Annotated in this window: 57 protein-coding genes (1 of these 57 only partly in view); 49 read left to right on the top strand and 8 right to left on the bottom strand. The window is 29.0% G+C overall.

Features of this window, described 5'->3' with window-relative positions; genetic code table 11:
* Positions 1-242 carry the 5' end (the start) of a DnaD domain protein gene (locus OW729_RS05970; RefSeq protein WP_268060566.1) on the bottom strand. Its footprint begins 748 nt before the window's first position, so only the first 242 of its 990 coding nucleotides appear in the window; it begins with the start codon at positions 240-242; its stop codon lies beyond the left edge, outside the window.
* A 337-nt stretch (positions 243-579) separates the two neighbouring features.
* Between OW729_RS05970 and OW729_RS05965 the strand changes: the two genes are divergently transcribed.
* The 12 genes from OW729_RS05965 to OW729_RS05910 all read left to right on the top strand — a co-directional run bounded on the left by OW729_RS05965 (position 580) and on the right by OW729_RS05910 (position 10,775).
* Positions 580-1,044: a MarR family winged helix-turn-helix transcriptional regulator gene (locus OW729_RS05965; RefSeq protein ID WP_268060565.1), complete on the top strand. Its 465-nt coding sequence runs from the start codon at positions 580-582 to the stop codon at positions 1,042-1,044.
* A 21-nt stretch (positions 1,045-1,065) separates the two neighbouring features.
* A complete protein-coding gene (locus tag OW729_RS05960; RefSeq protein ID WP_268060564.1) occupies positions 1,066-2,043 on the top strand; it encodes a beta-ketoacyl-ACP synthase III in 978 nt (325 codons plus the stop codon).
* 44 nt (positions 2,044-2,087) lie between these two features.
* Positions 2,088-2,318, top strand: a complete 231-nt coding sequence (acpP, locus tag OW729_RS05955) for an acyl carrier protein (RefSeq protein ID WP_268060563.1) — start codon at positions 2,088-2,090, stop codon at positions 2,316-2,318.
* 76 nt (positions 2,319-2,394) lie between these two features.
* On the top strand, positions 2,395-3,327 hold the full coding sequence (fabK, locus tag OW729_RS05950; protein ID WP_268060562.1) for an enoyl-[acyl-carrier-protein] reductase FabK: 933 nt from the start codon (positions 2,395-2,397) through the stop codon (positions 3,325-3,327).
* On the top strand, positions 3,320-4,252 hold the full coding sequence (fabD, locus tag OW729_RS05945) for an ACP S-malonyltransferase (protein ID WP_268060561.1): 933 nt from the start codon (positions 3,320-3,322) through the stop codon (positions 4,250-4,252). The genes fabK and fabD overlap by 8 nt, the downstream gene beginning before the upstream one ends.
* Before the next feature lie 205 nt (positions 4,253-4,457).
* Positions 4,458-5,210, top strand: coding sequence for a 3-oxoacyl-[acyl-carrier-protein] reductase (gene fabG, locus OW729_RS05940; RefSeq protein WP_268060560.1), 753 nt, complete (start codon positions 4,458-4,460; stop codon positions 5,208-5,210).
* 144 nt (positions 5,211-5,354) lie between these two features.
* Positions 5,355-6,596: a beta-ketoacyl-ACP synthase II gene (fabF, locus tag OW729_RS05935; RefSeq protein WP_268060559.1), complete on the top strand. Its 1,242-nt coding sequence runs from the start codon at positions 5,355-5,357 to the stop codon at positions 6,594-6,596.
* Positions 6,597-6,600: 4 nt separating this feature from the next.
* A complete protein-coding gene (gene accB / locus OW729_RS05930) occupies positions 6,601-7,092 on the top strand; it encodes an acetyl-CoA carboxylase biotin carboxyl carrier protein (protein WP_268060558.1) in 492 nt (163 codons plus the stop codon).
* A gap of 14 nt (positions 7,093-7,106) precedes the next feature.
* Positions 7,107-7,535, top strand: a complete 429-nt coding sequence (fabZ, locus tag OW729_RS05925) for a 3-hydroxyacyl-ACP dehydratase FabZ (RefSeq protein ID WP_268060557.1) — start codon at positions 7,107-7,109, stop codon at positions 7,533-7,535.
* Positions 7,536-7,580: 45 nt separating this feature from the next.
* Positions 7,581-8,930 (top strand): acetyl-CoA carboxylase biotin carboxylase subunit, encoded by a 1,350-nt coding sequence (locus tag OW729_RS05920; RefSeq protein ID WP_268060556.1) that lies wholly within the window; start codon positions 7,581-7,583, stop codon positions 8,928-8,930.
* Between the two features lie 14 nt (positions 8,931-8,944).
* Positions 8,945-9,811: an acetyl-CoA carboxylase, carboxyltransferase subunit beta gene (gene accD / locus OW729_RS05915; protein WP_268060555.1), complete on the top strand. Its 867-nt coding sequence runs from the start codon at positions 8,945-8,947 to the stop codon at positions 9,809-9,811.
* 19 nt (positions 9,812-9,830) lie between these two features.
* Positions 9,831-10,775 carry an acetyl-CoA carboxylase carboxyltransferase subunit alpha gene (locus tag OW729_RS05910; protein ID WP_268060554.1) on the top strand — a complete coding sequence of 315 codons (945 nt, stop codon included), beginning with the start codon at positions 9,831-9,833 and terminating at the stop codon, positions 10,773-10,775.
* 144 nt (positions 10,776-10,919) lie between these two features.
* Here the strand turns inward: OW729_RS05910 and OW729_RS05905 are convergent, their stop codons facing one another.
* Positions 10,920-12,119, bottom strand: coding sequence for a cation:proton antiporter (locus OW729_RS05905; RefSeq protein ID WP_268060553.1), 1,200 nt, complete (start codon positions 12,117-12,119; stop codon positions 10,920-10,922).
* A 229-nt stretch (positions 12,120-12,348) separates the two neighbouring features.
* On the opposite strand from OW729_RS05905, the gene OW729_RS05900 reads away from it, so the two are divergent.
* The 8 genes from OW729_RS05900 to OW729_RS05865 all read left to right on the top strand — a co-directional run bounded on the left by OW729_RS05900 (position 12,349) and on the right by OW729_RS05865 (position 21,101).
* Positions 12,349-13,200, top strand: coding sequence for an ABC transporter substrate-binding protein (locus OW729_RS05900; protein WP_268060552.1), 852 nt, complete (start codon positions 12,349-12,351; stop codon positions 13,198-13,200).
* A gap of 136 nt (positions 13,201-13,336) precedes the next feature.
* Complete coding sequence (locus tag OW729_RS05895) at positions 13,337-14,017, top strand: amino acid ABC transporter permease (protein ID WP_268060551.1); 681 nt, start codon at positions 13,337-13,339, stop codon at positions 14,015-14,017.
* Positions 14,010-14,732 (top strand): amino acid ABC transporter ATP-binding protein, encoded by a 723-nt coding sequence (locus tag OW729_RS05890; protein WP_268060550.1) that lies wholly within the window; start codon positions 14,010-14,012, stop codon positions 14,730-14,732. Before OW729_RS05895 ends, OW729_RS05890 begins: the two co-directional genes overlap by 8 nt.
* Before the next feature lie 324 nt (positions 14,733-15,056).
* Positions 15,057-15,680, top strand: coding sequence for an amidase domain-containing protein (locus OW729_RS05885; protein ID WP_268060549.1), 624 nt, complete (start codon positions 15,057-15,059; stop codon positions 15,678-15,680).
* Positions 15,681-15,821: 141 nt separating this feature from the next.
* Positions 15,822-18,179, top strand: a complete 2,358-nt coding sequence (locus OW729_RS05880; RefSeq protein ID WP_268060548.1) for an ATP-dependent DNA helicase — start codon at positions 15,822-15,824, stop codon at positions 18,177-18,179.
* 146 nt (positions 18,180-18,325) lie between these two features.
* Positions 18,326-18,607 carry a YciI family protein gene (locus OW729_RS05875; RefSeq protein WP_268060547.1) on the top strand — a complete coding sequence of 94 codons (282 nt, stop codon included), beginning with the start codon at positions 18,326-18,328 and terminating at the stop codon, positions 18,605-18,607.
* A 269-nt stretch (positions 18,608-18,876) separates the two neighbouring features.
* Positions 18,877-20,115 carry a competence/damage-inducible protein A gene (locus OW729_RS05870; protein ID WP_268060546.1) on the top strand — a complete coding sequence of 413 codons (1,239 nt, stop codon included), beginning with the start codon at positions 18,877-18,879 and terminating at the stop codon, positions 20,113-20,115.
* 113 nt (positions 20,116-20,228) lie between these two features.
* Entirely contained in the window at positions 20,229-21,101 is an 873-nt protein-coding gene (locus OW729_RS05865) for a DegV family protein (protein WP_268060545.1), read from the top strand.
* Between the two features lie 778 nt (positions 21,102-21,879).
* Here the strand turns inward: OW729_RS05865 and OW729_RS05860 are convergent.
* Positions 21,880-23,079 carry a S8 family serine peptidase gene (locus OW729_RS05860; protein ID WP_268060544.1) on the bottom strand — a complete coding sequence of 400 codons (1,200 nt, stop codon included), beginning with the start codon at positions 23,077-23,079 and terminating at the stop codon, positions 21,880-21,882.
* 563 nt (positions 23,080-23,642) lie between these two features.
* Between OW729_RS05860 and OW729_RS05855 the strand changes: the two genes are divergently transcribed.
* Together OW729_RS05855 and OW729_RS05850 are read left to right on the top strand one after the other, a co-directional pair.
* Complete coding sequence (locus tag OW729_RS05855; RefSeq protein WP_268060543.1) at positions 23,643-23,813, top strand: hypothetical protein; 171 nt, start codon at positions 23,643-23,645, stop codon at positions 23,811-23,813.
* Between the two features lie 19 nt (positions 23,814-23,832).
* A complete protein-coding gene (locus OW729_RS05850; protein WP_268060542.1) occupies positions 23,833-24,837 on the top strand; it encodes a hypothetical protein in 1,005 nt (334 codons plus the stop codon).
* Between the two features lie 39 nt (positions 24,838-24,876).
* Here the strand turns inward: OW729_RS05850 and OW729_RS05845 are convergent, their stop codons facing one another.
* From OW729_RS05845 to OW729_RS05835, 3 genes are all read right to left on the bottom strand, one after another.
* Entirely contained in the window at positions 24,877-25,308 is a 432-nt protein-coding gene (locus OW729_RS05845; protein ID WP_268060541.1) for a DMT family transporter, read from the bottom strand.
* 84 nt (positions 25,309-25,392) lie between these two features.
* Positions 25,393-25,878, bottom strand: a complete 486-nt coding sequence (locus tag OW729_RS05840; RefSeq protein WP_268060540.1) for a dUTP diphosphatase — start codon at positions 25,876-25,878, stop codon at positions 25,393-25,395.
* Between the two features lie 158 nt (positions 25,879-26,036).
* The gene (locus OW729_RS05835; RefSeq protein WP_268060539.1) at positions 26,037-26,582 is read right to left on the bottom strand and encodes a 2'-5' RNA ligase; all 546 of its coding nucleotides are present in this window, start codon (positions 26,580-26,582) and stop codon (positions 26,037-26,039) included.
* A 174-nt stretch (positions 26,583-26,756) separates the two neighbouring features.
* Here OW729_RS05835 and OW729_RS05830 point away from each other — a divergent pair, with 174 nt between their 5' ends.
* The 16 genes from OW729_RS05830 (at position 26,757) to OW729_RS05755 (ending at position 41,388) form a co-directional block, all read left to right on the top strand.
* Entirely contained in the window at positions 26,757-26,915 is a 159-nt protein-coding gene (locus OW729_RS05830; RefSeq protein WP_268060538.1) for a DUF1540 domain-containing protein, read from the top strand.
* Positions 26,916-27,181: 266 nt separating this feature from the next.
* Positions 27,182-28,438, top strand: a complete 1,257-nt coding sequence (locus OW729_RS05825; RefSeq protein ID WP_268060537.1) for a UDP-N-acetylglucosamine 1-carboxyvinyltransferase — start codon at positions 27,182-27,184, stop codon at positions 28,436-28,438.
* 57 nt (positions 28,439-28,495) lie between these two features.
* The gene (locus OW729_RS05820; RefSeq protein ID WP_268060536.1) at positions 28,496-29,281 is read left to right on the top strand and encodes an MBL fold metallo-hydrolase; all 786 of its coding nucleotides are present in this window, start codon (positions 28,496-28,498) and stop codon (positions 29,279-29,281) included.
* 102 nt (positions 29,282-29,383) lie between these two features.
* Positions 29,384-29,887 carry an SEC-C metal-binding domain-containing protein gene (locus OW729_RS05815; RefSeq protein WP_268060535.1) on the top strand — a complete coding sequence of 168 codons (504 nt, stop codon included), beginning with the start codon at positions 29,384-29,386 and terminating at the stop codon, positions 29,885-29,887.
* A gap of 243 nt (positions 29,888-30,130) precedes the next feature.
* Positions 30,131-30,583, top strand: coding sequence for a 23S rRNA (pseudouridine(1915)-N(3))-methyltransferase RlmH (gene rlmH, locus OW729_RS05810; protein ID WP_268060534.1), 453 nt, complete (start codon positions 30,131-30,133; stop codon positions 30,581-30,583).
* A 243-nt stretch (positions 30,584-30,826) separates the two neighbouring features.
* Entirely contained in the window at positions 30,827-31,690 is an 864-nt protein-coding gene (locus tag OW729_RS05805; protein WP_268060533.1) for a GDSL-type esterase/lipase family protein, read from the top strand.
* Positions 31,691-31,711: 21 nt separating this feature from the next.
* Positions 31,712-32,209, top strand: coding sequence for a DUF4358 domain-containing protein (locus OW729_RS05800; RefSeq protein ID WP_268060532.1), 498 nt, complete (start codon positions 31,712-31,714; stop codon positions 32,207-32,209).
* 36 nt (positions 32,210-32,245) lie between these two features.
* Entirely contained in the window at positions 32,246-33,652 is a 1,407-nt protein-coding gene (locus OW729_RS05795) for an MBOAT family O-acyltransferase (protein WP_268060531.1), read from the top strand.
* A 27-nt stretch (positions 33,653-33,679) separates the two neighbouring features.
* The gene (locus tag OW729_RS05790; protein WP_407647645.1) at positions 33,680-34,864 is read left to right on the top strand and encodes a DHHW family protein; all 1,185 of its coding nucleotides are present in this window, start codon (positions 33,680-33,682) and stop codon (positions 34,862-34,864) included.
* A 31-nt stretch (positions 34,865-34,895) separates the two neighbouring features.
* On the top strand, positions 34,896-35,315 hold the full coding sequence (locus tag OW729_RS05785; protein WP_268060529.1) for a 23S rRNA (pseudouridine(1915)-N(3))-methyltransferase RlmH: 420 nt from the start codon (positions 34,896-34,898) through the stop codon (positions 35,313-35,315).
* Positions 35,316-35,630: 315 nt separating this feature from the next.
* Positions 35,631-35,756, top strand: a complete 126-nt coding sequence (locus tag OW729_RS05780; protein WP_268060528.1) for a hypothetical protein — start codon at positions 35,631-35,633, stop codon at positions 35,754-35,756.
* A gap of 274 nt (positions 35,757-36,030) precedes the next feature.
* Positions 36,031-37,947, top strand: coding sequence for a BglG family transcription antiterminator (locus tag OW729_RS05775; RefSeq protein ID WP_268060527.1), 1,917 nt, complete (start codon positions 36,031-36,033; stop codon positions 37,945-37,947).
* A 122-nt stretch (positions 37,948-38,069) separates the two neighbouring features.
* Complete coding sequence (locus tag OW729_RS05770; protein ID WP_268060526.1) at positions 38,070-38,390, top strand: PTS lactose/cellobiose transporter subunit IIA; 321 nt, start codon at positions 38,070-38,072, stop codon at positions 38,388-38,390.
* Position 38,391: 1 nt separating this feature from the next.
* Positions 38,392-39,789 (top strand): glycoside hydrolase family 1 protein, encoded by a 1,398-nt coding sequence (locus tag OW729_RS05765; protein ID WP_268060525.1) that lies wholly within the window; start codon positions 38,392-38,394, stop codon positions 39,787-39,789.
* Complete coding sequence (locus OW729_RS05760; RefSeq protein ID WP_268060524.1) at positions 39,789-40,091, top strand: PTS sugar transporter subunit IIB; 303 nt, start codon at positions 39,789-39,791, stop codon at positions 40,089-40,091. The genes OW729_RS05765 and OW729_RS05760 overlap by 1 nt, the downstream gene beginning before the upstream one ends.
* Positions 40,084-41,388: a PTS sugar transporter subunit IIC gene (locus OW729_RS05755; protein WP_268060523.1), complete on the top strand. Its 1,305-nt coding sequence runs from the start codon at positions 40,084-40,086 to the stop codon at positions 41,386-41,388. The genes OW729_RS05760 and OW729_RS05755 overlap by 8 nt, the downstream gene beginning before the upstream one ends.
* A 168-nt stretch (positions 41,389-41,556) precedes the next feature.
* Here OW729_RS05755 and OW729_RS05750 read toward each other — a convergent pair whose 3' ends face one another.
* Positions 41,557-41,919 (bottom strand): DDE-type integrase/transposase/recombinase, encoded by a 363-nt coding sequence (locus OW729_RS05750; protein WP_326498360.1) that lies wholly within the window; start codon positions 41,917-41,919, stop codon positions 41,557-41,559.
* A gap of 584 nt (positions 41,920-42,503) precedes the next feature.
* Between OW729_RS05750 and OW729_RS05745 the strand changes: the two genes are divergently transcribed.
* The 11 genes from OW729_RS05745 (at position 42,504) to OW729_RS05695 (ending at position 56,025) form a co-directional block, all read left to right on the top strand.
* Positions 42,504-43,322 (top strand): MerR family transcriptional regulator, encoded by an 819-nt coding sequence (locus OW729_RS05745; RefSeq protein ID WP_268060521.1) that lies wholly within the window; start codon positions 42,504-42,506, stop codon positions 43,320-43,322.
* Positions 43,323-43,390: 68 nt separating this feature from the next.
* Positions 43,391-43,858 (top strand): SAM-dependent methyltransferase, encoded by a 468-nt coding sequence (locus OW729_RS05740; RefSeq protein ID WP_268060520.1) that lies wholly within the window; start codon positions 43,391-43,393, stop codon positions 43,856-43,858.
* 687 nt (positions 43,859-44,545) lie between these two features.
* Positions 44,546-45,742, top strand: a complete 1,197-nt coding sequence (locus OW729_RS05735) for a quaternary amine ABC transporter ATP-binding protein (protein ID WP_268060519.1) — start codon at positions 44,546-44,548, stop codon at positions 45,740-45,742.
* Positions 45,742-46,584 carry an ABC transporter permease gene (locus OW729_RS05730; RefSeq protein ID WP_268060518.1) on the top strand — a complete coding sequence of 281 codons (843 nt, stop codon included), beginning with the start codon at positions 45,742-45,744 and terminating at the stop codon, positions 46,582-46,584. Before OW729_RS05735 ends, OW729_RS05730 begins: the two co-directional genes overlap by 1 nt.
* 99 nt (positions 46,585-46,683) lie before the next feature.
* Positions 46,684-47,580 (top strand): glycine betaine ABC transporter substrate-binding protein, encoded by an 897-nt coding sequence (locus tag OW729_RS05725; protein WP_268060517.1) that lies wholly within the window; start codon positions 46,684-46,686, stop codon positions 47,578-47,580.
* Positions 47,581-47,996: 416 nt separating this feature from the next.
* A complete protein-coding gene (locus tag OW729_RS05720) occupies positions 47,997-49,883 on the top strand; it encodes an endonuclease MutS2 (protein WP_268060516.1) in 1,887 nt (628 codons plus the stop codon).
* A 263-nt stretch (positions 49,884-50,146) separates the two neighbouring features.
* Positions 50,147-51,181 (top strand): Ig-like domain-containing protein, encoded by a 1,035-nt coding sequence (locus OW729_RS05715; RefSeq protein ID WP_268060515.1) that lies wholly within the window; start codon positions 50,147-50,149, stop codon positions 51,179-51,181.
* A 56-nt stretch (positions 51,182-51,237) separates the two neighbouring features.
* The gene (locus tag OW729_RS05710; RefSeq protein WP_268060514.1) at positions 51,238-51,921 is read left to right on the top strand and encodes a response regulator transcription factor; all 684 of its coding nucleotides are present in this window, start codon (positions 51,238-51,240) and stop codon (positions 51,919-51,921) included.
* Positions 51,922-51,926: 5 nt separating this feature from the next.
* Entirely contained in the window at positions 51,927-53,357 is a 1,431-nt protein-coding gene (locus OW729_RS05705; RefSeq protein ID WP_268060513.1) for a HAMP domain-containing sensor histidine kinase, read from the top strand.
* Between the two features lie 57 nt (positions 53,358-53,414).
* Complete coding sequence (locus OW729_RS05700; protein ID WP_268060630.1) at positions 53,415-54,320, top strand: ribonuclease Z; 906 nt, start codon at positions 53,415-53,417, stop codon at positions 54,318-54,320.
* A gap of 352 nt (positions 54,321-54,672) precedes the next feature.
* Positions 54,673-56,025, top strand: a complete 1,353-nt coding sequence (locus OW729_RS05695; protein ID WP_268060512.1) for an MATE family efflux transporter — start codon at positions 54,673-54,675, stop codon at positions 56,023-56,025.
* A 174-nt stretch (positions 56,026-56,199) separates the two neighbouring features.
* Here the strand turns inward: OW729_RS05695 and OW729_RS05690 are convergent, their stop codons facing one another.
* Positions 56,200-57,528, bottom strand: a complete 1,329-nt coding sequence (locus OW729_RS05690) for a glycosyl hydrolase family 18 protein (protein ID WP_268060511.1) — start codon at positions 57,526-57,528, stop codon at positions 56,200-56,202.
* Between the last annotated feature and the right edge of the window lie 143 nt (positions 57,529-57,671).

Below are 57,671 nucleotides of genomic sequence, written 5' to 3'. Positions count from 1 at the left end.
ATATTTACTATACCTTCTTTATTCCAATATTCCCATGCTATTAGAATTTCTTCTTCACTTAAATTTAGCATAGATGAAATACTTCCAGAATTTATTCCTAGCTCTCCAGCAATACAGTACCTAAGGCCTAAAAGATATACTTTTATATATGTACCTTCAGCTTTAGGCATATATTTATCTATAAATATATTGCTAACTGGCGTATAATCTAAATCCTTATGTTTAAACATGAATGTAGTCATGCAATCTTCACCTTTCCTTACCACTATATATTGTATCTCTAATATTTAATTATAACAAAATATAGTAATATCCTCAAATCATAATTTTTAAAACTAATTACTAACTAGATTATAATGAAGGATTATTTTAACTTCTATATAAAAAATATTAAATTAAAGTTAAAAATAAGAATCTAACGTATTATTTAATAATTATTATATACAATAATTATCAATAATTAAACTTAAAAAGTTGACAGTATAATATTTTTAATATATACTTTGACTATCAAAATATTTGACTATCGAAAAACATAAAAATTGGTTTTTAATATTAAGAAAATGGTGATATATAGATATGGAGAATAAATCTATAAAAGCAGTAGTAAATGAGCTATTAGTGGATATTTTTAATGATATATTAACGATTGAGCAAACTGCTCTTAAATCAGGAAAATTAAATGATTTATCAGTTACAGAAATGCATACTATAGCAGAAATAGGTATGTATGAACCTAGGACTATGTCAGAAGTAGCCGCTGGCCTAGGAATTACTGTAGGAACTCTTACAGCATCTATAAATAATTTAGTTAAAAAGGGTTATGTAGAAAGAAAAAGAGATGATAAAGATAGAAGAGTTGTAAAGATTACATTAACACGTAGGGGAAAGCTTGCTTATAGAGTACATGAAAAATTTCACATGGATATGGTTAATGAGAGTATTAAGGGATTAACAGAAGATGATGAAAAATTATTAGTTTGTGCACTAGGAAAGCTTAATGAATTTTTTAAGGATAAATATCACATAACTAATAAAAAATAAACAAGGAAAAGGTAAATAAATATGTATGAGGTTAAAATTATTGGAACGGGGAGTTATGCACCATCTAATATAGTTACAAATGATGATATATCAAAGTTTGTAGATACAAATAATAGTTGGATAGTAGAAAGAACAGGAATAAAAGAAAGAAGAATTTCTAAAGAAGAAAATACTTCTGTTCTTGCAACTAAAGCGGCAAAACTAGCTTTGAAGAACTCAAAAATGACCCCAGAAGAAATAGATTTAATTATAGTGGCCACAGGAAGTCCAGATTATTTTATTCCTTCTACAGCTTGTATTGTACAAAAAGAGATTGGGGCATTTAATGCCACTTGTTTAGATATATCCGCAGCTTGTACAGGGTTTATATACGCAATTAATATTGCTTCTCAATTTATTAAAACAGGCCAATCAAAAACAGCGTTGGTTATAGGAGCGGAAGTGTTGTCCAAAATAATTAATTGGGAAGATAGAGGAACCTGTATATTGTTTGGAGATGGAGCAGGAGCTGCTGTTCTTCAAAGAAGTAGTGAAAAAGGTATTATATCAATTTATACAGGTGCAGATGGTAGAGGTGGAGAGTTTTTAGAGTGTCCTGCAGTGCCATTAAATAATTTGTTTACTGAAACAAAGATAGAAAATAAAAACATAGTAACTATGAATGGAAGAGAAATTTTTAAGTTTGCTGTAAAGATAATAAAAGAATGTATAGATAAGGTATTAGAGGACTCTGGATATAGTTTACAGGATATAAAGTATATAGTTCCTCACCAAGCTAATACACGAATTATAGAAGCTGCAGCTAAAAGATTAAAAATAGATGAAGATAGATTTTACTTGAATTTAGATCGTTATGGTAATACTTCTGGAGCTACTATAGCTATAGCTTTAGATGAAATGGTTCAAAAAGGACTTCTTAATAAAGGAGATAAGATTATTCTTGTAGGCTTTGGAGGAGGACTTACCTTTGGTGCAGAGCTTATTGAGTGGAGTATCTAATTATAAATTAAAATAAATGATTACAAGTTTAGGAGGATTTTATTATGACATTTGAAAGAGTTAGAAAAGTTGTTGCTGAGCATTTATCTATGAATGAAAGTGAGATTTTATTGGGTTCAAATTTCTCTGATGACTTAGGAATAGATTCATTAGATATTTTTGAAATAGTAATGGAACTTGAAGAAGAGTTTGGTATGGAAATTCCAACTGAAGACCTTGAAGACATGAAAAAAATTGAAGATTTGGTAGCTTATATTAACTCAAAATCTAAATAATTTTGTAAAAAAGATTAATGATGGACTGCTTACATGTCAGCAGTCTTATTTTATAGGAATTATAGGAGAGAATAACATGGCTAATTATGATTTATTTAAAAAATTAGGAATAAAATATCCAATAATTCAAGGGGCAATGGCTTGGATAGCTGACAGCTCATTAGCAGCTGCTGTATCAAATGCAGGAGGACTTGGAATTATTGCAGGAGGAAATGCTCCTGTAGAGTATGTGAGAGAAGAAATTAGAAAGGCTAAAAAACTCACAGATAAGCCTTTTGGAGTAAATATAATGTTATTAAGTGAAAATGCTGAAGAAATTGCTAAACTTGTATGTGAAGAAGGAGTAAAGGTAGTAACTACTGGAGCAGGTAGCCCAGGAAAGTATATGGATATGTGGAAATCTCATGGAATAAGTGTAATTCCTGTAGTAGCATCTGTGGCTCTAGCAAGAAGAATGGAGAAAAACGGAGCTGATGCTGTTATTGCAGAAGGATGTGAAGCCGGGGGTCATATTGGAGAATTAACAACTATGACACTAGTCCCACAAGTTGTTGATGCAGTAAATATACCTGTTATAGCAGCTGGAGGAATTGGAGATGGACGTGGGATAGCGGCAGCATTCATGTTAGGAGCAAGTGGAGTTCAAGTAGGAACAAGGTTTTTAGTTGCTCATGAATGTACTGTTCATCAAAATTATAAAAGTAAAATTATAAAAGCTAAAGATATAGATACAGTGGTTACAGGAAGACCAACAGGTCATCCTGTTAGAGTTTTAAGGAATAAGCTAGCTAGAAAGTTTAAAGAATTGGAAAAAGATGAATCATATATTGAAGAGTTTGAGAGATTAGGAAGTGGAGCTCTTGCAAAGGCAGTTAGAGACGGAGACACAGAAATGGGTTCTGTTATGGCAGGGCAAATAGCTGGGCTAATAAATAAAGAGCAGAGCTGCAATGAAATAATAGAGGAAATGTTTGAAGAAGCTAAAAAACTAGGAGGTTATCATGAGTAAAACAGCATTTATATTTTCAGGTCAAGGTGCTCAATATGTAGGTATGGGAAAAGAACTTTATGATAACTTTCAAGAGTGCAAAGATATATATACAAAAGCAGATGAAGCTTTAGGATTTTCAATAAGCAATTTATGCTTTGAGGGAAGTAAAGAGGAGTTAAATAAAACGGAAAATACTCAACCTGCTATTGTTACTACAAGTATAGCAGCATTAAAGGTTTTAGAGAAGTTTGGAATAAAAGCTGATGTTACAGCAGGGCTTAGCCTTGGAGAATATTCAGCTTTGGTTTATAGCGGGGTTTTAGAGTTTGAAGAAGCTGTAAAGGTTGTTAAAAAAAGAGGGAAATATATGCAAGAAGCTGTGCCAGAAGGAATTGGTACTATGGCTGCAATTTTAGGGCTAGATAATGATAAAGTTAAGGAAGCTTGCCGATTTGGAAGTAGTGAAGGAATTGTAGAAGTGGCAAATTACAATTGCCCTGGGCAAATAGTTATTGCCGGGGAAATAAGGGGTGTTGAAGTTGCTTCTGAAAAGGCAAAGGAGCTTGGGGCTAAAAGAGTAATGATGCTTTCAGTGAGTGCTCCTTTTCATACTAGTATGCTTGAAAGTGCTGGTATTAAGCTCTATGAAGAATTAAAGCATATAGAACTTAAAGATATGAATGTTCCTGTTTTAACTAATGTTACTGGTAATTATATTGAAGATATAAAATCTGTAAGAGAAATTCTAAAAAAACAGGTTATGAGTTCTGTTAAATGGGAAGATATTATAAAGAATATGATTAATGACGGAGTAGATACATTTGTAGAGATAGGACCAGGAAAGGCTCTTAGTGGATTTGTTAAAAAGATAGATAGAGCAGCTAAGATACTTAATGTAGAAGATATTAAATCACTACAAAAGACAGTAGAAGCTTTACAATAATGATGTACCAATGAACGGTAAGTAAATCTTGAGTGAATTAAATTTTATATAAAACAGAAAATTATATAGTACTGGTTACTGGAAATTGGTTACTAAACTAAGTTGTAGAATAGGTAGTTTCTAAAATAATGAATGAATCGCTTTGATAAAGTTAGAGGATAGAGATCAAAGATAAATAGGAAGTAAAGTGGGAGGAATTTAAAGTATGAAAAACAGAGTTCTTGCAGGTAAAAATGCAGTTGTTACAGGTGCTAGTAGAGGGATCGGAAAAGCTATTGCTATAAAGTTAGCTGAGATGGGCGCTAATGTAGTTTTAAATTATAGAAGTAGTGAAGCTTCAGTGGCAGAAGTGGCAAAAGAAATAGAAGAAAAAGGTGTTAAAGCAGTAGTTGTTCAAGGCGATGTGAGTAGATTTGAAGATGCTAAAAAAATAATTGATACGGCTGTCGAAGTATTAGGGAATGTTGACATTCTAGTAAATAATGCAGGCATAACAAAAGATGGATTAATAATGAGAATGAAGGAAGAAGATTTTGATAGAGTTATAGAGGTTAATTTAAAAGGTGTGTTTAACTGTACAAGACATGTTGTACCATTGATGACTAAGCAAAGAAGTGGAAGAATAATTAATATATCTTCTTTTGTAGGGCTTGTAGGAAATGCCGGTCAAACGAATTATGCGGCAGCAAAAGCTGGAATCCTTGGATTTACAAAATCCTTAGCAAGAGAAATTGCTTCAAGAGGAATAACTGCGAATGCTATTGCACCTGGATTTATAGAAAGTGATATGACAGATGTTGTTTCAGAAAAAATAAAAGAGATGGTAAAGAATAATATACCATTAAAAGAATTTGGTAAACCAGAAGATATAGCAGAAGCAGTAGGTTTTTTAGCATCGCCAGGGGCAAGATATATAACGGGGCAAGTTCTTAGTGTTGATGGCGGAATGTATATGTAGTAATTAGTAGCTAGATACTAGTTATTAGTGAGCAAATGGAAGTTCATTTAGATTTCTAGTTACTGATATTTAGGTGCATTGTTTACTAGTTTAAAAGAGAAAATTAGGAATTTAAATAAATAGATTGAAGAGGAGTGAAGTAAGGTGAAAAATAGAGTTGTAATCACAGGAATAGGAGCAGTTACGCCTATAGGAAATAATGTTAGCACTTTTTGGAATAATATAAAAGAAGGCATATGTGGAGTAAATGAAATAACAGCCTTTGATACAGCAGACTACAAGGTTAAATTAGCTGCGGAAGTTAAGGATTTTAAGGCAGAAGATCATATTGATAAAAGAGATGCTAGAAGAATGGATAGATTTTGTCAATTTGCTATAGCAGCAGCTGATGAAGCTGTAAAATGTTCTGCACTTAATCTTGATGAAATAGACTCAGAAAGATTTGGTGTAATAGTTGGTTCAGGAATTGGTGGAATAATTACTATAGAAGAACAGCATAAAAAACTTTTAGAAAAGGGACCAAAGAGAGTATCTCCTTTCTTTATTCCTATGATAATAAGTAATATGGCTGCTGGAAATATTGCAATTAAGTATGGTGCTAAAGGGATATGTACTACAGTAGTAACCGCTTGTGCTACAGGAACACATGCTATTGGAGAAGCTTTCCATAATATTAGGAATGGGTTGTCTGATATTATTATAGCTGGAGGCGCCGAAGGGTCAATTACTCCTCTAGCAGTAGCGGGGTTCCAATCGCTTACGGCATTAAGTACAAGTAATGATGCAAAAAGAGCCTCTATACCTTTTGATAAAGAACGTGACGGATTTGTTATGGGAGAAGGTTCAGGTATATTAGTGTTAGAGTCTCTTGAACATGCAGTAAAAAGAGGCGCAAAGATATATGGAGAAATTGTTGGCTACGGAGCAACTTGTGATGCTTACCATATGACATCACCAGCACCAGGGGGAGAAGGTGCTGCAAGAGCTATAAATCTAGCAATTTCTGATGCCGATATTAAACCAGAACAATTGTCTTATATAAACGCTCATGGAACAAGTACACCTTACAATGATAAATTTGAAACAGAAGCAATAAAAAGTGTATTTGGAGAAAAAGCTTATGATATACCAATAAGTTCGACAAAGTCTATGACAGGACACTTGCTTGGAGCAGCAGGAGCTATAGAGGCTATTGTTTGTACTAAAGCATTAGAAGAGGGATTTGTACCACCGACTGTAGGTCTTAATGTAAAAGATGAGGAATGTGATTTAGATTATGTTCCAAACAAAGGAAGAGAACAGGAGTTAGAATATGCTCTTTCTAATTCTCTAGGATTTGGTGGACACAATGCATCAATAGTAATAAAGAAATGGAGTGAGAGGTAGGATTATGGATTATAGAGATATTAAAGATATGATAAAATTAATGAGTGAATCTAGACTTACTTCTTTGGAAATAGAGACTGAAGAAATCAGTATAAAAATGAAAAAAACACTAGAAAATGAGGATGTCTCAGTAATAGAAGAAAATCAAAATGATATAAATAAAAAGCAAATTATGCAAGAAATAAGTTTGGAAAATTCAAATTTAGATATAGAAAAGCAAGAAGAGTCTTTACCGCAAAGGATAATTAGTGATAATATTATAACTATAAAATCTCCTATTGTAGGAACTTATTACAGCTCACCAGCTCCAGGTGAAGATACCTTTGTTAAAGAAGGTAGCAAGGTTAAGAAAGGTGAAACTCTTTGTATAATAGAAGCTATGAAGCTTATGAATGAAATAGAAGCAGAAGATGATTATGAAATTGTACAAATATTAGTGCAAAATGAAGATATGGTTGAATATGGTCAGCCAATATTCACCGTAAAAAAGCTTTAAGGGAGAGAAAACTTATGTCATTAAGTATAAAAGAAATACAAGAGATTTTACCACATAGATACCCCTTCTTACTTGTAGATAAAATAGAGGAGATAGAAGAAGGGCAAAAGGCTGTTGGATATAAAAATGTTACTATGAATGAGTATTTTTTTCAAGGACATTTTCCACAAGAGCCTGTTATGCCAGGAGTGTTAATTGTAGAAGCGCTTGCGCAGGTAGGTGCTGTAGCTCTTTTAAGTAAAGAAGAATTTAAAGGCAAGATAGCTTATTTTGGGGGCATAAACAAGGCTAAATTTAGAAGAAAAGTTATTCCAGGAGACGTTATTAAACTAGAAGTAGAAATAATTAAGATGAAAGGACCTGCTGGAATAGGAAAAGGAATAGCTACAGTTAACGGAGAAAAGGCATGTGAAGCTGAATTAATGTTTGCAATAGGTAAGTAATGAAAGGAATTTCAGTTTACTGAAATTTTAGGGGTAGGTGGAAAAATGTTTAATAAAATTTTAATTGCTAATCGTGGAGAAATTGCTGTCAGAGTAATTAGAGCTTGCAGAGAAATGGGCATAGAAACTGTAGCAGTATATTCTGAAGTAGATAGAAATGCGCTTCATGTTCAAATGGCAGATGAAGCAGTTTGCATAGGACCTGGTAAAGCACAGGATAGTTATTTAAACATGGAAAATATAATAAGTGCTACGGTACTAACTGGAGCACAAGCTATTCATCCAGGGTTTGGTTTTTTATCTGAAAACAGCAAATTTGCTCAAATGTGTAAAGAATGTAATATAACTTTCATAGGGCCAGATGCTGAAACTATAGACAATATGGGCAATAAGTCAAAAGCTAGAGAAATAATGTTAAAGTCAGGAGTTCCTGTAATTCCTGGAACAGAAGGAAGCATAGAAACTGTAGAAGATGCTTTAAAAGAAGCGGATAGAATAGGATATCCTATTATGGTAAAGGCTTCAGCTGGAGGCGGAGGAAGAGGCATAAGAATTGTTAGAGCTAAAGAAGAATTAAAAAAAGCTTTTGAAACAGCTAAATCGGAAGCAAAAGTAGCTTTTGGTGATGATACAATGTATATTGAAAAATTTATTGAAAAACCTCGTCATATAGAGTTTCAGATTTTAGCAGATAATTATGGGAATGTTATTCATTTATGTGAAAGAGATTGTTCTATACAAAGAAGAAATCAGAAGGTTTTGGAGGAAGCTCCTAGTCCTGTTATGTCACATGAACTTAGAAAAAAAATGGGTGAAGTTGCAGTTAAAGCAGCAAAATCTGTTAATTATAAAAGTGTGGGAACAATAGAGTTTTTGGTTGATAAGAATTTTAATTTTTATTTTATGGAAATGAATACAAGAATACAAGTAGAACATCCAATAACAGAAATGATAACAGGAGTAGATTTAGTAAAAGAGCAAATAAGAGTTTCCGCAGGAGAAAAAATTGAATTTTCACAAGAAGATATAGATATTAAAGGGCATTCCATAGAATGTAGAATTAATGCAGAAAATCCTAAAAAAGGTTTTAGACCTTCACCAGGAACTATAACTTTAGAACATTTGCCAGGAGGAAGTGGAGTTAGAATAGACAGTTCTATATACCAAGGATATACTATACCCCCTACTTATGATTCTATGGTTGCTAAATTAATAGTGCATGGCGCAGATAGAAAAGAAGCCATAAGTAAGATGAAGAGATCACTTGAAGAGTTTCTTATAGATGGAATAGATACAAATATAGAATTTCAGTTGAATATACTGTACAATGATAGTTTTCAAAAGGGAGATTATGATACAGGATTTATCCAAAGCAACGAAGATACGTTGTTTTAAGGTAGGTGAATATCATGTTTAAATTTAAACCAGTTTTTAAAAAAAGAAAATATATAACTTTAAAAAATGCTGTGGATAAAATTGAAAATAAAGAAGAAGTAGCTCCTAATATCCCAGGTGGTATGTGGATTAAGTGCAACACTTGTGGAAATATAATGTATAAAAAAGATTTAGAGGATAATGCTAAAGTCTGCACATCTTGTGGTAAATACTATAGAATGAATGCTAAAGAAAGAATTGAATTAGTTATAGATACAGGAACTTTCAGAGAGATAGACCGAGATTTAAAAACTGTAAATCCGTTAGATTTTCCACAATATGAAGATAAGGTTGCAAAGTCAAAAGAAGAAACGGGGTTAGAGGAAGGCTTTGTAGCTGGATACGGTAAGATATATGGAAAAGATGTTGTAATAGGAGTTATGGACAGTAATTTTATGATGGGAAGTATGGGATCTGTAGTCGGTGAAAAAATAACAAGAGCTATAGAAAAAGCTACAGAGGAAAGGCTACCAGTAATTATTTTTACTGCTTCAGGTGGGGCGCGAATGCAAGAAGGAATGTATTCACTTATGCAAATGGCAAAGACAAGTGCTGTGGTAGGAAGACATAGTGAAGCAGGGCTTCTATACATACCTATAATTACTGATCCCACAACAGGAGGGGTTACAGCTAGTTTTGCTATGCTTGGAGATATAATACTATCAGAGCCGGGAACAATAATTGGTTTTGCAGGAAGAAGGGTTATAGAACAAACTATAAGACAAAAACTTCCAGAAGATTTTCAAAAGGCGGAGTTTTTATTAGAGCATGGTTTTTTAGATAAGATAGTTGAGAGAAAAGAGTTGAAAAAGACTTTATATAAGATTGTTGATATGCACTAGGAAGAGGTGGTGTTAAGTTATGCTAGAGTGTGAGAAAAAAATTAAAGAACTTGCTAAAAAAATAGAGGAATTAGTTGAGTTTGCTAAAGAAAAAAATGTGGATTTATCTTCTGAAATTAATAAATTAGAGAATGAACTTGAGGAATTTAAAAACGAAGCTTATAAAAATTTAACTCCTTTAGATAAATTAACATTAGCTAGAGTTTTAGAACGTCCAACCTCTCTTGATTATATACAAGGAATTTTTGATTCATTTATAGAACTTCATGGAGATAGGTATTACAAGGATGATCCTGCAATTATAGGGGGACTTGCAAAGTTAAATGGAATGCCTGTTACAGTTATAGGACAACAAAAAGGAAGAAATGTTAAAGAAAATATCAAAAGAAATTTTGGAATGCCAAATCCTGAAGGGTATAGAAAAGCATTAAGGTTAATGAAGCAAGCTGAAAAATTTAAAAGACCAGTAATTTGTTTTATAGATACACCAGGAGCTTTCCCAGGTATGGGTGCAGAAGAAAGAGGGCAAGGAGAAGCTATTGCAAAAAATTTAATGGATATGGCTAGCTTAAAAACCCCAATAATTTCTATAGTTATAGGTGAAGGCGGAAGTGGAGGAGCCTTAGCTTTGTCTGTAGGTGATGAGATATGGATGCTAGAGCATTCAGTATATTCAGTTCTTTCACCAGAAGGATTTGCAAGCATTCTTTGGAAGGATGCTTCAAGAGTAAAAGAGGCTGCAGCTATTATGAAAATCACAGCCCAAGATTTAAAAAATTATGGAATGATAGATAAAGTAATAGAAGAACCTCAAGGAGGAGCTCATAAAAATCCTGATGAAATAATTTCAAGAGTGAAAGAACATTTACTTAAAGTACCATTTAAAGAAAGACTAGAAAATATTGAAGAAACTTTAAGTGAAAGATATAGTAAGTTTAGAAATGTAGGATCGGTTTTAGAATAATTTTTAGTATCAATATTATTTAAATTAAAAAAACAGTTAATGAAAAACTTGATTTTTCATTAACTGTTTTTGTTATTATTATAAAAGAAGCTATACCTTAATGAGATTAGGCTTATTATAATAAGGTTGCATAGCAACATTTTTCTAAGCTGCAGCATTTGTACTAGTGAATCTTTCGCTATAAACAAATTTTAAAAGTATAGGTGTTAAGAGCGTTGTTATAATAACTACGGATATGATAGGAGCAAAGAATTGTTTGTTCAGGATTCCAACAGCAGCTCCTTTATTAGCAACAATTAAAGCTACCTCACCTCTTGAAACCATACCAACACCAATTTGTAAACAACTATTTCTATTATATCCACATATTTTAGCACCTAACCCACAACCTATAACCTTAGTTAAGATGGCTACAAGTGTTAATATTAAGGTAAATATTAACATAGAACTATTGTTAGTTGTTAATGTCATATTTATTCCTATGCTTGCGAAAAAAATTGGAGATAGTAAAAGGAAAGAAATATTTTCAATTTTCTTTTTAACATAATTTGAGTATATTGTATTAGATATTACTACTCCAGCAATATAGGCACCAGTAATATCAGCTACACCAAAATATTCTTCCGCAATAAAAGCCATAATTAAACAAAACGAAAAGGCAAATAAGGCAATTCTACGTTTTAAACCAACACGATCACTTATAAGAGAAAAAATCTTTCTAAATAAGAGACCTATAAGTGTAGCAATTAAGAAAAATGCTACTATTTTTAATAATACAATGCTTATATTAATCGATGAATCTTTGGTACTTGTTATTAGCGTTAGAAGAATTATACCTAAAATGTCATCTATAATTGCAGCACCTAATATTGCAAAACCTGAACTGGTTTTTAATTTGCCAAGCTCTTGAAGAGTCTCTACAGTAATACTTACAGAGGTAGCTGTTAAAATAACGCCTATAAATATATTTTGTAGTAATTCTTTATTAGGTAGATTTAATAAAATTTTTCCCTCATTGAATAAACTCGCAGCTATAAAACCACCTAATAGGGGAACAATAACACCTATAAGGGCAATAACAAAAGATGCTTTCCCACATTTTTTTAGTTCCTTAAAGTCTGTTTCTAGACCAGCTTCAAACATTAATACAATAACACCAAGTTCAGCCATTTTAGATATGAAATCTGTTTCGTGAACAATACCCAAGAATGATGGGCCGAGAATAATACCAGCTAATAATGCACCAACCACTTGAGGCATCTTAATTCGTCTAGTAAATAATCCTAAAGTTTTAGTGCTTAGTAAAATAATAGCTAGGTCTAACAAAAAATGAATAGATAACATGATGGAATTCCCCCTGTAAATAGTGATAAACGATATATTGAAATGATCTTAAAATAATAAATATTCTGAAATCAAAATAATTATAGCACTTATACAGGAAAAGTAAACAATAAAAGTAAAAAAATAGATATAAAGTAAAGGAGAATAAATATAAAAAAATGTTGAATAAATATAAAGATAGATGTATAATAATACAAAGAAATAAATTCGGATTTAGGGGGAAATATGTATGATTAAGAATAAGAAATTTAAAGCCATAATATTTTCAATGATATTATGCTTAGCTGCTGGTTTTACAGGATGCGGCAAAAAAGCTGAGGCTCCTTCAGCAGACAATAAACAAAAAGTAGAGAATAAATCAGAAGGTGGAGAAGTTGATAGAATAAAAAAATCTGGTAAGTTAGTTCTTGGAACTTGTGCAGATTATCCACCATATGAATTCCATAAGAAAGTAAATGGAAAAGATGAAATTATTGGTTTTGACATTGAAATAGCTAAAGAGATAGCTAAAGATCTTGGTGTTAAATTAGAAATAAAAGATATGGGATTTGATGGACTTATACCATCACTTCAAACAGGAAAAGTAGATCTTTTAATATCTGGAATGACACCAGATGAGAAAAGAAAAAAGGAAGTTGACTTTACAAAATTATATTATAAAGCAGAACAAGCTATAATGATTAGAACTGAAGATAAAGATAAGTTTAAGAGCTTAGACGATTTTACAGGTAAGAAAATAGGAGCTCAAAAGGCATCAATTCAAGATGAAATTGCAAGAAAACAAATTAAAAATGCTAGTATAGTTTCATTAAGTAAGGTTACAGACTTAACATTATCTCTTAAAACGAAGAGATGTGATGCAATAGTTGTAGAAGGACCTGTTGCAAAGTCTTATGCAGCTAAAAACCCCGATATAGTGGTAGCTAATGTTAAAGTGGATAATATCGGAGAAGGTGCAGCAATAGCTGTTAAAAAAGGAAGTACTGATTTAGTAGAACTTATGAATAAGACTATAGACAAATTAACTTCTGAGGGTAAAATAGATGCTTTTGTTATAAAAGCAAATGAAATGGTTGAATAAATTTTCTAAATAGAAATTTGAATAATTATTTAAAAAAGAATTTTTGTTTAAAATCCATGACAAAAGATAATGACGAAATGTCATTATCTTTTGTTGAGTTAAGTAAATTATAGTTATAAAATAGGAGGAATATTTAGTGGATTTTTCATATTTAGTAGAGTATAATAGTTTCTTTTTAAAAGGAGCGGCTATTACTATATTTTTATCATTTTTTACAGTAATTTTTGGAGCTTTGTTTGGAACGGGATTTGCTTTAATGAAGCTCTCAAAAAGTAAAATTTTAAAAGGAATTTCTTCTGTATTTATAGAAATAGTTAGAGGTACTCCTTTATTAGTACAGTTATATATTCTTTTTTATGGCCTTCCTTTAATGGGAATAACTTTACCAGAAATAAACGCTTTTGGGACAAATTTTACTGATTTTATAGCAGGTATTTTAGCTTTAACTATAAATAGTACTGCATATGTAGCAGAAATTATTAGAGGTGGTATACAATCTATAGATAAAGGACAAATGGAGGCAGCTAGGTCATTAGGTATGGGGCATAAAATGGCTATGAGCCATATTGTTATTCCTCAAGCAGTAAAAAATATTTTACCTGCATTAGGAAATGAGTTTATAACTGTAATTAAAGAATCAGCAATAGTTTCTGTAATTGGAATTCATGAAATAATGTTTAATGCCCAACTAGTAACAGGAGTAACATTTAAGCCAATAAGTCCATATATTTTTGCTGCTCTAATATACTTTGTTTTAACCTTCGGACTATCAAAATTAATAGGGAAATTTGAAAGGAAGATGAAGATTAGTGATTAAGGTAAATAACTTGCATAAAAAATTTAAAGATATACATGTTTTAAAAGGAATAGATGCGCACATAAAAAAAGGTGAGGTTGTAGTTGTTATTGGACCATCTGGTTCAGGTAAAAGTACTTTCTTAAGATGTTTAAACCTTTTAGAAGAGCCAACAGAAGGTGAGATAATTTTTGAAGGACAATCAATAACGGATAAAGGAGTAAATATTAATAAGCTAAGAGAAAAGATGGGAATGGTGTTCCAACAATTTAATCTTTTTCCTCATCTAAGTGTTTTAAGCAATATTACTATAGCTCCTATTAAGGTTAAAAATATTTCCAAGGAAGAAGCAGAAAAAAGAGCATTGGAATTGTTAGATAGGGTAGGGCTTAAGGACAAGGCAAAAGTATATCCTAAACAGCTTTCAGGAGGTCAAAAGCAAAGAATAGCAATAGCAAGAGCATTAGCTATGTCGCCAGATGTTATGCTTTTTGATGAACCGACTTCAGCTTTAGATCCTGAAATGGTTGGAGAGGTTTTAGAAGTTATGAAAGAACTTGCAAAAGAAGGAATGACAATGGTAGTAGTAACTCATGAAATGGGATTTGCAAGGGAAGTAGCAGATAGAGTGTTCTTTATGGATGGAGGAGTTATTTCAGAGGAAGGTACTCCAGAGGAAATATTTAGCAATCCGAAAAATGATAGAACTAAAGATTTTTTAAGTAAAGTGCTTTAGTTAATGACTGTAAATAGTGATTAGGTACTAGAAGCAAAATACAATTGCTAATCATTATTTATTAAAAGAATAGAATAAATGCTTTTATGAATCTAGAGATTAGTAATTAAATTTTAGACTGTAAGTTAATATTGAGGAGGTTTTTCTTAGGAAAAGCCTCTTTTTAGTTTATAGTTTAAGTTATATAGATTAAATAAAAGTTAAGGAAAAATAAGATAGAGAATAAAACTAAATTTTTGTGATTTAAAGGGTTGTCCGTTGGCATAAAATAAGGGAATAAAATATATTTATATACTAGATATTAATATTAATTAAGGGACGCCTATGTTAGAGAATGGTATTGAAAGAGATTTAATGAGTGATTCTAACTTAAACTATGATAGAAAAGCAGCAAAAGAATATGCCGAAAATTACGGATTAACACCTAATAGGAAAGAGTATCCTTATTTTAAAGACAATGATTGTGCTAATTTTGTCTCTCAGGTTTTAAGGGCAGGAGGAATGGATGAGGAAGGAAGAGAGTGGGATGAATTTAAATCATGGTTTTGTAATACTACTGATGAGAACAACCTTACTAAAATATCATTAACGTGGAGAAGTGCTCGTTATTTTAGACGGTATTGGAGTAATGAAAATGGAATTGGTAGAAACAGAGCTTTTGCAACAGCTACAATAACAGTACAGCAGACGCTAGATAATTTTGAGAGAATTTATTTTTTATTGAAAGAGGGAGATGTAGTACAATATGGAGATCCCTTTAATGGTAATTTACCATACCATACTCAAGTAATACATGATAAAGGTTTCAATTGGAAAATAAAAAAATATGATCTCTTTATGGCACAGCATACTAAAAATAGTATATATGTATCTTTATACAATTATCTTATTAGATTAGAGAATAAAAATGAGAGATTTGTTTATATTTATAAAATTAAAAACGATTAAAAAAAAATTAACCCTAAACTAATTTAGAAATATATTAATTAGTTTAGGGTTGAAAATTAAGTTGTTAAAAATAATGTTATAATTAATGAAGAAATTAGTATAGATCCATAATCTAAATTTAAAAAGTTAAGGATTGATAATATGAAGAACATTATAAAAATATCAGTAAGGGGTCTAGTGGAATTTGTTCTTAGATCAGGAGATTTAATAAATGCTTTTGTAGGAAGTAGTAGAAATACAGATGCTATAAAAGCACATCAGAAGATACAAAAGGCTGCGCCAAAAGAATATATGCCTGAAGTAACTCTTTCTTATATAGTTGAAAAAGAAGACGTGAATTTAGAGATAAGTGGGCGCGCAGATGGGATAATTGAATATGAAAATAATATAATAATAGATGAAATAAAAACTACAACAACTCCGTTAGAATTTGTAGAGGAAGACTATAATGAACTTCATTGGGCACAAGCTAAGTGTTATGCATACATCTATTCTAAAGAAAATAAAATTAACAATATAGATGTTCAGTTGACCTATTATCAAATGGATACAAAAGAGATAAAAAGGTTTTTAAAAAGTTATACTTTTAAAGAATTAGAGGCTTTCTTTTATGATTTAGTAGAAAAGTACTTACATTGGGCTAGAATACTAAAGGAAAATTATGAAAAAAGAGATGAATCAATAAAAAAACTAACATTTCCTTTTAAAGAATATAGAGAAGGACAGAGAAAATTAGCAGTTTCTGTTTATAAAACTATTGAGGAAGGGAAAATTATATTCGCACAAGCACCTACAGGAATAGGTAAAACAGCTGCGACTTTATTTCCTAGCATAAAGGCAATGGGAGAAGGACATACATCAAAAATATTTTATTTAACAGCAAAAACAATAACAAGAACAGCTGGTGAAAAAGCTTTAAACAGCATGTGTGATAAAGGGCTTAAGATAAAAAGCGTTACTCTTACAGCTAAAGATAAAATATGCTTTAAGGAAGAAACAGTATGTGATCCGGAAAAGTGTGAATATGCAAAAGGTCATTTTGATAGGATAAATAAGGCCATAGAAGATATTTTCAAGGAAGATAATTTTTCTAGAACGTTGATTGAAGAATATGCTAAAAAACATATAGTATGTCCATTTGAATTTTCTTTAGATTTAACTAATTACACTGATTGCGTTATATGTGACTATAACTATGTTTTTGATCCGAAGGTATACCTAAAAAGATTTTTTGGAGATACTAGTACAGACTGTGTGTTTTTAATAGATGAAGCACATAATCTTGTAGATAGGGCAAGAGAGATGTTTTCTTCAGAGATTAGTAAAAAGGAGATATTAGATTTAAAAAAAATGTCCAAAAGTGAAGCTATAGAGGTTTCAAAGAAGCTGAATAAACTTAATTCTATTATGGTTACTTTTAGAAAAAAATGTGAGGGAAATAATAATTATTACATACAAGGCGAGGTACCAGAGGATATAGTTAATTTACTTAGGGAGTTTACATATTGTGCTGAAAAATGGCTTCTGGAAAATAAAAAAAATGAAAATGAATTAAAAGATAAACTCTTAGAATTTTATTTTAAAGCATTAGGATTTATACGTACTTATGAAGAATATGATGAAAGATATATAACTTATTGTGAGAAAACTTATGAAGATACAAAGCTTAAATTATTTTGTTTAGATCCTTCTTATCTTTTAGGGGAGGCTATGAAGAGAGGAAAATCTACTGTGTTATTTTCTGCTACTCTTATGCCTATGAATTATTTTATAGATATATTGGGTGGAGATGAAATGTCATATAGGCTTAGGCTCAAAACTCCGTTTAAAAAAGAAAATTTATGTTTATTAGTTGACAATAAAATATCAACTAAATATAACCATAGAGAATTTACTTATGACAGAATAGTGGAGGATATTGAGCATATTATAAAAAGTAAAAAAGGCAATTATATTGTGTTTTTTCCATCTTATAAATATATGAATGAAATTTATATTAGGCTGTGTGATAAGAATCCTGAAGTTAATACAATATATCAGACAATAGGTATGAGTGAAGAAGAAAGAGAAGATTTTTTAAGTGCTTTTTCGGAAGAAAATAAAGACGGACTATTAGGATTTGCAGTTATGGGAGGAATATTTTCAGAAGGGATTGATTTGACAGGAGACAAATTAATAGGAACTATAATTGTAGGAGTAGGGCTTCCACAGATATGTTTAGAAAGAAATATTATAAGAGATTATTTTAAAACTAAAAATGGTAGGGGATTTGAATATGCTTATATGTATCCTGGAATGAATAAAGTAATGCAAGCTTCTGGAAGAGTTATACGAACAGAAAAAGATAGAGGAATAGTATTACTTATAGATGAAAGGTTTTCTTACCCAAGTTATAAAGAGTTATTTCCACCAGAGTGGAAGCATGGAATTATTTGTAAAAATCAAAATCATCTTCAAGAGAGTGTAAAAAATTTTTGGCAAAAAGGGGGGATACGTTAGAGATTAAAAAATATTCTTAAAATATTACTATAAATATAAGATTTATTAATAGAGAAAGTTTTCATAAAATTAAAAAAAGATAGTTGACATACGAACTTTTGTTCGGTATACTTAGTTTAGTAATATTTAAGAGCGGAGGGTTTTATATGCAAGATGGCAGTAACTTTTTTGTAAGAGTTAACTATTCCATAGAAAGAGACAACTCCAGGGAAAACAATAGAAGAGCGTACATAAGAAATATAACAGATGTAAATGAGGGAAGATATTTAATTGGAGGAGGATTTTTTACTAAAGATAGAGGATCTTTTGTTTTTAAAGCTAAGACTTTAAAAGAAGCAAATGAGATAGCTAAAAATAATATTTTTATAAAAAATAAGTATTGTAAATATGAATTGATAATTTTAGATAATAGAGTACCATTGGCTTAATATTAATAATATTATTAATTTAAATTTATAATATTATTAAAAATGGAATGCATTGGATAAAATTTAAGAAATATTTAAGGCAGTAGATCTATGAAATCTATTGTTTTTTTTTGATATAATAAAGTAAGATCATAACACTAGAATATACTAATATCCTAAATAAATAGGATTTTTGGCTTGAATGAGGTTAGAATTTATGTAAAAGCTAGAAAGTATTATCCGGGATTTATATATTGTGGATAAAAAATTTCTTGAAAGAGGGTCTAAAAATGAAGGTAGAAATATTGGCTGTTGGCACAGAGTTATTATTAGGAAATATAGTTAATACAAATGCTCAATATATAGCAACTCGATTAGCGGACTTAGGAATAGATGTATATCATCAAGCAGTAGTAGGAGATAATAGTGAAAGATTGTTAAAAGCTTACGAACAAGCATTTGAAAGGGCAGATTTAGTAATAACAACAGGAGGACTTGGACCTACAAAAGATGATATTACAAAAGAAGTAGCCTTCGATTATTTTGGAAAAACTGCAATTTTGCATGAGGATATTTTAAAAACAATAGAGGAATATTTTAAAAAAATTAATAAGGATATGGTTGAAAGCAATAAAAAGCAGGCATATTTTCCTGAAGATGCTATCATATTGAACAATAAAGTAGGAACAGCACCTGGATGTATTATAGAAAGTAATAATAAGATTTTAATAGTTCTTCCAGGACCACCTAAAGAAATGAAGCCTATGTTTGAAGATTGTGTAGTTCCATATTTGATGAAATATCAAGACGGGGTATTGGCTTCCAAGGTTTTAAGAGTTATAGGAGTGGGCGAAAGCGCTACAGCAGAAATTATAGAAGATATTATAGATACAGGTAAAAATCCTACAGTAGCAACTTATGCAAAAGATAATGAAGTTACTATAAGATTAACTTCAAAAGCAAAAACTGAAGATGATGCTTTTGAACTTATTAAACCTGTGGAAGAAGAAATAAAAAAGAGATTAGGTATAGCCGTTTACGCAGAAGGAGATGTTTCCCTTGAAGATACTGTTGGTAAGATTCTTATAGAAAATAATCTTACAATATCGACTGCTGAGTCATGCACTGGAGGACTCTTAGCAAGTAAATTAATAAATTATCCTGGAATTTCGTCTGTATTTAAAGAAGGAGCTATTACATATTCTAATGATTCAAAAATAAAAAGATTAAAAGTTAAAAAAGAAACTTTAGAAAAATTTGGAGCAGTAAGTAGTCAAGTGGCTGCAGAAATGGCAGAGGGAATTGCAAAGGTAACCAATTCTAATATAGGGTTATCCACTACAGGGATAGCTGGCCCTTCTGGTGGTAGTCTTGAAAAACCAGTAGGTCTTGTATATATAGGACTATATATAAAGGGAGAAGTTAGAACCAAAGAACTTCATTTAACTGGTGACAGACAAAGGATAAGAAATACAGCAGTAATTAGAGCAATAGACTGGCTTAGAATTGAACTTTTAAGAAAACAATGAATAAGTATAAAAAATTATATATATACTTGTAATATATTATAAAATTGTGATGTGTTTTAAAATATGCTAGATGAGATTTTAGACTAAATTAAGATCAAAAGGAGATTTAAAGAATGGATACTGTTATTATTATAGATTCGAGTAGTGATTTACCATTGGAATTTATAGAAGAGAATAAAATACCGTTTTTAGGGCTAATATGCCATTTAGATGGAGAAGATTATGTAGATGATTTTGGTAAAACATTAACTTATGAGAAGTTTTATAGTAAGATTAGACAGGGTTCTATGCCGACTACTTCTCAAATAAATGTTTATAGATTTCATGAAATATTTAAAAAGTATGCACAAGAAGGTAAATCGATAATCTATTTAGCTATGTCTTCACAAATGAGTGGATGCTATAGTAGTGCAGTAATTGCAAAACAACAAGTAGAAGAAGAAATAGAAGATGTTGATATAAGTGTAATAGATACTAAATCTGCATGTATTGGAGAAGGAATTATTGTTTATTATGCTTATGAAATGTTGAAAAATGGATCATCAAAAGAAGAGATTATAAATTGGATTGAAGATAATAAATTAAAAGTACATCATTGGTTTATAGTAGAAGACCTTATACACTTAAAAAAAGGTGGTAGGCTTTCTGCTACTAAAGCTAATATAGGTACTTTGCTTCAAATTAAGCCTACTATATATATTGATAAAGAAGGAAATCTTCAGAATATAAATAATGTGCGAGGAAGAAAGAAAGCAATAAAAGCTTTATTAGACAGAATGGAAGAAAATATAATTATAGATGAGAATACTGTCATAGGTATAAGTCATGGAGATTGCATTGAAGATGCTTTAAATTTAAGGGACATAATCCTTGAAAAGTATAAAATTAAGAAAGTAATAATAAATCATGTAGGCCCTGTTATTGCTTCTCATACAGGAGCTGGAATGCTTTCAATATGTTTTATTGGTAAGGATAGGGTTATTTAAAAACAGGAATGTATTTATAATAATATGAATGAATAAAATCTAGTGAAATGCAAAATTTTCGCTAGATTTTTTGTGCAAAAATATTTGATTTTAAGAGAAAAACTTTATAATTTATTGACAAGCTTATAATATAGTGATATTATTATTTTGTGCTCGTATGAAAAACATATGTATTTTATACAAAGACGTGATTGGAACAACGAGTGGGGGCTTATATATAGAATAGGTTTATTACCTAGTTAGTTACAGATATTGTTTTTGGTATTATAGTTGGGGCAGTATCAAAATCAATGGGGCTAATTTTAGATCATATTAAGAGGAGTTACAACTTTTTATATGATAGGGCGTATAGTTGGTACTATGTTTAAGAAAGGTAATTAAAAGACTAGTTTACTGAATTAAATTTAGAATAGTTTCTAACTATATAACAAACACACATAAGTAGATTATTATTTATGTGTGTTTGTTATATTATTATAGAGAAATCTTTATATGAAACTACGATTATGAGAATAAGCAAGATTGTCATAATAATTTTTATCAAGTTGAACTTATTATTTAAAGTTTTTATATTTAGTGGCAATTTATTATCACCTTCTTATAAGTATTTATAATATCATTTTATATCATAAAGAAAAACTCATTGTGACAAAATAGTTACAATATTGAGAAGATTTGGTCTATAAATAGAATCTAGTGAAAATACCAATTTCACTAGATTCTATTTATATTTAGATAGCTGATACTTATACATTAATAGTATCATAACATAAATTATTTAAGGCATGATCTTATTAAGATTTATCATTCCTAAGCCTTGAAGAGATTTTGGAAAATTAAGCATATTAGTTGATAATTTTATAAGGGAACATATATCTTTAAACGTTAAGTTTGGGTTATTCTCATACAATAAAGCACAAACTCCACTTATATATGCGGCAGCAATAGATGTACCGGTGTATACTGTATATGGCTGTTCTAGTGGTTGAGGATAGAGCTTTTTACCATTTCTTTCGGAAATATAATATATGTTTGAATTTAATGAGCATATGTTTACACAAGCAGCAGATAAATCCGGTTTTTCAAATCTGTTATTTGGGCATGAAGAAGAACCAAGATAAGGTGTTTTATGTGAGGTTGTATCAATACCACCAACAGTTAAGCAATCTTTAAGTAAGGCAATACCTCGCATAGAATACTCCAAATTAGTGTTATGTCCACTTGGAACAACAATAATGATATTTTTTTCTACAGCCATATGAAATAGCTTAGAAAAAAGAGACAATATAAATTCATCATATTCTATAATTTCAAAAGGAAGGCAGATTACTTTAACGTTATATTTTTCGCTATTATTTATTAAAATATCAATTGCTTCTAGAATTTGAGATATATATCCTCTACCCAATTTGTTAAAAGCTTTAATCATATAAATATTACTTTTTTCTGCTATACCTTTATACATTCCTTTTGAACTGTAGCCACTAGATGATAGTATTCCACTTATAAATGTACCATGACCATTATCATCATAAGGATAATGAAGATTATTTATAAGGTCAGTAAATTCTGCAATTTTGTTATTAGGTTTTTTTAAATCAGGGTGAGGATACACTCCACTATCTACAAGTCCAATACAAACTCCTTTTCCTGTTAGATTATATTTGCTTTCAAAGGATATTCCATTAGCAGATAATATGCTACTCCCACATAGGAGTGCATAATTATCAAAAGTAATATAATCTATTTCAGGATATTCTGTAAGCTTTTCAATTGTTTTTGAAGAAAGAAGGCATGAAATACAACCTATAGAAGCTGTAGAAGAAATGATTTCGTTGTTATATTTTTTTATTATATTTTGTATTTTCGGGTAAAGAGTAAGGCTTTTACAGTGAATAATAACCCTATATTTTTTATATACTTTGTTTTTCATAGCATTTCTTAAGTTATAATCTATTTTATTTTTTATAGAAAACATAGAAAGCCTCCTAGTGGAATAATCTATTATATAATATAGTATTGTTATCAAGTAAATGTTAATAAAAAAATTATGGTTATATTATAGTTTACAGAAAATAGGGATGATTATTATGAGTAAAAAATTAATGAAAAAATTTTTTATAGATTATTAAATAAAGTATATATTCCTTATGATTTAAGAAATAATAATGAATCAAATCTTCTTCATATATCTGATACACCAGAAACATTTTATCCTGCATTAAAGAATATTATAGAAATTATCAATCCAAAATATATAGCTCATACAGGAGATTTAGTAGATAATATAAAATAGAAATATTTCCAGCATCTATAAATAGATATGAAAAAAAACTTAAAATATTAATAAATATATTAGAAGAATCTCAAACAGAAAAAATATATTTATGTATAGGTAATTATAACAATAAGGAATTAGTAGAAAATATATCCAAAAGAAGTGACATAATTGGAAAATACAAAAAAGTTAGTATAGATAATATTAGCTTTACACTAAGTCATTTCCCTGAAAATATATTAAAAAATCCATCGGAATATAATTTGTTTGGACATAATTTATTAATAGGAAATATAAAAAAACAAAATCAGATATATTTAAATGGAATAATTAATATAAATATAATAAATTTAGTTACTAGACAAGTTGTTAAATTGCCATATCCTTTAGGAATAGATGAAAACAGATTAGGTAAGGGAAGAGTTGGATTTTAAGTTAGGGAGGAGAATGCATATGTTTTCTTTACTAAGAGGTGGGCCTAAAATACTTTTGATACAACCTAGTAATATGGAAGAATTTTTAAAATATTTAGAGACAGAGACAAATTTTAAGGAAAGTGATTTTAAATTTGCATATGAACATTGTGGAGAAAGTTATACTATGCTTTGTTTAAGTTATGATATGAAAGAAACAGTTATACAAGAAGACATAAGCCATGTATTTCTAGCAAAAGTTCAGCCAGATACTTTATTGTGTAATATGATAAATGAAGATAAAATACAACTCATAACAAGTTCTAGATTAGCACCAGAAATAATTGTTATGAGAGGAGTAGGAAATTTAGAGAAAGTTTTAAACGCCATACACAAAGACTATGGTGGACTTATTGGCAAATTTGAGAGTATATTGAGCCAAAATAATAACAAAGGAAATGTTATAATCCTATCCCAAGGAAGATTAAGCAATAATGTAAGTTTAACTAATACTTATGAAAAGGTATTATATATACAAGAGGAATATTATTCTTTGTTTGAAAGCTTGAGGATTCATGCATTAAGGTATGCAAATGAGGGACTTGAAAATAGAGATTGGTACGAATTAGAAGTAAAGATTTATGATAGATATGGAGATTATGAATTGCAATATGAGAGACTTATTAGAGTAATTGATGGATTAGAGTTAGGAATGATTTTAGGAGAATCATGGGGAAAAGATTATCCAAGATTTCTTATGAGTGTAGAAGTATATAGATTAAGGTTTTTTACAGTTTATGAGCCTAAATACATAAAGAAGATATTATTAGCTATGGAATATTCAGAAGATGGAAGGAGGTTAGTAGATTATGATCTTTATTATAATCGAAAAAAAATAGATTGGACAGATGTCATAGAGAAAAAATTTAATGGAAGAAATGACTTGGGGTATAAATATAGAAAAGATATATTACGTAATCTATCTTCAAAAGAAATAGATAAATTGAAAAATTTGGAATATGAAATTCTAAATCATCAGAAATAAAAAGTATAGAAAAAGAACCGGCAGAATTTAGCAGGTTCTTTATTTCTTCCACTTAAATACTACAATACCTACTAGCATTATCGCTACACCTAGGATTTCTTTAAACCCAAAGTCTACTTTCTTACTTCCAAATAATCCAAAGGCATCAATTAATCCAGCAGCTAAAAGCTGAGATATTAATATAGTAGATATAGCATATGTAGTTCCTAATTTAGATATACCACACATTACAGTAAAAATAATTACTACTCCTAGAGGACCTCCAAGAAGATATAGTTTATTTGCAGAACTTAAATTTTTAAAATTGCCATTACCAGCAAAAAATAAGACAATTAAAGTTAAAGCAAAACCTATTCCTTGAACTAAGGCATTTGTTTCCCAAAGACCAATTTTTTCTCCAAGTTTACTATTGAATACTCCCTGAAGACTCATAGAAATTCCGGAAATTATAGAACAAATTAAGCCCATCATAAAATCACCTTCCCAGAATATCTTACCCTTAAATAAAGATAAATATTATACTAAAAGGTGAGTATATTAATAAAATTTTGTATATTAATAACCTATGTCTTGTCTTTTATGATTTAAATTATTTTTTTTGTAGTAAGCATTTTCTATTTCATCTGATGAAAATCCTAAAGTTCTACCCAAAGATAAAAAGTCTTCAAATAAAGTCTTGTAGTTATCTTTGCTAGTACAGACAACAAAATCATTAATATCTATGTATATGTTTAAGAATGCTTCAGTTAAATCATGGGGCTCATGTCTGATGATAAGTTCTAAATTTTCAAAATTTTTTTCAAGTCCTAAACTTAAGATGAAGTGAAGGCAATCTACATATTCCTCTAAAATGACGTCTTTCTCAGAAGGACCTTTATTGCTCCAAAACTTAAAGCATCGGGTTTCATTGGCAAGTTCACTAACTTCTACCTGAAGCGCTAAAACTTTTTTAGAAAATAAAGACTCATTCTGCAAGTTTTTTTCTGTGTTTATTCTTTGATCTAGATTGCGTTGGAGTTCAAATAACTTATTAAAATTCATTTTAATGATTCCGCCTTTCTAAAAATCAAGTATGAGAATAATATACATATATATATATTCTATATTATTTTCAGAAATATTAAAAGATTAACAAATCGTTTACATTTAAATTTTATAAAAATAAATCAGTATCAATGATTGAAACTGATTTATAAAAATTAATATTCTCTTAAAGGATAGGATTTAATTAATACTTCTTTACGATTGTTAATTGGTTTCCATAATTCTAATCTATTTACTTTTGCAAAGTCATAGTTAAGATTTAATTGTTTATTATTTAAAGCTATAGCGGATTCATCGCTAAATTGCTTTCGTATATTATAATTAGAATTGGCTAAAGAGATAGAAAAATTGGTTTCGTAATCTGGTTTTACATTAAATCCACTTAAAGATAATGTTTCTGTTACTTTTCTTGCAATTCTTATCATATAACCTTTTTTTTCTACCCTCAAACCTATATTTTTTCCGAAGTTATCTAAACTTATATTAGGACTAAACTGGACTTTAAAGTTTTTGTAAGGGTGCAAAGTATCTAAGATGACTTTATCATATTTTTCCATATTAGGATCTATTACTGTTTGTATAGGTATATGAAATTTGTGGCTAGTTTTGTAAAGTTTATATTTTCTACATATGCGTTGTTGTGTAGTTTGAAGAAAGGCATTCGATTTATCATCAAATAATGCTACTAAATAATATTTCATGCTAATCCTCCGAAATACTGACTTTTACTGATATTATATCATATTTATAGTAATTGTACATTTTTAAACAGATGTTTATAGAAATAATAACCTAATTTAATAAATATAAGCTTGTATAAAATTTTGCCCAAAACTAATAATAATTATGAAGTTAATATTAAGGAGGAAAAATAAATGGATCATAATCAAAGTATACGTTGTACAGTAGATGAATGTAAATTCCATTGTAATAAAGATGATTATTGTACTTTAGAATCAATAGAAGTTGTGAAACATGAACCTAAAGCAAAGACAGTAGAATGTACTGATTGTGGAAGTTTTCAAACAAAATAACAAAAAAATGGGCCTTTTGACAGGCTCATTTTTTTATTTAGCATATAAATCCAAAGAAGGTAGATATATAAGCTTTATATTTAAACAAATTTATTTTAAAATGTTCAAGGATATAAATATAAAATTTTCTTTAAAAAGTACAGCAAATATATAAAAATAAGTATTAAAATTTTTAAGTATTGTGTTATAATTAAGGTTGTTGCAATGAGCAGAAAAATAGAGATTAATATAATATAGAAAAAATAATAGTAAGGATGGATAATAATATGGAGAAACTCGTTATTGAAGGTGGATATCCTCTATATGGCGATATTGAAGTAAGCGGAGCTAAAAATGCAGCTGTAGCTATTTTACCAGCCGCTATAATGGCATGCAAGGGTGTGTGTGCTATAGATAATATTCCAGATATAAATGATACAAAGTGTATTTTAAGTATTATTGAGAGTTTAGGTGCAAAAGTAAGCAAAAATAATAATTCGGTTATAATAGATAGTACTTGTATGACTAGTGTTGATGCAAATACAGAAGAAGTTAGAAAAATGAGAGCTTCTTATTACCTTATAGGAGCACTTCTTGGAAGATTTAAGAAGGCTAGGGTAGAAATGCCAGGTGGATGTGCTATAGGGGTAAGGCCTATTGATCAGCACATAAAGGGATTTGAGGCATTAGGAGCAAAGGTTAAGATAGAACATGGTGCTGTAGTTGCAGAAGCAGAAGAATTAATAGGAACAAATATATACTTTGACGTAGTTAGTGTTGGAGCAACTATAAATGTGATGCTAGCAGCTGTTTTTGCAGAAGGAAAAACAATACTTGAAAATTCTGCTAAGGAACCTCATATTGTAGATGTAGCTAACTTTTTAAATAGTATGGGAGCGGATATTAAGGGAGCAGGTACTGACGTAATAAAAATCAACGGGATAAAGGAATTAAAGGGATGTAACTATAGTGTAATACCTGACCAGATAGAAGCAGGTACATACATGATGGCGGCAGCGGCTTGTGGAGGAAAAGTTAATATTAATAATGTTATTCCTAAGCATTTAGAAGCTATTTCAGCAAAGCTTATAGAAATGGGAGTTCATGTAACAGAAAATGAAGATAGTATAACTATTGAAAGCTCTAGAGATTTAAAGGGAGTAAATGTAAAAACTCTTCCTTATCCAGGATTTCCAACAGACATTCAACAACCTATGACAACTCTTTTAAGCATTGCAAAAGGAAGAAGCATAGTTAATGAAAGTATATGGGAAAGTAGATTCAAACATGTTGACGAATTAAAGAAAATGGGCGCTAAAGTAAGTGTTGAAAATAACATAGCTATAATAGAAGGCGTTAGCAAACTTTCTGGAGCAAAGGTTACTGCAACAGATTTAAGAGCAGGAGCAGCTATGGTTATAGCAGGATTAATTGCTAATGGCAAAACAGAAATATCAAAGGTGGAACATATAGATAGAGGTTATCCACATATAGAAGAAAAATTAAACAGGGTAGGAGCAAAAATCACTAGAATAAAGAAATAGTAGTAATAGGTAGATCTTTTAAACTTTGCAAAACTATCAAGAATGGAGAATATTGCAATGATATTTTGTCCTTTATATAGTGGAAGCAGCGGAAATAGTATATTTGTTTCTGGGGGGGGAAGCAGTATTTTAATTGATGCTGGTCTTCCAGGAAAAAGAATTGAAAAAGCTCTGAAGGATATAGGGAAAGAACCTTCACAGCTAGATGCTATTTTTGTTACTCATGAGCATATAGACCATGTAAAAGGTGTAGGTGTAATGTCAAGAAGATATAATATACCTATATATGCAAATGAGCTAACTTGGTGCGGCATGAAGAAAAGTGTTGGCAAAATTAATGATGAAAATGTAAAAATTATAAATAAAGACTATGTTAGTTTAAAAGACATGCAGATATCTTGCTTTAAAATACCTCATGATGCTGCTGACCCAATAGGATATACAGTAACAGAGAACAACAAAAAAGTAAGTATAGCTACTGATTTAGGATATTTTTCAGAAGAAGTAGAAGTAGCAGTAAAAAATTCAGATGTTGTTTTATTAGAAAGTAATCATGATGTTGAGATGTTAAAATTTGGACCGTATCCATATCCTCTAAAAAGAAGAATTTTAAGTGATATAGGTCATTTGTCAAATGAGTGTTGCGGAAAAGCTATATTAGAAATAATAAAACGTAATACTAAACAAGTTATATTGGGGCATCTAAGTAAAACTAACAATTATCCAGACCTTGCATATGAAACAGTTGCAAGCATATTGCGAGAAAATGGAGTTAAATTAGGTAAAGATATAAGTATACATATGGCAAATAGAGACATGCCTAGTAATTATATTGAGTTTTAATTTAATATAAAATTAAAATATGTAACATTGAAAAAAAATAGAATGTCTATTATAATGTTATGAGATTATATTATAATATAATTTATAGAAGGAGAATGAATTATGAGTTTGTATAAAGATTGGACAGATATGGTAATTGATTATGTTAAACATAAAGGTGAAGCAGCGTTTTGGAAAGAATATGGCGAAATGGAAAAGAATATATATAGCATAATTTTAGCTAATCATAAAGAAGTTTTTAAAGGAAAAGTAGAGGATTTAGCAAAACAATTTGATACTCCTATTAACTTTTTCATAGGGTTCTTAGATGGAATTAATGATAGCCTTGTAAATCCATATGATATAGAAAATCTTGAAGCTGATTCAGAAATTGAATTAAACTTAAATTTAGAAACTCTATACTTCAATATGTTAGATGCAAAAGCTGACTATTTATATAGCTTACCTCAATGGGATGGTATATTCTCACCTGAAAAGAGAAAAGAAATAACAAAGGAATGGAGAAGTTCTAAGACTATAGTTAGGGAAGATAAAGTAGGAAGAAATGATGCATGTCCATGTGGTAGTGGTAAAAAATATAAAAAATGCTGTGGTAAAAATGCATAATTTTATAATTTAATGATACTTATTTAAAGTTAAAATTTATAATAAACTAATAAACCTTACATAAAAATATGTAAGGTTTATTTATCATGTGGTTATACTTATGATTATTATAGAGTTTTAATAATTTGTGGATAAATGTTAAGGATATATGTTAATAACTTTCAGATGGAGTAAAAACTCCACCTGAAATCAAGATTCCTGTTATATAAAATGGTAATCTTATAACAAAAGAATGGAGATATTATGAATATAACAATAGTATGTGTTGGAAAATTAAAAGAAAAATATTTAAAAAAATCAGTAGAAGAGTATGCTAAAAAGATAAGAAAAATTTCTAATATAAATATAATAGAACTTGAAGATGAAAAGACACCAGATAATGCTTCTGAAAAAGAAGAGATTATAATAAAGGAAAAAGAAGGAACCAATATCTTAAGGTATATTAAGGATGGAATGTATGTTATAGCTATGGATTTAAATGGAAAGAGAGTAAAGTCAGAAGAGTTTGGTAAAGTTATAAATAATACAAAAGTTAGAGGGGTTAGTGAGATTGTTTTTATAATAGGTGGATCTTTAGGGCTATCTAAGCAGGTTATAAATAGGGCAGATTATAAAGTATGTTTTTCTAGAATGACTTTTCCTCATCAGCTTTTTAGGGTAATGCTTCTGGAACAAATTTATAGGAACTTGTTGTAAGGGCAATTGAAAATAATTGGTTTAAATAGTTGTTTAATGAAATCAATTTATAAAAAGAAATTATAAAAAGAAATTATTAATTTCTTTTTATTTTTTTACATAACAAAATTGTTACTAGTTTGTTATTCTTATTCATTATTTTGTAACCATTTTTAAAGCCAGGTGTACTATAATTTTCATGGCGTCAGGAGATTTTATAATAATTTAAAAATTTTGAAACAATTATAATAGTGGGGAAAGAGTATGCTTAATAAAAAAACAATAAGAGTAAGAGTTAAGAACAGTAAGGAAAAAAAGATAATAAAGGTTAACATTAAGAGATTTTTTAAATCAATAATTATATGTAGTTTAGTTATATCTTTTACGGGTGTTACAGTAAAAAAATGTATCATAAACAAATTTTTTTCAAACGATACCGTTCAAGCTTATGATGTTTCTAATAGTAAAGATGTGAAAAAAAATTTACCAAATAAAGATCAGGATAATAAACGTAAGAATATAAGTGCAATAGATAAAAAAGATTTGAAGGGTAAAGAAAGTGGAGAAAAATTATATAGTAATAACAGTTCAAATAACAAAGAAGATATTTTAAAGGAGGCTGTATTCTTTGGGGATTCTATCACAGAGAGCTTATCATTTTATGAGTTATTAGATGAATCACAAGTGTTTGGAATAAAAGGACTTAATTTAGTTAAAGCCGAAAAACAAATGGACAAGCTAATACAGTTAAATCCTAAAAAACTTTTTATATTACTGGGGAGTAACGATGTTGAGTCAGGAATGAATAGTAAACAATTTATAAAGGATTATAAAGAATTAATACAAACAATAAAGTCTAAAATACCTAATTGCAAGATCTATGTTCAATCTATTTTGCCAGTTACAGAAAAAGCTCAGAAAAAGCAAGCTAATTTTGCTATTTTTAGAATAAATGAATTTAATAATGCTTTAAAGGAAATGACAAAAGATGAAAACCTAGAATTCGTGAATTTGTTACCGATACTAGAAGGAAAATCTAATTTATATGAACCAGATGGAATACATTTTAAGATTGGATTTTATAACCTATGGATAGATTACTTAAAAAATAAATTATATTTAAATTAAATATAAAAAAGGAGAAAAATCATGCTAAACAAAATGAAAAAAATCAACAGAAAATTAATTGTTATTACTGGAGTAATTGTTTTTACAGTAGCTACTTTTGTAGGATGTTCATCTTCAAAGTCATCTTCTAAAAGTCCAGAAGTAAGTAAAGTTGTAGAAGAAATGAAGGAATCTATTGATGAATCTGATATGAAAAAAGGAGATGAAGATAAACTTAAAAAGCTATACAAAATTAATCCTGATGAAATAGAAGAGTTCGTTATGTATGCACCTTCTACAAACCTTAAAGCTAATGAATTATTAGTATTAAAAGTTAAAGATGCAAGTAAGGTAGATAATATTAAAGAGCAGGTATCAAAAAGAATAGAGAAACAAGCAGCTAGTTTTAAAGACTACCTTCCTGATGAGTATTATTTAATAGAAAAACATGTATTAAAAACTAAAGGCAACTATATTCTTTTATCTATATCAAAGAATTCAGAAAAAATAGAATCTATATTTGATAAAGCTTTTAAATAGGCATTTATGAATTGATTACTTTGGGGGTGGACTAAATTGGTTTTTAGCAGCTTGATATTTATCTTTTTATTTTTGCCTATAACTATTGGAATGTATTATATGGCACCTAGATTTCTTAGAAATTTCATTTTATTTTTGACAAGTCTTATTTTTTATGCATGGGGAGAACCTGTATATATCTTAATAATGTTATTTTCAACAGTATTTGATTATATAAATGCGTTGCTTATTGAACGATATAGGCATAAAAAATTGATTCCTAAATTAGTTTTTATAAATTCTATAATTGTAAATTTAGGAATACTAAGCTTTTTTAAATATTATAATTTTTTAATTGGTAATATTAATGATTTGTTTGGATTAAGTATTGCTTCTCAAAACCTTCCACTCCCTGTAGGAATATCTTTTTACACGTTTCAAACAATGTCTTATGTAATTGATGTTTATCGCAACAAAGTAGAGGTACAGAAAAATATTATATGCTTTGGAACATATGTTACTATGTTCCCTCAGCTTGTTGCAGGGCCTATAGTTAAATATGGAGATATTTCTAAACAGATTAATAAGAGGAAAGAAAGCTTTGATAAATTTGGAGAAGGAGTAGAATTGTTTATAATAGGACTTTCTAAAAAAGTAATTCTTGCTAATAATATAGGGATACTCTGGGATAGTGTTAAAGCTACTCAAATAAGTCAGCTTTCTATTCTTTCAGCTTGGCTTGGAATAATTGCTTTTACATTTCAGATTTATTTTGATTTTAGTGGATACTCAGACATGGCTTTAGGCCTTGGTAAGATGTTTGGATTTGATCTTATGGTCAATTTTAATTACCCGTATATATCAAAGAGTGTAACAGAATTTTGGCGTAGATGGCATATTTCATTAGGATCGTGGTTTAGAGAATATGTTTATATTCCTCTTGGTGGAAATAAGAAAGGAAGTTTAAAGCAATACAGAAATTTATTTATAGTATGGTTTCTTACAGGTCTATGGCATGGATCAAATTGGAGTTTTATATTTTGGGGATTGTATTTTGGTGTTTTAGTAACTATAGAAAAGATATTTCTTTTAAAATGGCTTAACAAAGCTCCAAAATTCATTAGTAGAATATATACAATGATTATAGTTATTGTGGGGTGGGCTATTTTTGATATTGAAAACATGAGAAAATGCGGGAATTTTATTAAAACTATGTTTGGACTTAATAGAAATGTGCTACTAGACAAGCAATCTCTCTATTACTTATCTAGTAATATTATTTTGTTTATAATTTTAGTGATTTGTTCTACTCCTATGCCTAAAAAAATCATATATAGTATGAGAAAAAGGTTTAAATTTACTAATACTATAGTAGTTTCTATGATAAATATTTTACTAGTATTTACTGCTACTGCTTATTTAGTAAATGAGAGCTATAATCCTTTTCTATATTTTAGGTTCTGATATTACGATATAGGGCATTTGAAAGAGGTGTTATTCTTGGAAAAACGTAATAATTTATGCAGATGGATAATAGGAATATTTTTTGTACTTTATATATTTGGTATGCTGGTATTTAATATATTAAATCCAAGCCGGGAGTTTTCAGAATCTGAAAATAGGAAACTAGAGCAGAAGCCACAATTTTGTTTAGATAGTTTGATAAAAGGAAAGTTTACTAAAAACTATGAAGAATACATATCGGATCAATTTTTTCTAAGAGATTTTTGGATAGGGGTAAAATCAAATGGGGAAAGACTTATAGGCAAAAAAGAAAACAATGGAGTATATTTGGGTAAAGACGGCTATTTGTTTCAAAAGTTTAATAGGCCTGAAGAAAACAAAATTAAAGATATAGTAGAATCAATTAATTCATTTTCTTCTTTAAATCCTGAAGTGAATAAATATCTTATGGTTGTGCCTAATTCTACAAAGATTTTAGAAGAAAAGCTTCCTTCTTTTGCATGTGACGAAGATCAAATTATGTATATTAATAAGTTAAAAAAATATATAAAAAAAGATGTAAAGTTTGTGGATGTATATAATGAACTATCATCTAAAAAAGATGAATATATATTTTATAAAACGGACCATCATTGGACAACTAAAGGGGCATATTATGCTTATAAGAAACTAATCAAAGACATGGGATTTACTCCCCATAAGAAAGAGTATTTTAATGTTAAGAATGTTACTAATAGTTTTTACGGCTCACTATATTCTAAAAGTGGTTTTAGAAATATAGAACCTGACAGTATACAAATTTATACACCTAAAACCAATGAAAAGTCTAAGGTTTGGTATTATGATAAAATAAGAGATGGGAGCGAAAATAAAACAGTAGCCAAAGATAAAGAGTATGATTCCATTTATAAAATGGAGAACATAAATAAAAAAGATAAGTACACTATATTTTTTAATGGAAATCATTCTTTAGTAAAGATAAATAGCGATATAAAAACTAATAAAAAATTATTAGTGGTAAAAGATTCTTATGCTAATTGTTTAGTTCCATTTTTAACAGGACATTATGATGAAATATATGTAGTGGATCTTAGATATTATAACGAAAATTTACAAAAACTAATAAAGTCTAATAGAATAAATGATGTTCTAATACTTTATAATGCTAAGTCTTTTTTTGAAGATGATTCAATTGATAATATTTGTGAATAAATCTTAAATTAATAAGTTTAAAGGTGACGAGATGAATATTAATATAATAAATACTGAAAAGATTACAGAGAAATTTGCAAGGGAAGCAGTACAAGAATATACAAAAAGATTGTCTAGGTATTGTAAATTAAAATATATAGAAGTTAAAAATGAAAATCAACTTTTAAAAGAAATAGGAGATAGAACATACCTTATTTTGCTGAATTATAAAGGAGAAAATATATCTTCAGAAGAATTTGCAGGCAGAATTAATGAACTCGGTATAAAAGGTAATAGTAATATAACAATATTAATTTGCAATACAGATTTACCACAAGAAGTTACTGAAAAAGTTAGTTTTCATATGAGTATATCTCAAATGGAGATGGATATAAATGTGTTATGTATGGCTTTATATGAACAAATTTATAGAGCATATAGGATTATGAATGGAGAACCGTACCATAAGTAAATGAGATTTTTTGTATTAGATGTGTTGAAGGACTTACTGGTTATAAGTAAGTTCTTGATATGTGGTACGCCTAGCATAGGAACGTGCTTGTTGGTGAAAGTACATGTTCTCACCTGAGGAAGTCTGATAGATACATATTAAAATAGATAAAATTCTAAGAGATAACCTATATAGTAATATATAATTGAACTATCAGAAGTCATAGTAACTCCACTAAACGCAATAGCGAAGGAAAGAGTGAGCGTTAAGAGGTTTACAACTTTGGATAAATCAAAGAAACTACAAAGAAAGCAGAAAACTTAATATAGGGACCAAATGCTGGAAGTAGAAGCGAAACTTCAACATAGATTAAAGGTGCAGAGTAATTCTATGGTTTTACCAAATAGGGAAAACGTAAACGATGAAGCATTTGATGAGGATGAAGATAATAATTGGCTATAAATTTCACTTCCTCTTTGACCTTGAAATAAGCTTTGAAAAGGGGCAATTAAAGTATGAACACTAGTACCTTTTTCTAATTTATTTATGAATTAAGTAAATAATTTTATAATTTATTATGGGAATAATATTACTATAGGCAATATTTTAAAAAGGCTATCTATTTTTAAAATATAATATTATTGTTAACGAATACAAAGTATAGTATAGTATTTATTAAAAAGTTAATGTATATTATGGCCATTAGGAAAATTGTACTTATAGAGGAGTGAAATAAATGAGGGGGATAACTAAAAGACAAAAAGAAATTCTAACTAGAATAATAAATAGTACAGGGTATAGTAGTCCTAAGGAACTAGCTAATAAATTAGAAGTATCTACAAGAACTATACGAAATGATATTTTAGAGATAAATAGCTATAATACTGTGCAAGTTGTAAGTATGATAAAGTCTAAGGGGTATTACATTAAAGAACATGAACTTGCTAAAAAAATGTTAGAAGAATATAGTGATGACATTCCTATTACAGTTGAGGAAAGAACTTCTTATATTATAAACAAGCTTTTATATAGAATGGATAGTATTGATATATTTGACTTAGCAGATGAATTAATGGTAAGTGAATATACAATAGAGAAAGATTTAAATAAAGTTAAACTTCTATTTAAGAATGAAAATAACAATATAGAGATGAAGAGAGTTAGTAATAAAATATTTGTAGAGGCAACTGAAAAAGAGAAGAGAAGTTTATTGTGCAAATTAATTTTAAAAGAGCAAAAAGACAACGTTTTTGATATAGACAGTTATGCAAAAAACTTTAAAAATATTGATATTAGAGAGATAAATAATATTCTAAGAAGTTACTTTCTTGAAACGGATATAAAGATAAATGATTTAGCTATAATTAATTTAGTTGTACATATCCTTATTGTTTTGGAAAAGGTAAGAAACAACTTTGATATTAAAGATGATAATAATTATTTAAGTATGTTAGATAATGAGGATATTAAAATAAGCAATGATATATGTGAAAGGATTGAGAAATTAATAAATATTACTATTCCTAAAAGAGAAAAGGAGTATATTGCATTACTTATATCTGGAAAGAGAATATTTATACACAATAGAAGTAACATAGAAAAAAATAATGAAAAAGTTACTAATTTTATAAACCATATAGTTGATAAATTATATAAAGAATATTTATTTAATTTTAAAGATGATATGGAACTAATATCTGGTTTGAGCCTCCATATGGAAAACCTATTAATCAGAAGTAAAAAGGGAATATTTATTCAAAATCCTTTGATTTATACAATAAAAAAGGTATATCCATTGATTTATGACATGGGAGTATCCATATCATTAGAGTATGAAGAGACCTTCGGTTATAGATTAAATGATGATGAGATAGGATTAATTGTATTACATTTAGCATCATCTATAGAAAAATTAAATGAAGAAAATTTTAGAATTAGGTGTTATGTTATTTGTCCTACAGGAGTATCTTCAAGTAACTTATTAAAAAATAGGTTAATGAAAGTGTATCCTGATAAGCTTAATGTTGTAGGATGTCTATCAATACAGGAATTAGATGATGAGAAGGTAAAGGCTGTAGATTTAATAATATCCACAGTTCCTATAGAAAAAACTTTAAAGGTTAAGACAATTGAATGTTCTCCATTTTTATTAAAGGATGATATTAATAAATTAAATAAAACTTTAGATTCTCTAATGAATAAAGAAGAATACAATGAAATTTCTAAATTATTTGATAAAGATTTATTTTATAAAGACATAGAATTAGAGGATAGAATGGATATAATTGAATATTTAGCTGAAGAGCTTTATATTAAGGGTTATTGCCCTAAGGATTATGTAGAATATGTACTAAAAAGAGAAAAGGCATCTTCAACAGCTTATGGTGGCTTAATAGCTATTCCCCATCCTTTAGAAAAGGTGGCATATAATAATAAAATAGAAATAGGAATATTAAAAGAACCAATTATGTGGGGCAAATATAAGGTGCAAGTAGTATTCTTATTTTGCTTAAATAGTGATAAAAATTTAAACTTAGATGCTTTTTTTGAAAGGTTAATTTTCCTTGTTGAAAATCAAGATGTGATGAAAAAACTTATAAATTCTAAGAACTATGAGGAGTTTGTAAATATTTTTATTGCTGATTATAATTAGAATGAAATCGTTATATACTTTTTCCGTTTGAAGTGGAAAAAGTATATTTTTTTATGGCAAAAATTTTAGATATAATAAAGCCATAAGATATCTTATTAAAAAAAGTTTGGAGTGTGACCTTAATGGACGAAATGAATGAAATAGAATTTGAGTTAATAATGCATAGTGGAAATGCAAGAAGTTATGCTATGGAAGCAATAAGAGAAGCAGATAAAGGTAATTTCAAAAAAGCTAATGAATTATTGTCAGAATCTAAAAAAGAGTTATTAAATGCACAAAGAAGTCATAGTGGAATTATTCAGGATGAAGCAGCAGGGAAAAAAATTGAAATAACTTTATTATTAATGCATAGTGAAGATCATCTTGCATCATCTACCGTAGTAGTAGATTTAGCAAAGGAGATAATAAAAATTCATCAGAAGTATAATAAGGAGGAGGACTAATATGAAGAAATTTTTATGGGGGACAGCTACAGCATCATATCAATGTGAAGGTGCGTGGAATGAAGACGAAAGAGTAGAGTCAATGTGGGATTATTACTTGCATAAGAATAATCTTGAGGATGGCGATACAGCTTCAGATCATTATCATAGATTTAAAGAAGATATTAAATATATGAAAGATGGTGGTCATAACACATATAGATTCTCATTGGCATGGCCAAGGATTATAAAAAATATAGATGGAGATATAAATCCAAAGGGAATAGAGTTTTACCATAAACTTATTGATGAATGTTTAAATAATGGCATTACTCCATTTGTAACAATATATCACTGGGATTTACCACAATTCTTAGAAGAAAAGGGTGGATGGATTAACAAGGAAACAGTTGATGCGTATATACATTATGTAAAAGTAGTATTTAAAGAGTTTGGTGAAAAAGTAAAACATTTTGTAACATTTAATGAGCCAAGATACTTTATTTTTTCAGGATATAAAATAGGAAATTATCCACCTGCATTGCAAAATACTGAATTTACTATAAAGGGATCATATTATGTTATGTTAGCTAATGCTAGAGCAATTTCAGAATATAAAAAGCTTAATTTAGATGGAAATATAGGAATAGTTCATAGCTTTGCCCCTGTATTTGGAGTTGATGATACTTTAGAAACGAAGATAGCTATGAGAAATGCAGATAATTTTATGAATAACTGGATATTAGATACTGCTGCAAAAGGAGAAATACCTATAGATCTATTAACGAGATTAAGTATGAAATACGATCTTTCATATATTACACCAGATGATATGAAAATAATTAAGGAAAATACTGTGGATTTCATAGGACTTAACTATTATGCTAGAGTATTGGTAAAACCATATGCAGAAGGTGAAACAACTTTGGTAGTTAATAATGCAGGAAGTAGTGCAAAGGGAACTTCTAAAGTAATAATAAAAAATTGGTTTGAGCAAGTATTTGACCCAGCATCAAAATATACAGAATGGGATACTGAAGTATATCCAAGAGGACTTTATGAAGGCATAATGATGGTTCATAACAAATATAATCTACCTATTTATATTACTGAAAATGGAGTAGCTTCATATGAAGATGTAACAGGTGATGAGCCAGTAAATGATGATTATAGAATTGAGTTTTTAAATGACCATATTGCTGCAATTTTAAATGCTAAAGATGAAGGGGCAGATGTAAAAGGCTATTACGTATGGTCTACAATGGACTTATACTCATGGAAAAATGGATGTAAAAAGAGATATGGATTAGTTGCAGTAGATTGGAAAAATGGATTAGTAAGAAAACCTAAAAAATCTTATTATTGGTTTAAAAAAGTATGTGAAAGCAATGGAAAAATTATCGATAGGAGGAATATATAATGAATATTATGTTAGTTTGTAATGCGGGAATGTCAACGGGTATGCTTGCAAAAAAGATGGAAAAAATTTCCGAAGGTAAATGTAAAGTAAAAGCATATGGAATTGCAGAATATATGGATTATTTAGAAAATGTGAATATCATATTAGTTGGTCCACAAATAAGATTTGAATATGAGGATATAAAGAAAACAGCAGGAGGTATACCAGTTTTAAATATTGATCCTTTAAAATATGGAAGCATGGATGCAGCCTCAATTTTAAAGACTGTTTATGTTGAATTAGGGGGGAGAAATAATGAGTAAGCTTTCTCAATTTAATTCATTCTGTGAAAAAAAGATCATGCCATATGCCAACAAGATGGCTAAACAAAGACATTTAGCTTCAATGAGAGATGCTTTTATGAGCTTACTTCCAATTACATTAATGGGAGGAGTAGCTGCTATAATAAAATCTCCACCAATTACAGAGAATACTACAAATATATTTCTATTAAAATGGGCTGAATTTGCTACAGGTAATAGCGGTATTTTAAATTGGTTATTTACTTTTACATTAGGAGCAATGTCATTATATATTGCTATTGGTATTACACATTTCTTATGTAAACATTATAAAATGGAATCATTTTTGCCAATTTTGTTTGTTATAGTAGGATTCTTTTTACTAGTAACAGATCCAATTGAATTAGGATATGCATCAAAATCCATTGAAATAGCATATATAGATGGAAAGGGATTAATTCCAGCTATTCTTATCAGTATATTAACAGTAGAATTTTATAGATTTATGAAGGTAAGGGATTTTGGAAGAATAAAAATGCCAGAAAGTGTCCCAGCTAGTTTAAGTGACGTATTTGCAGCTTTTGTTCCAGGATTTATAATAATAATAATATATATTATTATATATACTATTTTTAGTAAATTAGATACAACTTTACCTAAATTCCTATTTAGTTTATTAGCACCAACTTTTAAAGCTGTTGATAGTATTTTCTTTACAGTAGCTATAACATTAATAACTCACTTATTATGGTTTTTTGGAATACATGATGCAGCATTAGCAGGTATAATGGGACCAATTAGAGACGGTAATTTATCAATTAATGCAGCGGCACAAGTTGCAGGAGAACAACTTCCTCATGTATTTACAACACCATTTTGGGTATACTTTGTAGCAATTGGAGGATGTGGAGCCGTTTTAGGATTAGCAATATTGTTAATAACAGCTAAATCAAAACAATTAAAAACAATAGGTAAAATGGGTATTGCACCTGCTATGTTTGGTATTTCTGAACCATTAATATTTGGTGTACCATTAATGTTAAATCCAGTTTTCTTAATACCATTTATTTTTACAGCAACTATAAATGCTGTAGTTGCTTATCTAGCAATGTCACAAAATATTGTAGATAAGACATTCTCTATGTTATCATGGAATATGCCAAGTATAATAGGAGCATTTTTCTCTACGCTAGATTGGAAAGCAGTTGTACTTGTAGTAGGATTAATTATAGTAGATATGATTATTTATTATCCTTTCTTTAAAGTCTATGATAAACAACTTGTAGCTGCTGAAAAAGAAGAAGAAGGGGATTTATAGGTTTTAGATATAGATAAAAAAGCTTGTATTATTTTATGAAATGGTCCCTATGTCAAGGACTTTAAAAAAAGGCTATCAAGCTATAAGTTGGTTCCTATATTGAGTAGGAGCCGGTTTTTTTTAAAATCCCAATTGATATCTATAATTAATATAATCATCTATTAGAAACTATAATCCTTTAAAGCTTGTATAAATTTTAAGATATATTTCGTCTTTCATATGCCCGAAAAATGATTCTTCAGGAGCGTTATCCCCACAGTTGCCACGTCTCAACAATGATTGTCCAATATTATATTTTTTTAGTAGTTTTTGAAATGCTGGAGTAGTATAATGAGCAACCTGATCTGAATGAATAAATGAATCTTTACGCAATAAGTCTTTATGATTATTTACTAAACTTTTAATAGTATCTGTAGCTATATGAAGGGTAATATTTTTTAAAAGTTTATAAGCAAGAATTTCATTCGAGCTTTCATCTTTGATGGTGGGCAAATAAATTCTATTAGATGTTTCATATGATAAATATGTTATATTAAACTCTTTCTCTAACGCATCTTAAAAGAACGGGAACATTTCTTATGTTCTCTATTCTCAAAAGCATTTAGACTTAGATTATGTAACCATAAATTCATCTATAGTTAACCCAACTGAAATTAAAAGTGAAATAATACAATTAGTTACGTCTATTGATGTAGCTTTACTATTAAATGAAAAGGATGTATATTATTCTATTTTGGGAATTCTTTATGAGGGTGAGTGAGTTTCAGTAAGAGGAGGAATATATAACTCAGCATTAAGATATTATAGAAGACAAGAGAGAGAAAATAAAAGGTGTGTAATAATAATTATATCAGAAGATGGATATATAAATAGTATTCCATAATATATTTATAAAACTTCATTTACTACTGATACGGAGAACTGTATCATAAGTAAGTGAGGTTAATAGTCTTAGCTAGATAATGTTTAGCTAAGGCTGTTTTTTATATATTAAAATATTATAAGTAATAAAAAGTAAGGGAATAAATAGGATGTTATTTTTAAATATATTATAATAGTATATATCTGAAAAATATATATGTATAAGTTTTGTGATTTATCTTGGAGGTATATTAATGTTTAAAATTGGTGAGTTTTCAAAGTTAACTCAAGTGTCTATTAGAATGTTAAGATATTATGATGAGATTGGATTATTAAAACCTGCAAAGGTTGATTTATTTACAGGATATAGAATGTATTCTGCAGAGCAGATACCAATACTCCAAAAAATTATTTTATTAAGAGATACTAAATTCACTACATTAGAAATAAAAGATATAATACAAAGATGTAATGAGACAGACATATTAGATGAATTAGAAAAAAAGAAAATTCAAATTAATAAAGAAATATCTATGGAACGACAAAGAATTAAGAAGATAGATACTGCAATAAAAGAAATTGAAGCAAAAAAATTTAAGATACATTGTAATATAAATTTTAAAAAGGTAGAGAAGATGTTGATATTATCCACAAGAGATATAATGCCATCATATTTTGATGAAGGAATTCTATGGAATAGATTATGTAACTTTATTAATAAAGAGAATATACCTATAAAACAAGATATGTACAATAATATTGCTATTTATCATGATATAGACCATAAGGATGAGAATGTAGATATTGAAGTAGGTATGCTTGTAAATAAGGTTGGCGAAAACAAGCCTGGATTTATATACAGAGAAATTGAGGCTGTTGAAAAAATGGCTTATGCAATGGTATATGGACCATATATTAATTTGGGAAAGGCATATGAGAAACTTGCATATTGGCTTGAAAGTAATAATGAATATATGTCAGATAAACCATCTAGGCAGATATGTCATATAGGAGTTGAAGATTCTGATAATCCAAAAGAATATCTTACGGAAATACAAATTCCATTAAAATAATTACATTGACTCTCACATTATGTGAGGGTCTATTATCTATTTGTAAGATAAATAAGGAGGTAATAATTATGGAACTAAAAGAAATTGGTAAGATTAAAGTTGAAGGAGAAAATATGTTTCTTCAAATTAATAAGGAGTATATAAAAGGATTGCAGGGACTAGAATCTTTTAGTCATATTGATGTATTGTGGTGGTTTGATAAATGTGATAATAGGAAAAGTAGAAATGTTTTAGAAGTAAATAAGCCTTATAAAAATTCACCTGAAATATTAGGAGTTTTTTCTACTAGATCACCTGAGAGGCCAAATCCAATAGCTTTTTCTGTTACTCAAGTAACACATATTGATTATGAAAAAGGAATAATTTATATTACTTATATTGATGCAATGAATGATAGCAGTATTTTAGATTTGAAACCTTATACTCCAAGTTTGGACAGGGTAGAAGAGCCTAGTGTTCCAAAATGGTGTAGCCATTGGCCAGTATGTTGTGAAGAATCTGGAGATTTTGACTGGGAAAATGAGTTTTTATTTTAATGAACATAAAATATACTTTGTGTTATAAATTATGAATCTTAGAAAAAGTGCTAATCTTGTGAGGATGGAGCACTTTTTTCTTTGCTTTTAACTTCTATATTAATAGCAAGCCTTAAATATTGTGAAATATATGACTAATAGCCCAAGGAGGATAAAATGTCCAAAACTTCACTTAAAGTTGTTACGGTGAACCGTACTTCCAATTATGGGGAGTTTAGTTCTTTAGGTAACAGTTATAAAGCTGGAGCCTACTAAATTTCAAGGTGTGCAACATAAAATTTAATATTGAATTGTTGTTAAATATAATTGAATGGAAAAGCACAACTATTCTTGGTCAGGCGGAGTGCTATTTTATATGCATAATTTACAATGTTTGTAGTTAAATTTAAGGAGTTTTATGAGAGTGTTTAGAACGAATAAAAAGAGATATTGAGTGAAATACTTTATAGAGAACTATTATAGTTGTAAGGAATGTACAGTGAATTTATTAGAGTGGCAAGATAGATATATGACACGCTGTTTTGGGATAATTGAGGAATTAGTGGTCTAATGTATTTGAAATATGTAGAATATGCAATTAAGAAAAGTGGTATATTTTTTATGGCGGACAGGGGAAAATAGTAAAGCAGATTTAGTATGCATTACTTTTATACATCATAATAATTAAAAACAAGGAAGGGGATTTAAATGGACAAAATAGAAGTAAAAAACCTTGTTAAGATTTTTGGTAATAATCCCAATAGAGCCTTGGAAAGATTAAAAAAAGGTGAAGGCAAAGAACAAATTCTTAAAGAAACAGGGTTAACAGTCGGAGTTAATCATGCTTCGTTTACAGTAAAAGAAGGAGAGTTCTTTGTCATAATGGGACTATCAGGTAGTGGCAAATCTACATTAATTCGTCTTATTAACAGGCTTATTGAATCAACAGCTGGGGAGATTAAGATAGATGGTGAAAATATAACAAAAATGAGCTCAAATCAATTAATAAATATACGACGCAAAAAACTTGGAATGGTATTCCAAAATTTTGCACTTTTACCACATAGGACGATAATGAGCAATGTGGAATTTGGATTAGAGATTCAAGGAATCTCTAAAGAGCAAAGAGAAAAAAAAGCTAGAAAAGCTATTGAAGATGTTGGGCTCAAAGGATATGAGGATAAATATCCTGAGCAATTAAGTGGTGGCATGCAACAACGTGTTGGTTTAGCTCGTGCTTTAGCAAATGATACAGATATATTATTAATGGATGAGGCATTCAGTGCGCTGGATCCACTAATTAGAAAAGAGATGCAAGATGAACTTATAAGTTTGCAAGATAGACTAAAAAAAACAATTATTTTTATCACACATGATCTAGATGAAGCATTAAAGCTAGGAGATCGTATCGCTATTATGAAAAATGGTAATATCGTTCAAATCGGAACAGCAGAGGAGATACTTGAAAATCCAGCCAATGAATATGTATCTAATTTTGTCGAGGATGTCGACCGTTCTAAAGTATTAGTAGCTTCTAATGTTATGAAAAAACCTGATATAATCACAACTTGGAAGGATGGCCCGAGAGTAGCTATCCGCAAAATGGAGGAAAATGGAATATCCAGTATATTTGTAGTTGATAAGGAGAAAAAAATAAAAGGGATTCTAACCATTGATGATACCATAAAAGCAGTTAATGAAAATAAATGGATTGAAGATGTTCTTCAACATGATTTTTACAAGACATCACCAGACACGCCATTAAATGAATTATTAGGTATGGCAGCAGAAACGAAATATCCAATTGCTGTTGTTGAAGATGATAAATTATTAGGTATCATTGTTCGTGTTTCAATCCTATCTGGACTTGTATTAGGAAAGGATCAGGGAGGTGAAAACAAATAATGCATTATTTTAATTTACCATTAGAAGAGTGGACTAATAGTTTTGTAGATGGTTGGCTCATTCCAACTCTAGGTGGTTTTTTTAACAAAATTAGTTATGGCATTGGATGGTTTATTGATTTAATAACTACTCTATTTACAGCGTTTCCACCAGAGCTAATAGCTATCATAATCATCATAATTGCTTGGAAATTTGCAGGAAAAAGTGTTGCAATATTTACTGTAATTGGACTCTTATATTTGGGTTCTGTTGATATATGGAAAGAAGCTATGCAAACACTATCTATTGTTTTTGTTGCTACGATTTTTTCAATCGTTGTAGGTGTACCTATTGGCATACTTAGTGCTAAACATAGAACATTTGATCATATCATTAGACCGATTTTAGATTTTATGCAAACTTTACCAAGCTTTGTTTATTTAATTCCAGCTATTTTATTATTTGGACTTGGTGGTGTTCCGGCTGTTATAGCTACTTTTATTTTCGCAACTCCACCAGCTGTACGTATGACAAACCTTGGCATTAAACAGGTACCAGCTGATGTTGTGGAAGCAGCTCATGCATTTGGTGCTACATCAAAACAATTATTACTTAAAGTTCAACTACCATTAGCAATACCAACTATAATGGCGGGTATTAATCAAACAATTATGTTAGCACTTTCTATGGCGGTTATTGCTTCAATGATTGGGGCACCAGGTCTTGGTTCTCTTGTACTTGCAGGAATTTCAAGTGTTAATGTTGGTAAAGGCTTGGTTGGAGGATTGGGTATTGTTGTTCTAGCTATCATTCTTGATAGAGTGACACAAGGATTAGGTAAAAGTAAAAGAAATATTTCATAATAATTATTTAAGCTCTAACAAATGATAATACCTGTGAAAATAATTATAAGTATATATTATAAAGCTAAACTTCTAATTAACAAAAAAGGAGTGTTAAAAATGTTTAAACATATTAAATCAAGTATTTTATTAATTTTAATTGTGAGTATATTTGTTGGATGTGGAGCAACCACAAAGCAAGGCACAGAAAATAAAAATACAACTGACGAGATTGTTGAGAATAAAAATGCTACTATTACATTTGGCGTAACACCATGGAGTAGTACTGTACCACCTACACAAATAGCTAAAAAAATCTTACAGGATATGGGTTATACTGTTAAAGAAATAAGTGCAGATGCAGGCGGTGTTTATGCAGGACTATCTACCGGGGACATTGATGTATTCATGGATGCATGGCTACCTGATATGCATAAAAATTATATGAAAAAATTCGGTACTAATATTGATGATGTTTCAGTAAGCTATCCAAATGGTGAACTAGGATGGGTTGTTCCTACTTATGTTAAAGATGTGAATTCTATTGAAGATATTAAGGGTAAAGAAAGTCAATTTGGTGGAAAGATATATGGGATTGAAGAAGGTGCGGGTATGACTATGACATCAAAAGAAATGATTAAGGCATATGGATTAGATTTACAATATGTTGCATCTAGTGAAGGTGGAATGTTAGCACAAGCTTCAAAATTAATAAAGGATAAAAAACCTGTAATTTTTCTTGGATGGCGTCCACATCCAATGTTTGTTAATTATGATTTAAAAGTTCTAAAGGATCCAAAAGGATATTTCAAAGCATCAGAAGTGCATGTTCTAACCCATAAAGGATTAAAAAATAAAGCTCCCGAAGCATATGCATTCTTAAGTAAATGGAATATTGATGTGGAGGATATTGAAAAGATGATCGTTGAAATTGATGGGGGAAAAGCACCTGAGGATGTAGCAGCAGAATGGATTAAGCAACACAAAGATAAAGTCAATGCAATGACAGGAAAATAAAGGTAAACAAATTAACACCAAATTCTATAAAAACAGAAATTAGATCGATATGATGAACTATATCATAAAGAAATTAGAAAGTTGACAATTATACTAAATTTAATGTATATTATAGGAGATAGATTTCAAAAAAAGAGAGGTATTTTTGTGAGTGTTTAGTATCTAAAATAGTTAAGTTAATATTAATTCCTAAAAATAGGGTAATTATACCTTCTATTTGTCATGGAATTAAATTGTACTATTAAAGATACAAGTCCACGAATTTACTTTGAAAAGGTAATATAAAAATACCTTTATTAATTGTTGAATTTTAAGCTGTGGAAGTATCCACAGCTTTTTTTATTATACAAAAAATAGAAATCTATCACGATTTCGTTGACTTGTAGTGTAATAAAAAACAAGAAAGGATTATTAATATGAATAATTTAACATTAGAAAAATTACATTACTATGAGTTAAAAGAAATAATAAAAGGATATTGCATTAGCGGATTAGGAAAAATGTTAATTGATAAATTAGAGCCAAGTAGTAATATAAAAATTATAAATCAAAGACTAAATGAAACATCAGAGGGAAGAGCATTAATAGATGCTTCTTATAATATGCCATTAAAAGGTGTTTTCAATATATTACCTCTTATTGATAAGATTGAAAAAGGAACTTCTTTAGAACCGACTGATTTAGATATAATATCAAACTTTTTAAGAGGGTGTAGAAAAGTCAAATTATTTATAAAGGATAAAGAAAGATATGCACCTACATTAAGTTCTTATGGGGAAAATATTTCTGATTTAAGATATATTGAAGATGAAATAAATGTCGCTATTAGGGGAAGTATAGTTGATTCAAATGCTAGTAAGGAACTGAAAAAGATAAGAAAACATATTGATATATGTGAAAGCAAAATAAAGGATAAATTAAATAAGTTTCTTAAAAATAGTCAAAATAAAGAATATATTCAAGAATTCTTTATTAGTCAGAGAAATGGAAAATATACTATTCCTATTAAGGCAGCATATAAAAATCAAGTTGAAGGAACAATTATTGAAACATCTTCAAAAGGAACAACTGTTTTTATGGAACCAAATAGTATATCAAAGTATACAGGTGAATTAAATGTATTAAAAGCAGAAGAAGCTATTGAAGAATACAAGATATTAGCTACTTTAACAGATATGATTTTTGAGAGAATAAAAGAGTTAAAGATGAATGTTGATGTTATATCAGAATATGATATGATCTTAGCAAAAGCTAAATATAGTAAAGAAATAGATGGAATTAAGCCTAAGTTAAATGATTACGGATATATTAAGATAATTAAAGGAAAATATCCTTTAATTAAGAATAGCGTACCTTTAGATTTTCAAATTGGTGAAAATTATAGAGGGGTAATAATTACAGGACCAAATGCAGGTGGAAAAACTATAGTGTTGAAGTCAATTGGTTTGTTAACATTAGCAACACAATCTGGATTTCATATTGCAGCTAGTAAAGGCACAGAGATTTCAATATTTAACAATATATTTGTTGATATAGGGGATAATCAAAGTGTTGAAAATTCTTTAAGTACATTTTCATCACATGTAAAAAATCTAGCTGAAATAATAAGAAAAAGCACAAAGTCAACATTATTGTTATTTGATGAAATTGGTAGTGGAACAGAACCTAATGAAGGATCAGCTTTAGCTATTGCAATACTAGAAGAGTTGTATCACAAAGGATGTATAACTATAGCAACTACTCATTATGGAGAAATAAAAAACTTTTCCCAAGAGCATCCTGATTTTGAAAGTGCAGCTATGGAATTTGAAAAAGAAACTCTTGAACCACTATATAGGCTTAGTATAGGAAAAGTAGGAGAAAGTAACGCTTTATATATTTCTAAAAAGATGGGTTTAAGTAACTCAATTATAAATAAAGCAAGAGAATATATAGATACTAAAAGCTATAATTATAATTTAATAAAAGATAGCAAGATTGTAAAAAATAAAGATGTACAACTAAATGAAGATTTATATGAATATTGTGTAGGGGATAAAGTTATTCTTCTAGAAAATAATGAGCCAGCTATTGTATACAGGGGAATAGATAAATTAAATAATGTTACTATACTATATAATAAAGAATTTGTTGAAGTTAACTATAAGAGAATAAAATTATCATTAAAAGCAAGTGAACTTTATCCAGAGGGTTATGATTTAAATCAATTATTTATAAGCTATAAGGAAAGAAAGTTAGAAAGAGATATTGAAAGAGGATCTAAAAAAGCTCTTAAAAAAATAAGAAAAGAAAGATTAAAATAATTTAATAAAGTTTTTTATTAAAGTAAATATTCGCTTTTTTATGTTGATATGTTTTGTATCCAAATATAAAGAAGTGAATTTTATTTTTTAGTTTATAAAGTATAAGTAAATTTAATAGTTATAAAATATCCAGTTCACTTATATGATAAGATGAAAATATATTAAAAATTTTTGCTCGGAAACAATATGGAAACAACTTCATTAAATTTGGTAAAATCACTATGATAATATTTAGATATACTAAATATAAGGAGTGACAATTTATGAAAAGAAAAGCTATAATTTCATTAATGTTAATATTAACGAGTATGGTAGCTATTTCAGGATGTGGAAGCGAACAAAAAAGGAGTGTATTAACAAATGACGTAAAACAAGAGGCAGCAATGCAGGAAAATGAAACAAAAAAATTTATTAAAGATGGGACTGACCTTTTAAATAAAGGAAAGTATGATGATGCTAAAAGTGCTTTTGAAAAAGCAATTTCAATGGATAAAGCTAATAAGGGGGCGTATATAGAAATAAAAAATAAATATATGGAAAAACAAAGACTAGATGATGCTTATTATATTATAAAATTAGCTATAAGTAATAATGTTGACACTGAAAATATGAAGAATTTATTGAATGAGATTAAATCGAATTTTGAAGTTGCTAAAATAGATGTGACGGTATATCAAAATGACAAATATAATTTACCAACTAAAGTTAAAGTAAAAATAAACAATGAAGAAAAAGAAGTTGATGTTGTTTGGGATAATATAAATATAGATACAAGTAAATTAGGAACTACAAAGTATAAAGGAAAGATAGAGAAGTATGATAGAAGTGCTGAATTAAATCTTAAAGTAAAAAAAATTGAAAAAGTAAAAAAAATAGGTGGGATAAGTAAAGTATATGAAAATAATGGAAAAAGGTATTTAAAATTTGATGAAGTAGAATTTTTTTTGAATAAAGATGTTAATGATACAACAGCAGAAAAAGAAGCTAGAAAAGATGGATATAGCGAACATGGCCCCTATGACGGAGATAATCCATTTGATTCTAATGGAAGAGTATATGATAACCATTATATCAGAAATAAAGATAAGAGTTTAAAAACTTATGAAGTCTCACCAAATGTTCAAATATCTGTTTGTGGATTTGAAGTTAAATCAGATACTGTAGATCAACAAAAAATAAGCTATGAAAAATTTAAAACTTTGAATATGGATGACAGGCATAGATATAAAGGTATTTTATGCCATATATATTTAGAGAATAATGTAGTAGTAAAGATAGAACAACAATATATTCCTTAAAAAATTATATAATATTAACTTCATTTGTATAGATGTTAATGGGAGGGGGAATTACAATGGAGTTAAAAGTTTTAGTAGTTGAGGATGAAATATCTATAAATGATATTTTAGTAACTGCTTTAAGGGCAGATGGATATACAGTTAAAGGTGTATTTTTAGCAAAGGATGCTAAAGATGCTTTAAACTTTTTTAATCCAGATATAGTATTACTAGATATAAACTTACCAGATGAAGATGGGTTTGAATTATGTAGGTATATAAACCGAAAATGCACTATTCCTATAATTATGTTAACTGCACGTAATGATATTGTAGATAAGGTTTTAGGATTAGAATTAGGAGCGGATGATTATATTACTAAACCATTTCATATAAAAGAGGTATTAACTAGAGTAAAGGTTGCAATGAGAAGAGTTAATAAATATAAAGAGCAGCCAGATGAAGCATTTATAGATGTAAATAAATCTGTTAAAGTGAATCTAGAAGGTAGGATTGTATTTAAAGACGGTGAAGAAATCAAATTGAAGCCTAAAGAGTATGAGCTATTAGAGTTTTTTACTAAAAATAGAAATAGAGTTTTTTCAAGAGAAGAGCTTTTAGATAAAGTTTGGGATTTTGATTATGATGGAGAGATTAGAACGGTTGATGTACATGTTAGAAGATTAAGAAGCAAGCTTGATAAAAAAGATGGAACATCTATTATAGAGACTGTTTTTGGAGTAGGATATGTAATGAGGTAACTTGTATGAAAATAAGATATAAATTTATAATTGGGTTAACATTTATACTAATAGTTTCGGTATTAGTAATGAACATTGCAATAACAAAGGTTTTAAATTCAAATATGGAAAAAGGCATAAATAATTCTCTAAAACAAGTAATGAATAGTACACATGAATATATAAAATACAAACTTGTAACTAATAGTTCTAAGGATAACCAGGAAGCATTAGTTGAAGAGGGAAATTATATTGTCAAGTATATATCCTTAAATTATGAATCCAAATGTGATATAAAAGATATGAATGATAAACTTATAGAAGGAAATATCGAAGAAGAGTTTAAAAGCATAATAAAAGATAGTAATAAAATGGCCATACAGGGTAAAGCAATTGTAGATTTAAAATATAAAAATAATGGAGTAAATGCAATATTAACTTATCCTATATATGTTGATAGTAAATACGTAGGAATTATAAATATAGTAAAGAATTACGATTCGGAATATATGACTTATAAAAAAACTATGAATATTATAAATGGGATAGAAGTTGGAATATTTATAGCCATATTTATATTTTCATTTTTGATGACAACTAGAGTTACTAATCCTATTAGTAAATTAACGGAAGCAATAAAGAAGCTAGGAAATGGTGATTATGATATTTCAATTGATGAACATGGGAAAGATGAAGTGGCAATATTAGCGAGAGAATTTATATCTATGAGAGATAAAATAAAAGAGCAAATAGAAACTATTGAGGCGGAGAAAGATAAAGTATATAAATTAGAAAAGGGAAGAAGAGAATTTTTTAATAGTGTAACACATGAATTGAAAACACCATTAACAGCTATATCGGGATATGCTGAATTACTACTTACAGGAATGGTTGAGGATAAAGAATTTGATAAGAGAGCTATTGAAAGAATATATTCGGAAAGTGATAGACTTCATAAGTTAGTATTAGAACTTATAGATGTGTCTAAGGGAATATATGTTGTAAAAAAGGAATTTAAAGAAGTTAGCATGAAAAAACTTATTATTCAAAGTTGTAATGATATGAATATAAAGGCTAATAAGTATTCATTAAAAATAGTGCAAAATATAGGTGAGGGGATAGTTAGAGCGGAAGAGGATAAAATTAGACAGGTAATGATTAATATAATTGATAATGCAATAAAGTATTCATATGGAGGAAGTGAAATATACGTTAATTCTTATGTTAAAGATGATAAATATTTTATTGAAGTAATAAATAATAGCAAACCAATTCCAGATGAAATATTTAATAATATATTTGAACCTTTTATAAAATTTAGTGAAAGAGAGAATAAAGATAGTAGAGGACTAGGATTATATTTATGTAATGAAATAATTAAAGAACATGATGGGAAAATAACTATAGAAAATGGATTTTTAATAAAAATAAAAATTTCTTTAATAGTCTTAAAATAACCTTTTATTTCCCATGGTTTTAAGGGAAATTAATAAGCAAAGAAGGGTGTGCTTTTGGTGGTAGATATATCGTTATTAGGGTGCGGTGGAGGCATGCCAATGCCTAATAGATTTTTATCCTCAACTATTATTAATTATAAAGGAAGAAAGATTCTTATAGATTGCGGGGAAGGTACTCAGGTGGCTATGAGATTTATTGGATCAGGATTTAAATCTATTGATGTTATATGCATAACTCATGGACATGGAGATCATGTTGTTGGATTACCTGGACTTCTTGCTACTATAGGTAATAGTGGAAGAGTTGATCCTATAACCATAATAGGACCAAAAGGTATTGAAGATATAGTAAAAGGACTTAGGGTTATAGCACCTTACCTGCCTTATGATATAAATATAATAGAAAATCCTAACATCCCTTTAAATATAATAGAAGATTTAGTAGTTTCTACGTTAGAATTAGATCATTCATCACCTTGCATAGGTTATAGTTTTTATTTTAAAAGAAAACCTAAATTTGATGTAGATAAGGCAAATACAAATAATGTACCTAGAATTTTTTGGAGTACTCTTCAAAAGGGCGAGAGGGTAATTGAAAAAGGAATTACGTATGAACCTAGCATGGTTTTAGGTAGTGAAAGGCAAGGCATAAAGATTAGTTTGATAACGGATACAAGACCATTAGATACAATACCGGATTTTATAAAAGAAAGCGACTTGTTTATATGTGAAGGTACTTATGGTGATGAAGAGGATTTAGATAAGGCAGTAAAAAACAAGCATATGACATTCAGTGAAGCAGCACAGCTTGCACTTAAAGGTAATGTTGATGAGCTTTTACTGACTCACTTTAGTCCAGCTATGAGTGAACCAGAATTATTTAAACAAAATGCAACAAATATTTTTGAAAAAACTATAATAGGACATGATATGTTTGTTAAGAGTTTAGCTTTTAGGGATTGACCAATTTAAATTATAATATTTTATAGGGAAGCACTAATATTGTGGGAGGGGGCTTCCCTTTTTTATAATAAGTTTTGTTTTAAAAGAGTGTTATTTTGAAATTATAGGAAGCTAGCAATTTTTTAAACACAGTTTTATAATAAAATGTTTCAAACTAAAAAATCTTTAATAAGATTTTCTTTTGGAGCATTTTATTTTTTGGAGTAGAATTAATAATGATTATCAATTACAATTATATTAATAGCACTATACTGTAAAAATAGAAATTATATTTTAAGAATGGAATTTAAGTGAAAATAAAATTAAGTGTCTATTAATTTTATATATGTTTAATGAAAGGAGAGGTTTGTTTATGAATAAAAATAGAGAGGAATTGCTTCAAAAACAACCTAGAGAATTGATGTTTAAATTATGTATTCCAGCAATTCTGGGGATGGTAGTAATAGGATTATATTCATTTATGGATGGAGTTTTTGCTGGACAGTTAATAGGGAAGAATGCTATGGGTGCTGTAGCAGTTGCATATCCAATTACATTTTTAAATAGTGCTATAGCTACTTTGATAGGAATAGGGTCTTCATCCATTTTGTCAAGAGCAATAGGAAAGAACGATCAAGAAACAATAAATAAAATTATGGGAAATTTATTATGCTTAGTATTAATATTCTCTATCATTATTATGAGTGTAGGAATTGTATTCACAAAAGAGCTTTTACTTTTAACTGGGGCAGAGGGAGAAATTTTAGAGTTAGGAATAAGGTATCTTCGCATTATTTTTATGGGCTCAATTTTTGTTAATTTTGCTCAAAGTGCAAATATGGTAATGCGTGGAGAAGGAATTATGAAAAAAGCTATGGCTTTTATGACAATAGGAGCTGTTTTAAATATAATATTAGATCCTATTTTAATAATGGCTTTTGGAGAACATGGAATCGAAGGGGCAGCAGTAGCGACTATAACCTCTCAAATTATTCAAGCGGTAATTACAATGTTTTACTTTATAAGAAAAAGTAAAAATGTTAGGTTTCATAAAATACAAATTGAAAGAACACTTCTATCAGAAATATTCTCAGTAGGTGTATCTGCTATGATGATGCAAGTTATGAGTATGGTACAACAGACATTAATGTATAGAATGGCAGCAAAGTATGGTGGTAATAATCAATTGATATTAATGGGAGCAACGTTGAGGATACAAGCTCTTTCTTTTATTCCACTTTGGGGAATGAGTCAAGGATTACAACCAGTAGTTGGAACAAATTATGGAGCAAAATTATTTTCAAGAGTAAAGAAATGTACAAATATTTTTATATTAGGAGCCACTGCACTTGCTCTTGTATTCTGGATTCCTATTCAATTATTCCCTGAAAAAGTATTATCTCTAATGATAACAGATATATCCATAGTTAATCAAGGAATTACTAATTTTAGAATAATGTATAGTACGTTCCCAGTATTAGGGACTTTCATTATGGGAGTAACATTTTTTCAATCAATAGGTAATGGAAAAAATGCTGGTTTACTAGTTTTATTAAGACAGATAATATTATTTGTACCAGCAATTATATTCCTTCCATCTATTGTAGGAATTAGTGCTGTATGGTTTGTAAGTCCATTAATAGATGGGATAGTATTTGTTATATTAGTATTGTTAATTTCTAAGGAGTACAAAAAGATGTATACAATAAGTAGTATTGAAGCTTAGATGTATAGACATCTATGATGATATTAGTGGAGAACACCACATAATGGTGGTGATTCTCCTTTGGGTATTTCGTATACAATTATAATATCATTTTTAAGTTACTAAATAATCATAAGCAAAAATAAATTATTGCTCAGAACTTAGGTATAAGTGGAAGATAATTGAGTATTTTAGTTATCTATTAAATTTGGTTTTAATGCTTGTCCAATAATCTGGATTTTCAAGTCCAAGTCGCCATATCGCTATACCAGATATATCATATGAATTTACTAAGTTAAGCTTATAGTTTAAGCTTTGGGCATTTTCAAACCACACAGTATGACTAATACCAGATGCATCTGAATAAGTAAAATATGGAGATTGTGATACAGAATCCCATTTTATAGTAGCTCCATAATTTGCAGCTAAATTGTAAGTGGCTGAAATACTGTAGGCCTTAGTTCCATTTATGGACCAATCATAGCCGTAAGCTGCAGTCCCTAGGAGAAGCTTTTCTTTTGGTATAACTGTAAGAGCATATTTAATTACAGTTTCTACCCAACTAATTGAAGCGATTGATCCAGGTGTGCCGCCAGGATAATGTTCATCATAAGTCATTAATACAATTTGGTCTGAATATTTAGCTAGTGTAGCATAATCATAAGCGCCACTCCAAGAAGCTGTAGGACTATCACTAGTTTTAGCAGCAACAGCCATGGTTACATAAAAACCTTGAGGATGAAGTGTACTATAAAGTTCACTCATAAATGCTGTTAAATAGCTTCTATCATAATAGTATAGACCTTCAAAGTCAATATTAACTCCTTTATATCCATTAACTTTTATGGCATTTAAAATATTACTTATTAAAGTTTGTCTATTTGTTTGATTTTCTAATAATGTTTTTGCTATATTACCATCAAAGTTATTTGATACCATGGCAAGTGTTTTAACTCCATTACTATTTGCATAAGTTATTTGATTTGTTGGAACTAAGCCTGAAATTTTTCCATAACTATCTGTTATATAAGTATGTGTGGCAATTTCATCAATTGTTGAGGTGTTTGTTGCTATTGAATTATAGGAGGAATTGTCCCCTGAATAATAATAAGTAGCAAAGCCCATTACTAGTTTTTTAGAAGTTGATATAGATTGAGCCGTTGTAAGATTTATATGCGAGGAATCTGGGGATGTACCAACGGAATTATATGCTCTAACAAAATACCAATATTTTGTGTTAGACGCTAAATTTGTGTTTTTATAGCTATTTGTTAAAATTGTAGCTATTAAAGTATAATTTGAGTCACTAGGAGTGGCTCGATAAACTTTGTAGCCTGTAGCTCCAGAAACTGACTGCCAATTTAAAGTTACTTCATTTTGTGCTATTCCTGTATAAGTTAATGAAGTAGGAGCTGCAGGTGGAGATTTTAATTTTTTATTAGGTTTAGCGAAAATAAAATTAGTGTTTAAAACAAATACAGCAAGTACAGTAATAAATAATAAAAGTTTTTTATAATACTTCAATATAAACCACTCCCTTTTAAATATAAAGTTTAATTTTGATTTAATATTGGTCTACATTAGAGGCGTTTAATTTCTCTATTAATTAAGCTGATTTTTTAATATAATATTTATTATATCGACCGGGAAATAAACATAATGGACAA

Source organism: Clostridium brassicae (genome assembly GCF_026738875.1).
Taxonomy (GTDB): Bacteria; Bacillota; Clostridia; order Clostridiales; family Clostridiaceae; genus Clostridium_H; species Clostridium_H brassicae.
Note: the sequence above shows the minus strand (reverse complement) of the source record. Positions and strands in the feature narration are given on the sequence as shown.

What these genes read in the sequence shown, in the direction of transcription:
- OW729_RS05910 (WP_268060554.1), top strand. Translation starts at nt 9,831, where the DNA reads ATGCTAGAGTGTGAGAAAAAAATTAAAGAACTTGCTAAAAAAATAGAG.
- OW729_RS05720 (WP_268060516.1), top strand. Translation starts at nt 47,997, where the DNA reads ATGAATAATTTAACATTAGAAAAATTACATTACTATGAGTTAAAAGAA.
- OW729_RS05820 (WP_268060536.1), top strand. Translation starts at nt 28,496, where the DNA reads ATGATATTTTGTCCTTTATATAGTGGAAGCAGCGGAAATAGTATATTT.
- OW729_RS05850 (WP_268060542.1), top strand. Translation starts at nt 23,833, where the DNA reads ATGTTTTCTTTACTAAGAGGTGGGCCTAAAATACTTTTGATACAACCT.
- fabD (WP_268060561.1), top strand. Translation starts at nt 3,320, where the DNA reads ATGAGTAAAACAGCATTTATATTTTCAGGTCAAGGTGCTCAATATGTA.
- OW729_RS05705 (WP_268060513.1), top strand. Translation starts at nt 51,927, where the DNA reads ATGAAAATAAGATATAAATTTATAATTGGGTTAACATTTATACTAATA.
- OW729_RS05830 (WP_268060538.1), top strand. Translation starts at nt 26,757, where the DNA reads ATGGATCATAATCAAAGTATACGTTGTACAGTAGATGAATGTAAATTC.
- OW729_RS05730 (WP_268060518.1), top strand. Translation starts at nt 45,742, where the DNA reads ATGCATTATTTTAATTTACCATTAGAAGAGTGGACTAATAGTTTTGTA.
- acpP (WP_268060563.1), top strand. Translation starts at nt 2,088, where the DNA reads ATGACATTTGAAAGAGTTAGAAAAGTTGTTGCTGAGCATTTATCTATG.
- OW729_RS05865 (WP_268060545.1), top strand. Translation starts at nt 20,229, where the DNA reads ATGGATACTGTTATTATTATAGATTCGAGTAGTGATTTACCATTGGAA.
- OW729_RS05740 (WP_268060520.1), top strand. Translation starts at nt 43,391, where the DNA reads ATGGAACTAAAAGAAATTGGTAAGATTAAAGTTGAAGGAGAAAATATG.
- OW729_RS05905 (WP_268060553.1), bottom strand. Translation starts at nt 12,119, where the DNA reads ATGTTATCTATTCATTTTTTGTTAGACCTAGCTATTATTTTACTAAGC.
- accD (WP_268060555.1), top strand. Translation starts at nt 8,945, where the DNA reads ATGTTTAAATTTAAACCAGTTTTTAAAAAAAGAAAATATATAACTTTA.
- OW729_RS05775 (WP_268060527.1), top strand. Translation starts at nt 36,031, where the DNA reads ATGAGGGGGATAACTAAAAGACAAAAAGAAATTCTAACTAGAATAATA.
- OW729_RS05760 (WP_268060524.1), top strand. Translation starts at nt 39,789, where the DNA reads ATGAATATTATGTTAGTTTGTAATGCGGGAATGTCAACGGGTATGCTT.
- OW729_RS05840 (WP_268060540.1), bottom strand. Translation starts at nt 25,878, where the DNA reads ATGAATTTTAATAAGTTATTTGAACTCCAACGCAATCTAGATCAAAGA.
- OW729_RS05695 (WP_268060512.1), top strand. Translation starts at nt 54,673, where the DNA reads ATGAATAAAAATAGAGAGGAATTGCTTCAAAAACAACCTAGAGAATTG.
- OW729_RS05710 (WP_268060514.1), top strand. Translation starts at nt 51,238, where the DNA reads ATGGAGTTAAAAGTTTTAGTAGTTGAGGATGAAATATCTATAAATGAT.
- OW729_RS05885 (WP_268060549.1), top strand. Translation starts at nt 15,057, where the DNA reads ATGTTAGAGAATGGTATTGAAAGAGATTTAATGAGTGATTCTAACTTA.
- OW729_RS05825 (WP_268060537.1), top strand. Translation starts at nt 27,182, where the DNA reads ATGGAGAAACTCGTTATTGAAGGTGGATATCCTCTATATGGCGATATT.
- OW729_RS05715 (WP_268060515.1), top strand. Translation starts at nt 50,147, where the DNA reads ATGAAAAGAAAAGCTATAATTTCATTAATGTTAATATTAACGAGTATG.
- OW729_RS05880 (WP_268060548.1), top strand. Translation starts at nt 15,822, where the DNA reads ATGAAGAACATTATAAAAATATCAGTAAGGGGTCTAGTGGAATTTGTT.
- fabG (WP_268060560.1), top strand. Translation starts at nt 4,458, where the DNA reads ATGAAAAACAGAGTTCTTGCAGGTAAAAATGCAGTTGTTACAGGTGCT.
- OW729_RS05860 (WP_268060544.1), bottom strand. Translation starts at nt 23,079, where the DNA reads ATGTTTTCTATAAAAAATAAAATAGATTATAACTTAAGAAATGCTATG.
- OW729_RS05805 (WP_268060533.1), top strand. Translation starts at nt 30,827, where the DNA reads ATGCTTAATAAAAAAACAATAAGAGTAAGAGTTAAGAACAGTAAGGAA.
- OW729_RS05800 (WP_268060532.1), top strand. Translation starts at nt 31,712, where the DNA reads ATGCTAAACAAAATGAAAAAAATCAACAGAAAATTAATTGTTATTACT.
- OW729_RS05725 (WP_268060517.1), top strand. Translation starts at nt 46,684, where the DNA reads ATGTTTAAACATATTAAATCAAGTATTTTATTAATTTTAATTGTGAGT.
- OW729_RS05755 (WP_268060523.1), top strand. Translation starts at nt 40,084, where the DNA reads ATGAGTAAGCTTTCTCAATTTAATTCATTCTGTGAAAAAAAGATCATG.
- OW729_RS05780 (WP_268060528.1), top strand. Translation starts at nt 35,631, where the DNA reads ATGCTGGAAGTAGAAGCGAAACTTCAACATAGATTAAAGGTGCAGAGT.
- OW729_RS05770 (WP_268060526.1), top strand. Translation starts at nt 38,070, where the DNA reads ATGGACGAAATGAATGAAATAGAATTTGAGTTAATAATGCATAGTGGA.
- fabZ (WP_268060557.1), top strand. Translation starts at nt 7,107, where the DNA reads ATGTCATTAAGTATAAAAGAAATACAAGAGATTTTACCACATAGATAC.
- OW729_RS05785 (WP_268060529.1), top strand. Translation starts at nt 34,896, where the DNA reads ATGAATATTAATATAATAAATACTGAAAAGATTACAGAGAAATTTGCA.
- fabK (WP_268060562.1), top strand. Translation starts at nt 2,395, where the DNA reads ATGGCTAATTATGATTTATTTAAAAAATTAGGAATAAAATATCCAATA.
- OW729_RS05835 (WP_268060539.1), bottom strand. Translation starts at nt 26,582, where the DNA reads ATGAAATATTATTTAGTAGCATTATTTGATGATAAATCGAATGCCTTT.
- accB (WP_268060558.1), top strand. Translation starts at nt 6,601, where the DNA reads ATGGATTATAGAGATATTAAAGATATGATAAAATTAATGAGTGAATCT.
- OW729_RS05765 (WP_268060525.1), top strand. Translation starts at nt 38,392, where the DNA reads ATGAAGAAATTTTTATGGGGGACAGCTACAGCATCATATCAATGTGAA.
- rlmH (WP_268060534.1), top strand. Translation starts at nt 30,131, where the DNA reads ATGAATATAACAATAGTATGTGTTGGAAAATTAAAAGAAAAATATTTA.
- OW729_RS05870 (WP_268060546.1), top strand. Translation starts at nt 18,877, where the DNA reads ATGAAGGTAGAAATATTGGCTGTTGGCACAGAGTTATTATTAGGAAAT.
- OW729_RS05745 (WP_268060521.1), top strand. Translation starts at nt 42,504, where the DNA reads ATGTTTAAAATTGGTGAGTTTTCAAAGTTAACTCAAGTGTCTATTAGA.
- OW729_RS05960 (WP_268060564.1), top strand. Translation starts at nt 1,066, where the DNA reads ATGTATGAGGTTAAAATTATTGGAACGGGGAGTTATGCACCATCTAAT.
- OW729_RS05900 (WP_268060552.1), top strand. Translation starts at nt 12,349, where the DNA reads ATGATTAAGAATAAGAAATTTAAAGCCATAATATTTTCAATGATATTA.
- OW729_RS05735 (WP_268060519.1), top strand. Translation starts at nt 44,546, where the DNA reads ATGGACAAAATAGAAGTAAAAAACCTTGTTAAGATTTTTGGTAATAAT.
- OW729_RS05965 (WP_268060565.1), top strand. Translation starts at nt 580, where the DNA reads ATGGAGAATAAATCTATAAAAGCAGTAGTAAATGAGCTATTAGTGGAT.
- OW729_RS05845 (WP_268060541.1), bottom strand. Translation starts at nt 25,308, where the DNA reads ATGATGGGCTTAATTTGTTCTATAATTTCCGGAATTTCTATGAGTCTT.
- OW729_RS05920 (WP_268060556.1), top strand. Translation starts at nt 7,581, where the DNA reads ATGTTTAATAAAATTTTAATTGCTAATCGTGGAGAAATTGCTGTCAGA.
- OW729_RS05815 (WP_268060535.1), top strand. Translation starts at nt 29,384, where the DNA reads ATGAGTTTGTATAAAGATTGGACAGATATGGTAATTGATTATGTTAAA.
- OW729_RS05875 (WP_268060547.1), top strand. Translation starts at nt 18,326, where the DNA reads ATGCAAGATGGCAGTAACTTTTTTGTAAGAGTTAACTATTCCATAGAA.